Annotated in this window: 52 protein-coding genes and 2 tRNA genes (2 of these 54 running past the window's edge); 24 read left to right on the top strand and 30 right to left on the bottom strand. The window is 35.4% G+C overall.

What is annotated here, in order from left to right:
- The 6 genes from E0W73_RS04105 to E0W73_RS04080 all read left to right on the top strand — a co-directional run.
- Positions 1 to 74, top strand: the 3' end of a protein-coding gene (locus E0W73_RS04105; RefSeq protein ID WP_135220822.1) for a RagB/SusD family nutrient uptake outer membrane protein. It extends 1,525 nt beyond the left edge of the window; 74 of the gene's 1,599 nt are visible here — the last part of the coding sequence; its start codon lies off the left edge, out of view; the stop codon is at positions 72 to 74.
- Positions 75 to 91: 17 nt separating this feature from the next.
- Positions 92 to 1,177, top strand: coding sequence for a hypothetical protein (locus tag E0W73_RS04100; protein WP_135220821.1), 1,086 nt, complete (start codon positions 92 to 94; stop codon positions 1,175 to 1,177).
- A 176-nt stretch (positions 1,178 to 1,353) separates the two neighbouring features.
- On the top strand, positions 1,354 to 2,337 hold the full coding sequence (locus E0W73_RS04095) for a T9SS type A sorting domain-containing protein (RefSeq protein WP_135220820.1): 984 nt from the start codon (positions 1,354 to 1,356) through the stop codon (positions 2,335 to 2,337).
- A gap of 113 nt (positions 2,338 to 2,450) precedes the next feature.
- Positions 2,451 to 3,683, top strand: a complete 1,233-nt coding sequence (locus E0W73_RS04090) for a glycoside hydrolase family 27 protein (protein WP_135220819.1) — start codon at positions 2,451 to 2,453, stop codon at positions 3,681 to 3,683.
- 2 nt (positions 3,684 to 3,685) lie between these two features.
- The gene (locus E0W73_RS04085; RefSeq protein WP_135220818.1) at positions 3,686 to 4,645 is read left to right on the top strand and encodes a glycoside hydrolase family 5 protein; all 960 of its coding nucleotides are present in this window, start codon (positions 3,686 to 3,688) and stop codon (positions 4,643 to 4,645) included.
- A 588-nt stretch (positions 4,646 to 5,233) separates the two neighbouring features.
- Positions 5,234 to 6,304, top strand: a complete 1,071-nt coding sequence (locus tag E0W73_RS04080) for an outer membrane beta-barrel protein (RefSeq protein ID WP_135220817.1) — start codon at positions 5,234 to 5,236, stop codon at positions 6,302 to 6,304.
- A 410-nt stretch (positions 6,305 to 6,714) separates the two neighbouring features.
- Here the strand turns inward: E0W73_RS04080 and E0W73_RS04075 are convergent, their stop codons facing one another.
- From E0W73_RS04075 to E0W73_RS04055, 5 genes are all read right to left on the bottom strand, one after another.
- Complete coding sequence (locus tag E0W73_RS04075; protein ID WP_135220816.1) at positions 6,715 to 7,620, bottom strand: N-acetylmuramoyl-L-alanine amidase; 906 nt, start codon at positions 7,618 to 7,620, stop codon at positions 6,715 to 6,717.
- A gap of 32 nt (positions 7,621 to 7,652) precedes the next feature.
- On the bottom strand, positions 7,653 to 8,195 hold the full coding sequence (locus E0W73_RS04070) for a hypothetical protein (RefSeq protein WP_135220815.1): 543 nt from the start codon (positions 8,193 to 8,195) through the stop codon (positions 7,653 to 7,655).
- A 40-nt stretch (positions 8,196 to 8,235) separates the two neighbouring features.
- Positions 8,236 to 9,549, bottom strand: coding sequence for a 30S ribosomal protein S12 methylthiotransferase RimO (gene rimO / locus E0W73_RS04065; RefSeq protein ID WP_135220814.1), 1,314 nt, complete (start codon positions 9,547 to 9,549; stop codon positions 8,236 to 8,238).
- A 188-nt stretch (positions 9,550 to 9,737) separates the two neighbouring features.
- Complete coding sequence (locus E0W73_RS04060; protein ID WP_135220813.1) at positions 9,738 to 11,255, bottom strand: OmpP1/FadL family transporter; 1,518 nt, start codon at positions 11,253 to 11,255, stop codon at positions 9,738 to 9,740.
- Between the two features lie 42 nt (positions 11,256 to 11,297).
- Entirely contained in the window at positions 11,298 to 12,335 is a 1,038-nt protein-coding gene (locus E0W73_RS04055; RefSeq protein ID WP_135220812.1) for a hypothetical protein, read from the bottom strand.
- A 102-nt stretch (positions 12,336 to 12,437) separates the two neighbouring features.
- Here E0W73_RS04055 and proS point away from each other — a divergent pair, with 102 nt between their 5' ends.
- The 4 genes from proS to rpsT all read left to right on the top strand — a co-directional run bounded on the left by proS (position 12,438) and on the right by rpsT (position 14,592).
- Positions 12,438 to 13,916 carry a proline--tRNA ligase gene (proS, locus tag E0W73_RS04050; protein ID WP_135220811.1) on the top strand — a complete coding sequence of 493 codons (1,479 nt, stop codon included), beginning with the start codon at positions 12,438 to 12,440 and terminating at the stop codon, positions 13,914 to 13,916.
- Between the two features lie 81 nt (positions 13,917 to 13,997).
- A tRNA-Glu gene (locus E0W73_RS04045) sits at positions 13,998 to 14,069 on the top strand.
- Positions 14,070 to 14,114: 45 nt separating this feature from the next.
- A tRNA-Glu gene (locus E0W73_RS04040) sits at positions 14,115 to 14,186 on the top strand.
- A gap of 154 nt (positions 14,187 to 14,340) precedes the next feature.
- Positions 14,341 to 14,592: a 30S ribosomal protein S20 gene (rpsT, locus tag E0W73_RS04035; protein WP_135220810.1), complete on the top strand. Its 252-nt coding sequence runs from the start codon at positions 14,341 to 14,343 to the stop codon at positions 14,590 to 14,592.
- Positions 14,593 to 14,735: 143 nt separating this feature from the next.
- Here rpsT and E0W73_RS04030 read toward each other — a convergent pair whose 3' ends face one another.
- Positions 14,736 to 15,146 carry a response regulator gene (locus E0W73_RS04030; RefSeq protein WP_135220809.1) on the bottom strand — a complete coding sequence of 137 codons (411 nt, stop codon included), beginning with the start codon at positions 15,144 to 15,146 and terminating at the stop codon, positions 14,736 to 14,738.
- A gap of 3 nt (positions 15,147 to 15,149) precedes the next feature.
- Entirely contained in the window at positions 15,150 to 16,859 is a 1,710-nt protein-coding gene (locus tag E0W73_RS04025; protein ID WP_135220808.1) for a PAS domain-containing sensor histidine kinase, read from the bottom strand.
- Between the two features lie 167 nt (positions 16,860 to 17,026).
- Between E0W73_RS04025 and typA the strand changes: the two genes are divergently transcribed.
- Positions 17,027 to 18,823 (top strand): translational GTPase TypA, encoded by a 1,797-nt coding sequence (typA, locus tag E0W73_RS04020; protein WP_135220807.1) that lies wholly within the window; start codon positions 17,027 to 17,029, stop codon positions 18,821 to 18,823.
- Between the two features lie 108 nt (positions 18,824 to 18,931).
- Here typA and E0W73_RS04015 read toward each other — a convergent pair whose 3' ends face one another.
- Genes E0W73_RS04015 through E0W73_RS04005 form a run of 3 tightly spaced genes read right to left on the bottom strand, consistent with a single transcriptional unit; the run spans position 18,932 to position 23,051 of the window.
- On the bottom strand, positions 18,932 to 21,286 hold the full coding sequence (locus E0W73_RS04015; RefSeq protein WP_135220806.1) for a T9SS type B sorting domain-containing protein: 2,355 nt from the start codon (positions 21,284 to 21,286) through the stop codon (positions 18,932 to 18,934).
- A 13-nt stretch (positions 21,287 to 21,299) separates the two neighbouring features.
- Positions 21,300 to 22,136 carry an ABC transporter permease gene (locus tag E0W73_RS04010; RefSeq protein ID WP_135220805.1) on the bottom strand — a complete coding sequence of 279 codons (837 nt, stop codon included), beginning with the start codon at positions 22,134 to 22,136 and terminating at the stop codon, positions 21,300 to 21,302.
- A gap of 3 nt (positions 22,137 to 22,139) precedes the next feature.
- Positions 22,140 to 23,051 (bottom strand): ABC transporter ATP-binding protein, encoded by a 912-nt coding sequence (locus tag E0W73_RS04005; RefSeq protein ID WP_135220804.1) that lies wholly within the window; start codon positions 23,049 to 23,051, stop codon positions 22,140 to 22,142.
- A 107-nt stretch (positions 23,052 to 23,158) separates the two neighbouring features.
- Here E0W73_RS04005 and E0W73_RS04000 point away from each other — a divergent pair, with 107 nt between their 5' ends.
- Positions 23,159 to 24,211 (top strand): hypothetical protein, encoded by a 1,053-nt coding sequence (locus tag E0W73_RS04000; protein ID WP_135220803.1) that lies wholly within the window; start codon positions 23,159 to 23,161, stop codon positions 24,209 to 24,211.
- A 277-nt stretch (positions 24,212 to 24,488) separates the two neighbouring features.
- Complete coding sequence (locus tag E0W73_RS03995) at positions 24,489 to 25,355, top strand: SdiA-regulated/phytase-like domain-containing protein (protein WP_135220802.1); 867 nt, start codon at positions 24,489 to 24,491, stop codon at positions 25,353 to 25,355.
- A gap of 339 nt (positions 25,356 to 25,694) precedes the next feature.
- Here E0W73_RS03995 and E0W73_RS03990 read toward each other — a convergent pair whose 3' ends face one another.
- Positions 25,695 to 29,426 carry a metallophosphoesterase gene (locus E0W73_RS03990; protein ID WP_135220801.1) on the bottom strand — a complete coding sequence of 1,244 codons (3,732 nt, stop codon included), beginning with the start codon at positions 29,424 to 29,426 and terminating at the stop codon, positions 25,695 to 25,697.
- A gap of 26 nt (positions 29,427 to 29,452) precedes the next feature.
- Between E0W73_RS03990 and E0W73_RS03985 the strand changes: the two genes are divergently transcribed.
- On the top strand, positions 29,453 to 30,631 hold the full coding sequence (locus tag E0W73_RS03985; RefSeq protein WP_135220800.1) for a Pycsar system effector family protein: 1,179 nt from the start codon (positions 29,453 to 29,455) through the stop codon (positions 30,629 to 30,631).
- 172 nt (positions 30,632 to 30,803) lie between these two features.
- On the opposite strand, the gene E0W73_RS03980 is transcribed toward E0W73_RS03985, so the two are convergent.
- The 10 genes from E0W73_RS03980 to E0W73_RS03935 all read right to left on the bottom strand — a co-directional run bounded on the left by E0W73_RS03980 (position 30,804) and on the right by E0W73_RS03935 (position 40,002).
- Positions 30,804 to 33,173, bottom strand: a complete 2,370-nt coding sequence (locus tag E0W73_RS03980; RefSeq protein ID WP_135220799.1) for a GAF domain-containing protein — start codon at positions 33,171 to 33,173, stop codon at positions 30,804 to 30,806.
- Between the two features lie 304 nt (positions 33,174 to 33,477).
- Positions 33,478 to 34,536 (bottom strand): nucleoid-associated protein, encoded by a 1,059-nt coding sequence (locus E0W73_RS03975; protein ID WP_125719843.1) that lies wholly within the window; start codon positions 34,534 to 34,536, stop codon positions 33,478 to 33,480.
- Between the two features lie 42 nt (positions 34,537 to 34,578).
- Positions 34,579 to 34,938, bottom strand: a complete 360-nt coding sequence (locus tag E0W73_RS03970; RefSeq protein ID WP_135220798.1) for a four helix bundle protein — start codon at positions 34,936 to 34,938, stop codon at positions 34,579 to 34,581.
- Between the two features lie 100 nt (positions 34,939 to 35,038).
- Positions 35,039 to 35,578, bottom strand: coding sequence for an IS1096 element passenger TnpR family protein (locus E0W73_RS03965; protein ID WP_135220797.1), 540 nt, complete (start codon positions 35,576 to 35,578; stop codon positions 35,039 to 35,041).
- A 210-nt stretch (positions 35,579 to 35,788) separates the two neighbouring features.
- Positions 35,789 to 36,388: an HPP family protein gene (locus tag E0W73_RS03960; RefSeq protein WP_135220796.1), complete on the bottom strand. Its 600-nt coding sequence runs from the start codon at positions 36,386 to 36,388 to the stop codon at positions 35,789 to 35,791.
- A 100-nt stretch (positions 36,389 to 36,488) separates the two neighbouring features.
- Positions 36,489 to 37,790: a chloride channel protein gene (locus E0W73_RS03955; RefSeq protein ID WP_244248432.1), complete on the bottom strand. Its 1,302-nt coding sequence runs from the start codon at positions 37,788 to 37,790 to the stop codon at positions 36,489 to 36,491.
- Positions 37,791 to 38,105: 315 nt separating this feature from the next.
- Positions 38,106 to 38,495 (bottom strand): SMU1112c/YaeR family gloxylase I-like metalloprotein, encoded by a 390-nt coding sequence (gene gloA2, locus E0W73_RS03950; protein ID WP_135220795.1) that lies wholly within the window; start codon positions 38,493 to 38,495, stop codon positions 38,106 to 38,108.
- On the bottom strand, positions 38,495 to 39,070 hold the full coding sequence (locus tag E0W73_RS03945; RefSeq protein WP_135220794.1) for a sugar O-acetyltransferase: 576 nt from the start codon (positions 39,068 to 39,070) through the stop codon (positions 38,495 to 38,497). Before E0W73_RS03945 ends, gloA2 begins: the two co-directional genes overlap by 1 nt.
- Before the next feature lie 158 nt (positions 39,071 to 39,228).
- Positions 39,229 to 39,534, bottom strand: coding sequence for a YciI family protein (locus E0W73_RS03940; RefSeq protein ID WP_244248431.1), 306 nt, complete (start codon positions 39,532 to 39,534; stop codon positions 39,229 to 39,231).
- Between the two features lie 9 nt (positions 39,535 to 39,543).
- On the bottom strand, positions 39,544 to 40,002 hold the full coding sequence (locus E0W73_RS03935) for a DinB family protein (protein WP_135220793.1): 459 nt from the start codon (positions 40,000 to 40,002) through the stop codon (positions 39,544 to 39,546).
- 172 nt (positions 40,003 to 40,174) lie between these two features.
- Between E0W73_RS03935 and E0W73_RS03930 the strand changes: the two genes are divergently transcribed.
- The 9 genes from E0W73_RS03930 (at position 40,175) to E0W73_RS03890 (ending at position 47,599) form a co-directional block, all read left to right on the top strand.
- On the top strand, positions 40,175 to 42,334 hold the full coding sequence (locus tag E0W73_RS03930; protein WP_135220792.1) for a TonB-dependent receptor: 2,160 nt from the start codon (positions 40,175 to 40,177) through the stop codon (positions 42,332 to 42,334).
- 707 nt (positions 42,335 to 43,041) lie between these two features.
- Positions 43,042 to 43,452, top strand: a complete 411-nt coding sequence (locus E0W73_RS03925; RefSeq protein ID WP_135220791.1) for a DUF2141 domain-containing protein — start codon at positions 43,042 to 43,044, stop codon at positions 43,450 to 43,452.
- A gap of 36 nt (positions 43,453 to 43,488) precedes the next feature.
- The gene (locus E0W73_RS03920) at positions 43,489 to 44,109 is read left to right on the top strand and encodes a hypothetical protein (protein ID WP_135220790.1); all 621 of its coding nucleotides are present in this window, start codon (positions 43,489 to 43,491) and stop codon (positions 44,107 to 44,109) included.
- 21 nt (positions 44,110 to 44,130) lie between these two features.
- Entirely contained in the window at positions 44,131 to 45,471 is a 1,341-nt protein-coding gene (locus E0W73_RS03915) for a histidine kinase (RefSeq protein ID WP_135220789.1), read from the top strand.
- Complete coding sequence (locus E0W73_RS03910; protein WP_135220788.1) at positions 45,471 to 45,707, top strand: 2TM domain-containing protein; 237 nt, start codon at positions 45,471 to 45,473, stop codon at positions 45,705 to 45,707. Before E0W73_RS03915 ends, E0W73_RS03910 begins: the two co-directional genes overlap by 1 nt.
- A 71-nt stretch (positions 45,708 to 45,778) precedes the next feature.
- Positions 45,779 to 46,105: a 2TM domain-containing protein gene (locus E0W73_RS03905; protein WP_135220787.1), complete on the top strand. Its 327-nt coding sequence runs from the start codon at positions 45,779 to 45,781 to the stop codon at positions 46,103 to 46,105.
- 2 nt (positions 46,106 to 46,107) lie between these two features.
- A complete protein-coding gene (locus tag E0W73_RS03900) occupies positions 46,108 to 46,413 on the top strand; it encodes a 2TM domain-containing protein (protein ID WP_244248430.1) in 306 nt (101 codons plus the stop codon).
- Between the two features lie 17 nt (positions 46,414 to 46,430).
- On the top strand, positions 46,431 to 46,799 hold the full coding sequence (locus tag E0W73_RS03895; RefSeq protein ID WP_135220785.1) for a 2TM domain-containing protein: 369 nt from the start codon (positions 46,431 to 46,433) through the stop codon (positions 46,797 to 46,799).
- Between the two features lie 32 nt (positions 46,800 to 46,831).
- Entirely contained in the window at positions 46,832 to 47,599 is a 768-nt protein-coding gene (locus E0W73_RS03890; protein WP_135220784.1) for a LytR/AlgR family response regulator transcription factor, read from the top strand.
- Positions 47,600 to 48,457: 858 nt separating this feature from the next.
- Here the strand turns inward: E0W73_RS03890 and E0W73_RS03885 are convergent.
- From E0W73_RS03885 to E0W73_RS03875, 3 genes are read right to left on the bottom strand one after another with little or no spacing between them, the layout of a single operon-like run.
- On the bottom strand, positions 48,458 to 49,483 hold the full coding sequence (locus tag E0W73_RS03885) for a COX15/CtaA family protein (protein WP_135220783.1): 1,026 nt from the start codon (positions 49,481 to 49,483) through the stop codon (positions 48,458 to 48,460).
- Positions 49,480 to 49,854, bottom strand: coding sequence for a hypothetical protein (locus E0W73_RS03880; protein ID WP_135220782.1), 375 nt, complete (start codon positions 49,852 to 49,854; stop codon positions 49,480 to 49,482). Before E0W73_RS03880 ends, E0W73_RS03885 begins: the two co-directional genes overlap by 4 nt.
- Positions 49,854 to 51,341 (bottom strand): CCA tRNA nucleotidyltransferase, encoded by a 1,488-nt coding sequence (locus tag E0W73_RS03875; protein ID WP_244248429.1) that lies wholly within the window; start codon positions 51,339 to 51,341, stop codon positions 49,854 to 49,856. Before E0W73_RS03875 ends, E0W73_RS03880 begins: the two co-directional genes overlap by 1 nt.
- A gap of 275 nt (positions 51,342 to 51,616) precedes the next feature.
- Here E0W73_RS03875 and yaaA point away from each other — a divergent pair, with 275 nt between their 5' ends.
- Positions 51,617 to 52,375, top strand: coding sequence for a peroxide stress protein YaaA (gene yaaA, locus E0W73_RS03870; RefSeq protein ID WP_135220781.1), 759 nt, complete (start codon positions 51,617 to 51,619; stop codon positions 52,373 to 52,375).
- Positions 52,376 to 52,548: 173 nt separating this feature from the next.
- Here the strand turns inward: yaaA and E0W73_RS03865 are convergent, their stop codons facing one another.
- The 6 genes from E0W73_RS03865 to E0W73_RS03840 form a co-directional block, all read right to left on the bottom strand.
- A complete protein-coding gene (locus E0W73_RS03865; protein ID WP_135220780.1) occupies positions 52,549 to 54,138 on the bottom strand; it encodes a DHA2 family efflux MFS transporter permease subunit in 1,590 nt (529 codons plus the stop codon).
- Between the two features lie 6 nt (positions 54,139 to 54,144).
- Positions 54,145 to 55,224, bottom strand: a complete 1,080-nt coding sequence (locus E0W73_RS03860) for an HlyD family secretion protein (RefSeq protein ID WP_135220779.1) — start codon at positions 55,222 to 55,224, stop codon at positions 54,145 to 54,147.
- Positions 55,225 to 55,236: 12 nt separating this feature from the next.
- Complete coding sequence (locus E0W73_RS03855; protein ID WP_135220778.1) at positions 55,237 to 56,565, bottom strand: TolC family protein; 1,329 nt, start codon at positions 56,563 to 56,565, stop codon at positions 55,237 to 55,239.
- Positions 56,555 to 57,184, bottom strand: a complete 630-nt coding sequence (locus E0W73_RS03850) for a TetR/AcrR family transcriptional regulator (RefSeq protein WP_135220777.1) — start codon at positions 57,182 to 57,184, stop codon at positions 56,555 to 56,557. The genes E0W73_RS03855 and E0W73_RS03850 overlap by 11 nt, the downstream gene beginning before the upstream one ends.
- Positions 57,185 to 57,332: 148 nt before the next feature.
- A complete protein-coding gene (locus tag E0W73_RS21720) occupies positions 57,333 to 57,536 on the bottom strand; it encodes a type II toxin-antitoxin system RelE/ParE family toxin (protein WP_394345984.1) in 204 nt (67 codons plus the stop codon).
- 103 nt (positions 57,537 to 57,639) lie between these two features.
- Positions 57,640 to 57,671: the 3' end of a hypothetical protein gene (locus E0W73_RS03840; RefSeq protein WP_135220776.1), read on the bottom strand. Its footprint extends 211 nt past the window's final position; only the last 32 of its 243 coding nucleotides appear in the window; its start codon lies beyond the right edge, outside the window; its stop codon occupies positions 57,640 to 57,642.

The following is a 57,671-nucleotide window of genomic DNA, read 5'->3' as shown; positions in this document are numbered from 1 at the left end:
TGTTGCCTTATCCTGCAGATGATTTAATTAAAAACCCAAAATTGAAAGAAGTAGTACCATATACTTTTAAATAATTTTTAAAGATAATAATATGAAAAAGATAAGAATTGTTTCTTTAGCAGTATGCATAGTGTGGGTATTATCTGTGATACTGATCAGTTCATGTTCGAATGATGATAGTGCCTCATCTAGTGCGAGCGGACCTACGATTGAGTCTGTAAAACCATCTGGCTATGAAACCGACGGAAGTCTTAAGCCGTTTGAGCCGGTGACTGTTGGATATCCTAAAAACTATTATGTTATTCATGGAAAAGGATTATTGACGACAACAAAAGTCTATTTTAATGATTACGAAAGTTATTTTCAGCCATCATTTGTAACCGATACAGATATCGTTATATTGATTGACGAAAATACGCCGTACGCAAATGCTTCTAACAAACTTAAGGTTGTAACTGAAAAAGGTACCGCCGAATTTGATTTTGTTATCGCGCCACCTGTACCTACATTCTCGCAATTTTATCCGGTTAATGCGACTGCGGGTCAGGAGATTACGATTACAGGGAAATATTTCTTAAATCCTGTGGTTACCTTGGCAAAAACTAAAACGTTGCCTGCGGTTCCGGTGACTGTAGTTTCTTCAACTTTAGAAAAGATTGTAATTAAAGTACCTGAAAATGCAGATTTGAGGTCACTTTCGATAGCTAACATATCTGGTGAAACAATTTCTCCATACGCAATCGGAACTGCCATTTTTGACGATATTTCTTATTATGGATTAGATTTTCCTTCTTGGAATAATTTTAGTTACATAACCGATGGAACTGCAGAACAGGGACTTATTCACATTGAAAAGAAAATGGATGCGTGGGGAAGCTTGCAGGGCAACTGGAGCTGGTATGACCAACTTAGCCCTTATTCTGGTTTACGTGTTGCGATTAAAGCTAAAGTACCAGGGAAAGTTAGCTTTGTATTTAACGGTAATTGGGATAATAATCCGCCAGTTTTAGATGTTACTACAGACTGGAAAGTATTTTATCTTCCATGGTCTGTTCTCACAAATACGGATCGCGTTCAAAACATCACTTTCCAAAATAGAACCACCAATGAGAAAGGTGATGGTATAGAAAATACATTTTACATCGACAATATCGGTTTTGTGCTTAAAGCAGAATAATATAGTTTAAGTAGTGATTGAACTCCATTTCGATTTATTCGAAATGGAGTTTTTTATTACGGAAAATTCTTTCTAAATATGAATATATAGTATTGATTTTTAATAAAATAGTATCAAAATGATGAGAAATCGATACTTAAATTTACTGATGCTATTTAACCCTTAAAACTATAATTATGAAGAACAATTACTCTTTGAACCTTAATCATTTTAGAAGAAAATTTTATTCGACTATTGCTTTTTTTTTATTGTTGATTTCAATAGGACATGCGCAATATATTACAGGAAATAATCCTTATTGTATTGCAAACAATCCTACTTACACTATTGTGGACCCGCCTGTAGCAGGCACTTACAATAATATAGTTTGGACTGCATCTCCTAATTCTGGGATAACTTTTGCTGGTAATCCTTCTCCCACAGCATTAAGTAAAGTAGTAATGAAGTCTGGAAATATAATTTCATCTCCTCATTATATTTATGCGAGCTTTTTTTTAGATAATGTTCTGGTTGCCATGACGCCGAATTTCAATTTTCTAACTGTTACACCGCCAGTAACGCCAAGTTATTCGGTTTCAAAAACAGCAGATTATTGTACAACGCAATACCATATCATCAATCTTACCGTGACAACAAATCCTAATCCGAGTCCAAATACCAGTTTCTCGATTTCGCCAACAGTAGCTGATCCGAGCGTGATTGTAACTCCGATTGCCAATAGAGTTTTTGAGTTAAAGCTACCCTTAAACGGACAGAATTATTTTATATACAATATAACGAGCACTACAGGGGCTGCAAGCTGTGCATCTAACTCGGTAACGAATACGTCATATGGAAATGCCGTTTCGTTAAATCTGACGAATTGCGCCAATAAGTCGGTGCCTACAAATTATGATTTTTCAGTTGCGCCCAATCCGTATTCTAATGGATATTTAACTATTGTTGCTCCAGTAATAACCTATTTAGGAAATCCATCTGTATGCCGTATATACAATACAAGCGGTACGTTGAGTACTACATTTCCTCTTTCTACATCGAGCAGCTCTACTTCTTATGCGTTGAGAAGTGCGGTCGGCGCATCTTTAGTGGCGGGTGTTTATATTGTTCAGGTGATGTATGCAGATGGTAATGTTCGTTCTAAAAATCTAATCGTGAATTGATAAACTTTGTAGAGAATTTAAGTTGCATTTATTTTAAAATCCTTATATGCCATAGCAGCATGCATTATAAGTATGCTGCTTATTATTTATAGTATCACAATAAAAAAATAAAAATGAAGAAAATCACTTTGATGTTTGCCGTATGTTTTTCCATTATTTCTTTCGGTCAGGGAAATACACATACGCAACAGGCAGGAAAATTTGAAGGTTTGGCAATGACTCCTCCGATGGGATGGAACTCTTGGAATACCTTTGCGACCAATATTGATGAAAAATTAGTCAAAGAAACCGCTGATATTATGGTTTCGTCTGGTTTGGCATCAGCTGGTTATAATTACATAGTGTTAGACGATGGCTGGATGACGCACGAACGTGATGCAAACGGAGATCTGGTTCCTGATCCTGATAAATTTCCTAATGGAATGAAATCGCTAATCGACTATGTTCATAGTAAGGGCTTGAAGTTCGGTTTGTACAATTGCGCCGGAACGAAAACTTGTGCTGGATATCCGGGAACTCGTGGCTACGAATATCAGGATGCCCGTTTTTATGCGCGCCTCGGAATTGATTTCCTGAAATACGATTGGTGCAATACAGAAGGAATAACAGCAAAGGAAGCCTATACTACAATGAGCAATGCATTAAAAACAGCGGGAAGAACTATTGTTTTCAGTCTCTGCGAATGGGGAGACAATCAGCCTTGGGAATGGGGAAAGAATGTTGGGAATCTCTGGAGGATTTCTGGAGATATTTATCCGTGTTTTGATTGCGAATTCAAACATCCTGAAAACTGGTCGTCTTGGGGATTTATGAAAATAGTAGACATGAGAAAAGATATTCGTAAATATTCTGGTCCTGATCATTGGAATGATTTTGACATGATGGAGGTTGGAAACGAAATGAACGATACTGAAGACAAATCGCATTTTGCGATGTGGTGCATGATGGCTTCTCCGTTGTTTACAGGAAATGATTATCGTAAAATGTCTAAAGAAACTTTAGCAATTCTGACCAATAAAGAAATGCTGGCTGTAAATCAGGATAAACTCGGAATTCAGGGATTTAAGTATACTGTTATAGATGGTGTTGAGGTTTGGGTAAAACCACTTTCAGATGGTGCTTGGGCAGTCTCGTTTTTAAACAGAACCGATAGCCTTAAGAAAATCACTTTTGATTGGAAAAAAAATGTTTTTAAAGATGCTGATTTTGGTTATGAAGCCATTTTCGATACAACAGTCTTCAAGATTAAAGATCTCTGGAAAAACAAAGAGATAGGAAATACCAAAAAAGCTTTTACTGCGGCAATAGCGTCGCATGATGTTGTGACGTTAAAGTTAATTCCGTAATCATGAAGTTTAGTAGCACAATCGTTGTCTTGCTTTTTTTGATGTCCGTTGTTTCAAATGGACAGTTTGTAAAAAAACACGGAAAACTAAGCTTAATGGGAACGCAATTGGTGGATCAAAATAAAAAACCAATCGTTTTACGAGGAATGAGTTTTGGATGGCACAGCATGTGGCCAAGGTTTTATAATGAAAAATCGGTTCGCTGGCTCAAAAAAGACTTTAAGTGTAATATAGTCAGGGCTGCAATGGGAATAGAGTTGGGGCAGTTTTCGTATCTCAAAGAGCCTCAGTTTTCTAAAGAAAAAATTGAAGCAGTGGTAAATGGTGCAATTCAATCTGATATTTACGTTATTATAGATTGGCACAGTCATAATATTAATCTAAAAGAAGCTAAGGAGTTCTTTGCAGAAATTTCAAAGAAATATGCTAAGTACCCCAATATAATATATGAAGTGTTCAATGAGCCTGATTATGAAACATGGCAGGAAGTTAAGAGTTATACCGAAGAGATAATTCGCGTCATCAGACAAAATGATCCTGACAATATAATTTTAGTCGGTTGTCCGCATTGGGATCAGGATATAAATCTTCCGGCCTCAGACCCAATAATAGGATACAATAATATAATGTATACCATGCATTTTTATGCAGCGACACACGGCAAAGAACTAAGAGATCGTACAGATGCCGCGATTAAAAGTGGTATTCCGGTCTTTATTTCTGAATCTGCTGGTATGGAAGCTACTGGCGACGGACCTCTTGATTACCAATCTTGGCAGGATTACATAGACTGGATGGAAAACCGTAAATTAAGCTGGATTACATGGTCGGTCTCAGACAAAGATGAAACCTGTTCGATTTTGAAGAAATCTGCTAAATCTGATGGTAAGTGGAAAGACGAAGATCTAAAAGAATCAGGAATCAAGATTCGAGAGTACTTAAGAAAATATAATAAAGAATAAAAGCGTTTAGTTTTTCTTGTGGAAAGCCTGTTCAATTTTGAGCAGGCTTTGGTTTTTTTATACTTTTTAAAAATTAGATAATAGAGATGTCACAAGTCTATTTTTGATGCTAGTTTTTGTAAGAATTTTATTTTGTGTAATTCTATGTTTTTCTTGGTTGTTTTAGAATGTTTTTTAAATCGTATTTTTTTAATTTTTTGAATGTACCCCTAAAGAAATGGGGTATATTGTTTTTTAATTGATTTTATATGTTTAAAATCGCTGTTTTTTACTACTTATTTTTTATTTGGTGTATAAAAATATGGTATGTTTCTGTTTTTTGTGTTGTTGAATTTTCAAAAATAAATATTTAATAATATCAAATAACGATTATTAAGATGTTAATTTTTGTAATCCATAATTCTTCGTCTAAAACGGTAAAAAAATGCTTTCTGATTATTCTACTGATGTAAAAGTTAATAAATTCGCTAATGAAAATGAAGGAGATAAAGGGGTGACTTTGAGGTTTTAGAATGACTATGCTATTAAATAGAAATATAAAAGATTAACTAACCAGAATCAATTAATAACTAAAAACCAATTTAAACCATGAAAAAAGTATTTCACGTTTTAGCCGCTATGTTAACAAGTTCTTTTGCTTTTGCCCAAGATGAAGAAGCTGCTTCACCACCAGCAACAACTTGGGGAGGGTCTGCGGACATGTACTATAAATATGATTTTTCTAAACAGATGAATGGATTAACGAGCTTTACCAACTCACAAGATTCATTCGAACTAGGAATGGCTTCCATAGAAGCAGGTCATACTTTTGGGAAGGCGTCTGTTTTTGTAGACTTAGGTTTCGGAAAAAGAGCAGGGGAATTTTCATACAATGAAACAACTGATAAAGATATTAACGCAAAATTTTTAATTAAACAATTATATTTTACATACAATTTGACTGATGAGTTTAAAGTAGTAGCAGGTAGTTTCGGTACGCATATCGGATACGAGGTCTTAGATGCCGTAGATAACAAAAACTACAGTATGTCTTATGCCTTTTCTTACGGGCCGTTTTTTAATACTGGGGTAAAAGCGCAGTATACATCAGGAAAATTTACAGCCATGCTAGGAATTACAAATCCAACCGATTTTAAATCAGCTATGGACGCAGGTTCAGTTCAAAAAACATATATCGGACAAGTGGGATATATAGGAGATACCGGAAGCGCTTATTTGAATTTTACATCTGGAAGCAGCAATCCTGCCTCTGACGAAAATAAAACGCAGTTTGATTTGACAGCTTCTAAATCTATCACAGATAGTTTCGGACTAGGGTTAAATGCTACTTATGCTAAAACTAAAAATGATTTTGACAGTACGTTAGACGGAGAATGGTTCTCTGTAGTTGGATATGCTAATTATTCATTCAGCCCATCGTTATTGCTGGCATATAGAATGGAATATTTTGATGCTAAAGATGCTGCACCTAGTTTAGGTACATTAACAGGGTCAAACGTATTTGCTAATACACTTTCTTTAAACTATAAAGTTGGAAAGCTGACAATTATCCCAGAGTTAAGATATGACGCAGCATCTGAAGATATTTTCTTAGATAAAGATGCAGCGCCGACTGGAGGTTCTTTCTTCGCTTTGCTTGCTACAACATACTCTTTCTAGAGATAAAGATTGATATTTTTTTTTTTTTTTGGAGCTGTCAAAACATATTATGTTTTGGCAGCTTTTTTATTTTTAAGAAGTTTTGAGTTTCAAGGTTTCAGGTTTCAGGTTTCAATTTTTTAGTTTGAAGTTTGATCTCATTTCAAGTTGAAAACATTATAGATCGTATAGTTGTTAAAAAAACAGCAGAATCCGTTATTTTATAAACTGTATCATTCCGTAGAAATGTCTGGTCGATAGAAAAATTATAGATGATTGCGATTACACGTTTCGTAGGAATGTTTCATTTAAATTGATTGAAATGCTGTTCCCAAATATAGGTTCGTGTGAGAAAGGTTAATTTGTTTTTTAAGAAACAAAAAAACGCTTCTGTATTCCAAAAGCGCTTTATGATTTTTAAAGGATGAGGTTTATTGAACCTGTTTTTTATAAATAGAATAAATTGTATCTATTGTTTTTCTATCTAAAACAGAGGTTGCATCCGTTTGAATATAGTGCAGTTTGAATGCCTGAATGGCAGCGGTTAGATTTTTTGTGTTATAGCCAATAATTCGTAAAGCTGGTTCGATTTTAAAATCAAAAGGAGCGGGTTCCAGCACTTCATCTGGCCAGATGCCGAAGCCTTTTTCAGCCAAGGTTTTCCAAGGGAATAAGGCGCTTGGGTCTTGTTTTCGTCCAGGCGCAATATCTGCATGTCCTAGAAAATTTTGGGTCGGAATATTATAATCTTTCTTTAGTTTGGTCAATAAAGCCACCAAACTGCTGATTTGCGCTTCTGTAAAAGGCTTAAAGCCATTATTGTCTAATTCGATTCCGATTGAACTCGAGTTTAAATCTGTATTTTTTCCCCAAGTCGAATTTCCAGCATGCCATGCTCGTAGATAATCATTCAGCATCTGAACCACTTTTCCGTTTTCAGAAATTACATAATGAGAACTTACCTGCGTTCTGGTTTTGGTAAAAGTATTGATGGTTTGCTGCAGCGAATCCTGTGCCGTATGATGTATGATTACAAAACTTGGTTTTCTCAAATTGAAATTTACAGTCCCAATCCATTCGGTTGATATTCCGTTTACTAAGGAAGTTGATCCGGTTTTAGACAAGGTGTCTTTTACGATTCCCAATTGAAGCGCATATGAAGTATCAATTACTACTGGAGTTACTGCAGGTATTGCCTGCGCCTCTTTGCTTGTGATTTGATTTTCGAGAGTTTTAAGCTGTTGGTCGTATGCCTTTTCAGTTGACTTATAAGGATTTGTAGAACAGGCGCTTACTATAATCGCCAAAATCAGATAACAAAAGTGTTTCTTTGCCATAATTCGTTATTTAATACTATTTAAAACGGCTATTATTGATCTTTCGTATCTGGATTTTCTTTTACTTCCTTATTTGATTTAGAGTCTTTATCTTTTTTCTTTTTGTTTTTTGTTTTCTTTATTTCTTTAAAATTTTCCATAAAGGCAGTATATTTTGCTACCTGATCCGGATTTAAAAAGGCGTTGATTTTTTTATTAGTGCTTTCTCTCAAGGCTTTAATCTGCTCAATTTTTTCGTCTTGGCTACTGCTTTCATTTTTTAGCAAAACACCTTGCTCTCTCATACTGTCTGCCAAAACATTCTGAATAGCAATTGCTTGAAGCTCGTCAAGATTAACTTCTGGTTTCATTTGCTCTACGATTTGAGCTGCAGTTTCCTCTACTGGCACTTCTTTTGGTTTGCTTGGCGTGCTCTGAGGGCCGGCCATCATGCTTCTGTCCATACCCATTCCGCCGCCTCTACCATAACCTCCGCCATAGCCATTATTGTAGTATCCGTTTCCGTACTGGGCAAAAACAGAATTGAAGCAGAATAAGCTTAAAGCTAATAGAAATAAAGTCTGGATTGGTTTCATAAAAGTAGTTATCAATAGTTAACAATTGTTACGTGTAAATTTAAGCAGGTTCTCCGTATAAATCAAATTCTGTCGCTTCAATTATTTTTATATTAACAAATTCGCCTGTTTTTACATAATGTTTAGTAGCATCGATCAGTACTTCATTGTCAACATCAGGGCTGTCAAATTCGGTTCTGCCTACAAAATGCCCGCCTTCTTTTCTGTCAATAATGCATCTAAAGATTTTGCCCACTTTTTCTTGGTTCAAATCCCATGAAATTTGAGATTGTAATTCCATTATTTCATTTGCTCTTGCTTGCTTTACATCATCTGGAACATTATCTTCTAAAAGATAAGCGTGGGTGTTTTCTTCGTGTGAATAAGCAAAACATCCCATTCTGTCGAATTTCATTTCCTGGACAAAATCTTTCAAAATCTCAAAATCTTCTTGTGTCTCACCAGGATATCCAACGATTAAAGTAGTTCTAATCGCCATACCAGGAACAGCTGCGCGAAAATCTTTTAAAAGTTGTGTAGTTTTAGCTTGAGTTGTTCCACGACGCATTGATTTTAAAATCGAATCAGAAATATGCTGTAATGGAATATCGATATAATTACAGATTTTTGGTTCTCTTTTCATTAATTCCAAAACATCCATCGGGAAACCGGTTGGGTAGGCGTAGTGCAGACGAATCCACTCAATTCCTTCAACCTTTGCCAATTCTTCTAGTAATTCTGCAAGATTTCTTTTTTTATAAAGATCAAGACCGTAATAAGTCAAATCTTGTGCAATCAAAATCAATTCTTTTACTCCGTTTTTTGCCAAACCTTGCGCTTCTTTCACCAGCTTTTCAATGGGCTGCGAAACGTGAGAACCGCGCATTAGCGGAATAGCGCAGAAACTACAAGGACGGTCGCATCCTTCAGCGATTTTCAAATAAGCGTAATTTTTTGGAGTAGTGGTTAAACGTTCTCCTAAAAGCTCATGTTTATAGTCGGCTCCAAGCGCTTTTAGCAACTGAGGTAATTCGGTTGTTCCGAAATATTGGTCAACGTTTGGAATCTCTTTTTCTAAATCCGGACGGTAACGTTCAGACAAACATCCTGTTACAAAAACTTTGTCTACGATTCCTCTTTCTTTTTTGTCTGCATATTCCAAAATCATGTTTACAGATTCTGCTTTAGCATTGTCTATAAAGCCACAGGTATTTATAACGATAATATTTCCTTCTTTCTCTGCAGGAGCTTCGTGTTCAACTTCTTTTCCATTCGCGCGAAGCTGTCCCATAAGCACTTCGCTATCATAAACATTTTTTGAACACCCAAGAGTGATAACATTGATTTTGTTCTTTTTTAAAGACTTGGTTCTCATACTTTTATAAATTGGAGTGCAAAATTACACTTTTTTTATTCAATCACACTAGTTTCGGCTGCTTTTAGATGTTTTTTATGAAGTGGAATTTGTATTAATGTAAACAAAGAATAATTTCTAGTTGCTGCCAAAAAAAATCCGCCAGAATACTATCTGACGGAAATTTTCATTCATCTATTAAATTTTAATTACAATTCAAATAATAAAGTGAGGGTTACATTGTTCATTTTTGATGCAATGTTTGCTGGATCGGTCAAGCCTTTGCTGAAAAATCCTTGGCTAGACTTTCTTTCCATGTAAGAATAAGCTAAATCCAATTTTGTTCCTCCGAAATTATAGCCTAAACCTCCTGAATAACTGTTAAGGTCTCCAATTGTAGATCCATTTTTGTATGGACTTCCTTCAAAGCGGTATCCTCCTCTAAGGCTTAGCTGTTTAATTTTATATTCACCTCCAATTCTCAATTCACCAGCGCTAGTTAAAGTATTGCTTATGCGCGAATTTAAATCTCTAAAATAAGCGTCGTCAGTCGGTTTGTATTTTGTATTACCGTAATCCTTTATGCCGTAATCAATGCTTAGTAATCCTGATTTTCCGAATACATAAGCGGCGCTAAATGTCCATTTTGCAGGTGTCTGTAGTGTATACGATTCGTAGACATTTACCAAATTCGGATTAACATCTGCGTAATTTTCAGGTCCGTTTGCCGCTTGGGTTGTCGTGTAAAGGCTTTGAGAAATCTCATCGTACAATTCGTACCAAGTATTCGACTCGTAGGCCAATCCAAGTCTAAAGTTGTTTGTTACTTTGGCAATCGCTCCTAATTGAAATGAGAATCCGTTTCCATAAGTGTACAATTCATTGTTAAATCTTAGATTAGAGATTGTTTCAGTTGGTTGCAACGGACTATTATTGCTTTCGTAAAAGCTGCTAGATCTTCTATAATCGGTTACATGAACGTTTAAGTTTGCCCCAAAATAAATTCGGTCCATGTAAGATGTTGCGATATTGAAGCTTACTTTGCTGTTGTAGCCTCTTTCGTGAACTTCGTTTTCCTGAAAATTTGGCCCAGCAGGAACATTAGAAGTGTATTGGGTGTTGTTATTATTGTTGGTTACCGGGTTGATAACAAAACCATAATAACCAAAGTAAGCTTGTTGTTCGCTGTAAAATTGATTTTCGTAAGCGATTCCCGTTATGTCTCCCAAAGCAACTGGATTATTTAAAGCATCTCCATTAGCGTAGGCTAAAAAATAATTCGCTACCGAATTTCTTGTATTGGTCCCGGCAGAAAAAATATCATTGTTAAAATTATTAGTGTTTTCGTAAGTAGCACCAATTGAGATCTTTTTCCATTTGCTGTTCGGATTTCTGTCATTAAAAACAAAGATGGCTCCAGCCTGATTCAGGATAAAAGAATTGTCTTTGTCTGAAGTATGCGTATTGAAATACTCTGAATTGTTTTTTGTATTAAGATTGCTGAAACTAATTCCGACCTGATTATTATTGAATATGGCGGATCCCGCAGGGTTCACGCTGATTGACGATAAATCACCTCCAACTGCACCAAAAGCGCCACTCATTGCTCTAAATCGGGCAGTTCCAGTTAAGTTGCCCTGTGAAAAACGCACAGCATCTGAAATTTCCTGTGAATGTGAAACGCTGGCAGTTAGTCCTGCTATTAGTAGGAAAAATATTTTTTTCATTTGGATGAATTTTAAAATAGAATTTAGTTTGGTGAATGGATGTTATCTTCTGCCGCCGCCACCGCCGCCTCTCATTCCTCCACCGCCGCCGCCACCGCCGTTGTAGGATCTTCCGCCACCGCCACCGCTGCTGTTCATAGAACGTGAAGGGCTAGGAGAGTAAGATCTTGATGAACCACTGTTGCTATTGTTGTAGTTTCTTGACGGTGTTGTCGTATTGTTGTTGTATGATCTTCTGTTAGAATAATCATAAGTGCTGTTTTGGCCTTGTGACGAAGCGCCTCTTCGGTTTGTAAACGTTGGGCTAGTGCTGTAGCTTCTATTGTTTACGCCAGAGCTTCTTCTGTAGTCATTAAAGTTAGCCGATCTGTTTGAGTTGTAATTTCTAGTGGTAGTGTAATTTCCTCTTGACGAAAAACTTCCTCTATTGGTTACGTAGTTTCTGTTGGAATAGCTGTTGCCGCGGTTTGAGTTGGTATAATATCGGTTTGAGGCATAATTTCTATTCCCGTAGTAAACAGAAGAACCTCTTCTTCCGTAAGCGTAGTTATAGTTGTATGCGTAACCGCCTCCCCAGTAGCCAGGATATCCCCATCCAGGTCCCCAGTATCCAGGGTATCCCCATCCCCAGTTGTAGTAAGGGTATCCCCATCCTCCGTAAGCTCCCCAGTAACCACCGTAACCCCATCCGTAGTATGGATATCCAAATCCAAAACCGAAAGACCACGCCGGATTAGAGTAAACATTTACAGAAACATCAGAATTGCTGCTTCCCCATGCTGGATAAGCAACAGCTGCGGTTTGGGTGCTGTCTCCCTCCTGATAATTACCATAATTGTCTACATCGGTAAAGATTTCAGTAGGTTGATTGTCGTCTTGTAATGATCTAAAGTAATCTCTGTATTGATTGCTGTTAGAATTATTATTCTGTACATAAGTGTTTGTTGAATTACCATATACACCATCATTGTCATGATAAGATGAATTTTGGTAAGAACCACACGACGCTAACAGAAAACTCAGTAATCCTAATAAGTAAAAATGATTTGAGTTTTGGCGAAGAAAAATAGAAGTTTTCATATCTGTGGTGTTTTTTATTGTTGCACATTACAAAAATAGTTAGTTTTGTCAAACTATTTAGTTAAAAATATTTAAAACAAAATTTGTGCCAAACTATATAATATGAGTAAGAACCTTACTACTAGATCAGAAGATTATTCTAAATGGTATAATGAACTGGTTGTCAAAGCAGATTTAGCTGAAAATTCGGGAGTTAGAGGGTGTATGGTTATCAAGCCTTACGGATATGCGATTTGGGAGAAAATGCAGGCTGAATTGGATAGAATGTTTAAAGAAACAGGGCATCAGAATGCATATTTTCCTTTGTTTGTCCCGAAAAGCATGTTTGAGGCTGAGGAAAAAAATGCTGAGGGATTTGCAAAAGAATGTGCCGTTGTAACACATTATAGATTAAAAAATGATGAAAGCAGACCAGGAAAGCTTATGGTTGATCCAGAAGCTAAGTTGGAAGAGGAGCTTATCGTGCGTCCGACGAGTGAGGCAATTATCTGGTCTACCTATAAAGGCTGGGTGCAGTCGTATCGAGATTTGCCTTTGTTGATAAACCAGTGGGCAAATGTGGTTCGTTGGGAAATGCGTACACGTCTGTTTTTGAGAACTGCTGAGTTTTTATGGCAAGAAGGACACACTGCCCATGCTACTAAAGCAGAAGCTTTGGAAGAGTCTGAGAAAATGATGAACGTTTATGCTGATTTTGCGCAGAATTTTATGGCGATTCCGGTGGTTAGAGGTTTTAAAACAGAATCTGAGCGTTTTGCAGGTGCAGATGAGACGTATTGTATTGAAGCGTTAATGCAAGACGGAAAAGCATTGCAAGCTGGAACGTCTCACTTTTTAGGGCAGAATTTTGCACAGGCATTTGATGTGAAATTTGCAAATGCAGAAGGAAAGCAAGAGCATGTATGGGGAACATCTTGGGGCGTTTCAACTCGATTGATGGGGGCTTTGATTATGACACATTCTGATGATCAAGGACTGGTTTTGCCTCCAAACTTGGCACCGATACAAGTCGTGATTGTTCCGATTTACAAGACAGATGAGCAGTTGGCTGAGATAAGTGAGGCTGTAAGTGCCTTAACTGCGAAATTGAAAAAATTGAGAATTACGGTTAAGTTTGACGATAGAACGACTCAAAAGCCTGGGTTCAAGTTTGCGGAGTGGGAATTGAAAGGGGTTCCTGTGCGAATTGCAGTTGGTCCAAAAGATTTAGAAAACGGAACTTTTGAGGTTGCAAGACGTGATACTTTGTCAAAACAGACAGTTTCGGCAGAAGGAATAGAAAATTATGTAAATGACTTGTTGGAACAGATTCAAAATGATTTGTTCGCTAAAGCATTAAATTATCGCGATACACATATTACCGAAGTGAATAATTTCGAGGAATTTAAGGAAGTTCTGAATGGTAAAGGCGGATTTATTTCTGCTCACTGGGACGGAACTGCAGAAACCGAAGAAAAAATAAAAGACCTAACAAAGGCGACGATTCGTTGTATACCTTTGGATGCTGTAGAAGAGGCGGGAACCTGTGTGTTTACTGGTAATCCGTCGTCAAAAAGGGTGCTGTTTGCTAAGGCATATTAAAAAAAATATATTTTTTTTGCGTTTGCTATTGTACAAATAAAAAATAGATGTATCTTTGCATCCGCATTAGAAAAGCACCATGGTCCGTTCGTCTATCGGTTAGGACGCCAGGTTTTCATCCTGGTAAGGGGGGTTCGATTCCCCCACGGACTACAAGTTATATTACATATTGAAAATTTCCAAACTTAGGAGAATTAAGGTCCGTTCGTCTAGGGGTTAGGACGCCAGGTTTTCATCCTGGTAACAGGGGTTCGATTCCCCTACGGACTACAAAAATTAGTTGTAAATTAGTTTTATAAAACAAAAATTGGTGTCTCGGTTTTTGTTTTATTAGTTAAAACCAAAGTGATTGTTTTGCAATTGTGGGAGGTTTTTCTTTTTTAACTAGTATTTATAATAATTATTACATCTAAAATTAAAAGAAATGGCAAATCATAAGTCAGCATTAAAAAGAATCAGAAGCAACGAAAAGAAAAGAGTTCTTAACAGATATCAGCATAAAACTACTCGTAATGCTATTAAAGCGTTAAGATTAGCTACTGATAAATCTGATGCAACGGCAAAATTATCAACTGTAATTTCTATGATTGATAAATTAGCTAAAAAGAACATCATTCATGATAATAAAGCTTCTAACTTGAAGTCTAAATTAACAAAACATGTTGCTAAATTGTAATTAATACAATTTGTTAGATATAATAAATCCTCTTTTTTAAAGAGGATTTTTTTTGTCTTGAATGCAAAGAAATTTTAAAAAAAAAAAGAAATTACAAATTCCAATATTGTTGGGATTTGGATTTTAAAATTGAAATTTCTGAATTACTGTAACCCAATTTTCTTTTTAAGGTATTCCAGCATTGCTTGTGTAATAGGTTTGGAAAGGAAATCTATAATAATTGGGTATTTTTTTGCTTTGGCTAAATCATCAGGGTCAATTGTGGAAGATAATACAATAACACTTGCTTTATTAAATTCAGAATAAGCCGAGGAGGTGAAATGATCAAGAAATTCCCATCCGCCCATTATCGGCATGTTCAAATCTAAAAAAATGAGTTCAGGTTTAATATTGCTTTTTGTGTTGGAATATTTCAAAGTGTTGAAATAATGTAGTGCTTCTTCACCATTTTGCGCAGTTATTATCTCATTCGAAAATGATGACCTGGCAATAACTTTTTTGCATAACATTAATGTGATCGGATCATCATCAATACATAAAATCTGCTCGAGCATAATTTAGTTTTTAAATGTTATTGTAAATGTAGTTCCTTTATTGACTTCGCTGTCAATTGCTATAGTTCCTCCCATTGTTTCGACCTGCGATTTAACAAGGTATAATCCTAGTCCTTTGCTGTCGGGGTAATTATGGAATCTTTGATAAAGTCCGAAAATCTTATCACGATTTCTTTCTAAATCGATTCCGATTCCGTTGTCTTTAAAACTTAATATTGTTTTATTGTCAATTTGTTCTGCAATGATAGAAATTTTAAGTTTTCTATTTTCAGATTTGTATTTTATAGAATTGGTAAGCAGGTTAAGCAGTATGCTTTCAAGGTATGCTTTATTCGTAATGAGCTTGGGTACTTTGTCAAATTTTAGCTTTATGATTGGTTTATGAAGTTCGATTTGAAATGAAAGCTGACTGAATACATTTTCAAAGACTTCCTGCAAAGAAACCTCTTCTTTCTGCATAGAGGGATTGTCTTTGATGATAATAACTTTTACAAGGTCGTTAATCGTTTCGTTTAATAAATGTGTTGATTTTGTAAAGCCAGCCAATATTTCCTCAAGTTCCTCATTTTCGATTGGAAGATCTTCGATTAGGTTTAAAAGTCCGATCAAATTAGAAAGTGGGGCACGCAGATTGTGCGATGTAATGTAAGAGAACTGCTTTAAGTCCTTGTTGTTCTGAGTTAATTCCCTGATTAGATGTTCTTTTTCTGTTTCTAACTTTTTTTCATCCGTAATGTCTCGTTGGATTGAAATCCAATGGGAAATAACTCCTTCATTGTTAAAAATAGGAATCATCGAAAATCTTACCCAATATTCTTCCTGTGTTTTGGTGTAGGTTATGGTTTCGATTACACATTCTTCTTCGTTTTTAATGGCTCTGAGAAGTTTTTTCAATTCTTCAGAATCAGATTTCGGACCTTTAAATATGTTGGTTGATTTTCCAATTATTTCGTCTGATCTGTATCCGGACATTTGGGAAAAAGCCGGATTGACATAAACAATTTTCGGGATTTTACGATCGACAGAATTGGCTTCTGTGATTAAAATTGAGTCTTTAGATTGTGTAATTACAGTTTCTAAAAGCTTCAAACGCTGTTCTTCTTCTTTTTGTTTGGTTATATCCTGAATAGCCCCAATCATCCTGATAGCTCTTCCGTTCTCATCTTTTAAAAGAAAGCCGCGGTCAAGAACGTATTTGTAGGTCCCGTCGGAACATCTGAAACGGTATTGATCTTGCCATTTTTCTGTTTTCTGTTCAATAAAAGAATATAGTTTTATAGACATTCGGATGCTGTCTTCTGGGTGGATTTTGTCAAACCACCACTTAGAGGTTTTTCCAACATCTTCAGGATTATATCCGAAAACACTTTCAATTCCTTTGTTCCAATTTATGCTGTCTTCCTGAATTTTCCAGTCCCAGATAGTGTCGCTAGTTGCCTTGGCTACAATGTCATATTTTTCATTTGACTCTTTTATTTCCTCGTTGGTTTGGTTTAATTTTTCGAATACGCTGCTATTGCGATTTTTATTTTTGGAAAGAATGTAGCTGAAAACCAGTCCGGTTGCAAGAATAAAAAGTATGTCTTTTACTAAAGAGAGCGAAAGATATTGTGATTCTGAAAAGTACAAAGAAAATAACTTATGGCACAGTACAGCCACGATTATCGAAATGCTGACGTAGATAAGAGTAATTTTGTGAGTTTTACTTTTCATTAATCAAATATAGTTAAATTAACTATAACTAAATAACAACAGAGTTCATTTTAAAGATTGCATTTTTTGGTTTTGTATTAACTAATTGATTGTATATACGCAAACTATAGTCGAAACATTTTTTTTTTGAAAATAAAGTGTACCTTTGCAGCCATTAAAAATCACAGATGGAATCTATTAGAAACATTGCAATTATTGCCCACGTCGATCACGGTAAAACCACTTTGGTTGATAAAATTATGTATCACTGTCAGTTATTTCGTGAAAACGAAAACACAGGTGATTTAATCTTAGATAATAACGATTTAGAGCGTGAGAGAGGTATTACAATTACTTCTAAGAACGTATCGGTTCAATATAAAGGGACAAAAATCAATATTATCGATACTCCAGGCCACGCCGATTTTGGAGGTGAAGTTGAACGTGTATTGAACATGGCCGATGGTGTATGTTTGCTAGTGGATGCTTTTGAAGGACCAATGCCACAAACGCGTTTCGTATTACAAAAAGCGATTGACTTAGGTCTTAAGCCTTGTGTAGTTATCAACAAAGTTGATAAAGAAAACTGTACTCCTGAAGAAGTTCACGAAAAAGTTTTTGACTTAATGTTTGAATTAGGTGCTACTGAAGAGCAATTAGATTTCCCAGCGGTTTATGGTTCTGCAAAAAACAACTGGATGTCTGACGATTGGAAAGTGCAAACGCAAAATATTGAGCCTTTATTAGACATGGTTATTGCTAATGTTCCTGCTCCAAAAGTAACAGAAGGAACTCCGCAAATGTTGATTACTTCTTTAGATTTCTCTTCTTTTACAGGTCGTATCGCTATCGGACGTCTTGAAAGAGGTACTTTGAAAGAAGGAATGCCTATTTCTTTGGTGAAAAGAGATGGAAAAATCATCAAATCTAGAATTAAAGAATTACATACTTTTGAAGGTCTAGGCCGTAGAAAAGTAGAAGAAGTTGTTGCTGGTGATATTTGTGCGGTTGTAGGTATTGAAGGTTTCGAAATTGGTGATACTATCGCTGACTTCGAAAATCCGGAAGCTTTACAAACTATCGCTATCGATGAGCCAACAATGTCTATGTTGTTTACCATTAACGATTCGCCTTTCTTTGGTAAAGAAGGTAAATTTGTTACTTCTCGTCACATCCGTGAAAGATTGACAAAAGAGTTGGAGAAAAACTTGGCGATGAAAGTTGGAGAAACTGATTCTGCTGATAAATTCATGGTTTTTGGTCGTGGTGTATTGCACTTGTCTGTTCTTATTGAAACAATGAGAAGAGAAGGTTATGAGCTTCAAATTGGTCAGCCACAAGTTATCATCAAAGAAGTTGATGGTGTGAAATGTGAGCCAATTGAGGAATTAACGATCGACTTGCCAGAAAACCTTTCAGGTAGAGCGGTTGAGTTCGTTACTATCCGTAAAGGTGAAATGCTTTCTATGGAAGGTAAAGGTGAGCGTATGATTATTAAATTCAACATTCCATCTCGTGGAATTATCGGTTTAAGAAATCAATTGCTTACGGCTACAGCTGGTGAGGCTATTATGGCACACCGTTTCATCGGGTACGAGCCATACAAAGGAGAAATTCCTGGACGTAACAACGGTTCATTAATCTCTATGGAAAACGGAAAAGCAATTCCTTATTCTATCGATAAATTACAAGATCGTGGTAAATTCTTCGTTGATCCAAACGAGGATATCTACGAAGGACAAGTAATTGGAGAAAACACTCGTAGCGACGATATGACCGTTAACGTTACTAAAACGAAAAAACTTTCTAACGTTCGTTCTTCTGGTGCTGATGATAAAGCTAGAATTATTCCAGCTATCAAATTCTCTTTAGAAGAAGCTTTAGAGTACATTCAAAAAGATGAATACGTTGAAGTTACTCCAAAATCTTTGCGTTTAAGAAAAATCTACTTGAACGAAAATGATAGAAAGAGATTTAAAATCTAATCGGGTTTTAAATCTCAATATAAAAAATCCCAAATTCCTTGCTGGAGTTTGGGATTTCTTTTGCGGTTTATTGGAATTTGGAATTTCAAAAATTTGGGATTTAAAGTTTTATCTTTTTAAACTAAAATGCCCTTTAGCAGTTTTTCCGTCCACAAACAATAAAGTAAACCAATAATCATCAGCAGGCATTTGCTGGCCGTTAAAAATGCCGTTCCAACCCGCGCTATTCTGATTCATTTGTTTTATCAATTTTCCGTAGCGATCAAAAATTGAAATAGTGTAATTTGGCATCTGGTCAATGTTTTTTATCGCCCATAAATCATTGTAATTGTCACCATTTGGCGTAAAAAATCTCGGATAATCCAGAACATATATCAAAAAAGAGTTTGACAAGCCACAACCGTTTTTATCTCTTGCAATCGCGCGGTAGACTCCAGGTACGACAGAACTAAAAAGCGGATTATCTTGAAAATCAGAGTTGTTTAGAGAAAATTCATAATTGCCTTCACCTTTATATTCTAATAGTATAGAATTGTCAATTCCGGAGAAATCTTTTACACGAGCACCAGTTATTACTGCTGGTTCTGATGAGATTACTTTGAATTTTTTAGTTTTTTGGCAATCGTCGCCATTGGTAACCGTTACAGAATAATCTCCAGAGGTAGTTACAAGAATTGAGTTTGAAGTATTTCCATTTGACCATAAATAACTTTTAAAACCAGAAGCGACTTCAAGAGTTTCTTGGTCTCCTTTACATAAAAATACAGTTTCATCTCCAAAATTGGCAGGATCGAAGGTGTTTACGATTAATTCTATCGGAACGATATCATAACAGTCTGACCCATTGACGGCTCTCGCATAAATAGTTTGACTGTTCGGAATATTATTTTTGAAGATATTAGGAAGCTGGTTTAAAGTCTGTACAGCATCGGTCGCAGTCGCATAATATTCTATTATCAAACTAGAAGGAAGGCCGTTTGTGATTTGAGGCGTAACCTGTGCATTTAAATCAAATTGATACAAGCCGTCTTGTACGGCATCTTCGTCACAGACAGCAATTGGAGCTTGATTGGGAATTACATAACTTGAAATTTGAAGCGTAATTTGTGCTGTCTTATAACAGTTCATGTTGTTCTCTAATCGAGCGAAAACGACCTGACCAGACATTTTGTTAGTGTAGCGTTGAGGATTTGCAATTGGATTTGTTTTTGATTGAGCATCAGCAAGTGATTCGTAAAATCCTTGCAACGAAATCTGCGAAGCATTATTTTTTACAATATTTGTCGTCTTAGTCAAATCAAAAATGCTGATTCCATCGTTGTCATCGTCACATTGTATCAATGTAGTGTCAGATGAGAGGATTTCTGGCATATATTCAATTGTAATTTCGCCGACATTAATACAGGCTGTGCTGGTTAAATTGGCTTCAACCTTATAAGTTCCTGTATTGGTAACATTGTATGAAGAACCAGAAGCTCCAGAAATCTGAACATAATTATTAGAGCTGTTTTTTCTAAACCATTTAAAAGTATAGAGAGCTGGGTCAAGTTTCGTATCCAGCAAGAAGTTTTCGCCAAAGCAAAGTGCGTTATTGTTGGCTACAGTTCTGTTTTCGCCGAAATTGATACTGCTTACAAAGCTTCCGCCTTCTATAAATACAGCCGAATTGTATTTGCGCGTATCATCATCTGCGATGACCAGTTTCAGATGGTATTTTTTTCCGGGAACTACATCGCTATATGCAGTCATGACAACAGTTTGTCCGGCATAATTAATCGGGCTTGTTTCGCTATTGTATCCATTGAAGTAATTTTCATTACTTGCAGCACAGCCATCTTTTATACCTCCGGTAGCAAGTACAACAGATTCTATTTTTGGATGAACAGTTGTGGCAGAAACTGCAACAGTACTGTTAGGAAGGACCGCTAAATTTTTATAATTTTCTGAACTGCCACTTTCTTTAATCAAAAAAGCGAAACCATCAGAATACAGACAAGGATAATACGATTGGTACTCGTTTGAAGCAAAAATATAATTAAATCTTAACGAGTTGGTCAATGCTGTAAAATCAAATTCTAAAACAGTAGCTTGTGTGCTAGTTGTTGTATTTAGTGCCTTGTTTAGGTCGGCATCTCCGGGCCAGCTTTCGATTTTTACCCCTTCAGAAGTTGCTTTGTTAAAAGGGCCTTCGGCATTTTTGCTTGGTGAAGTGCTTAAAACGACGCCTGTTGCAAACGGAAAACCGCTTCCTGCAGCACTAAATTCGCCATAACTTTGCCCAGTCGCAGTTGGGTTTCCGGTGGCTTTTACAGTTTCTGTATCAATGCAAGAGCTGTTTATCAAAACATTTTGTACCAGTTCGACTGGTGTTTTAGTTGGGTCAACAACAATATTTTGTGCTTTGATTTTAGTACCAAAAAAGCACAAAGTAAAAATTACGGCCCAGACTTTAAAACAGCTCATAGCATCAAATATACTACAAATCTCGATTTTTTAATAATTTGTAAGAAAAATAAATGAATAAAAAAGTCCAGATTACAACGATAAAACAGGCTAGATAATCTACATTATAGACACTGTCACTTTCGATTCCGATCTGCTTGCCGATGTTTTGAACAACCGACAATCTCGGTGCCGGATTAACGATTAAGTTCGACATGGCCTCTAAAGGAAAAAACTGTGCTATATATAAGTCTGTGTCGCTGTTAGGAAAAACTTTAAAAGCCAGAAAGGCTCTCATCATTCCTTCAAAAATGCTCCACGCCAGCAAAAAGCCTAATGCAAAAGCCGATCTTTTTACTAAAATTCCTAAAAATAAACAGAAGGAAAAAAAGCCGACGAGTTTGATGAAAAAAGCAAGCAGATAATCTAAATCCATTACTATGACATCTAGTTCCGTATATGAAGAAAACGTTAATCCGAGAATTAAGCTCATGACGAAAACAAAAACGGTCGAGCAGAGAGCAAACAAAACTACAGTTAAGAATTTAGACAAGATAAATTCTTTCTTGCTTAATCCGTCTATGAGATTTTGTTTTAAGGTTCCGTAACTGTATTCATTGGCCATCATAGATACAATTACGATTGCCAGAAAGAATTTTAGCCATGCAGCGACATAAGTATTGAAATGCCATATAAAAGGAAAATTGAATATTCCCATTTCTGCTAAATGAAATTTAAAAGGACCTATATCAAATTTTATAGCAGCAATCAAGGCTATAAATGAAAGTAAAATGAAATAAATTAGGGTTAGGACTCGGCTGGCTTTATTCATCCAGATTTTTTGTAATTCTATAGAGAGAAGTCTTTTCATGGTTTAGTTTTTTTGAATGGAGGCGTTTTTGGTTAATTCTAAAAATTGTGCTTCTAAGTTGTTTTTGCGTTTTACTAGATGGCTTAAAGCAATGTTTTTAGAAAACAAGTACAAGTTTAATTCAGACGCTGTTAAATCAGATTGCAGGTAAACCAAAATTTTTCCGTCTTCTTCTGCTGTTTTAGCAACGGCTGGATGCTGTTGTATAATAGTTTTTAACGCTTCATTGTCATTTGCCTGAAGTTCAAAAAAGCTTTCATTAGACGACATTCCGTCAACAGAACCGGAATATAATATTTCACCTTTGCGTAAAACAATCACCTGAGAACATACTTTTTCTACCTCGTCTAATAAATGAGAAGCCAGTAAAATAGTCGTTCCTTGTGAGGCTATTTTTTTGATGATATCACGAATCTGATGGATTCCCTGAGGGTCTAATCCGTTTGTGGGTTCATCAAGAATCAAAATTTCCGGATCATTCAAAAGTGCCGACGCAATTGCCAAACGCTGTTTCATTCCCAGCGAAAAAGTACTAAACTTACTCGTCTTTCTTTCAGTCAAACCTACTAATTCCAGTTTTTCATTGACTTTAGAATAATCGATGTTTTTGATTTTGCAAACCAGTTTAAGGTTTTCTTCTGCGGTCATGTAGGGGTAAAAATTGGGTCTTTCGATAATTGCTCCAACTTTTTTTAAGGCGTCGTGCGTTTGCAGTTTTCCATCAAACCAGCTATAATCTCCGGAAGATTTATTTACAACATTCAAAACAATTCCTAAAGTAGTCGATTTTCCGCTGCCGTTTGGTCCAAGAATACCGTAGACATGGCCTTTTTGTACTGTAAAGGATACATTTTTTAGCGCCTGAATACGGCCGTATCTTTTACTTAAATTTTCAATGGTTAAAATGGTTTCCAAATTTTTTCTGGTTTTAGTTTTTAATAGGACGAGCCAATTTGATTTTTGTTACTTTAAATTCTAACATTCAATCGTATTGATGTAAATTTGTATTAAAGATATTCAAAATGAGCGAACCCTTAATGGTTTTAAAAAAACCTTCTTATCCTTTGACACAACCACTTTTGAGTTATTTGGAACGTTATGAACGTATTTCAAAGGTTTCTGTGTTTTATGATGACCTGCTGCGTTTTTCGGGTTCGATAAATGTTTATGATAAACATGATCATGATACCCTCTGGATCCGGGTTTATTATAGCGAATACGAAAGAAATGAAATCGATTTAAACCTTAAAAGAATTTATTCGCTTCTTCATTCTGATGGTAACAGCGAAATTATTCAGTTTCTTAATATCGATGCAATAGATTATTGTACTTTCGGGAATTCGAAACCTTTTAGAATCAAAGTCCGAAATATTCTAAACGATAACTATGTCCATTTTTATATCAAGAAAGCAGATGCTTCACGAATTTACGGTCTAGAATTAGAAGATATTCTTTCCCCAGATAAAATCAATTTTCTGGTTTACAAAGACACTTTGATAGAGGAGCATATTATCGGAATTCCGGGTGATGTCTTTATGGATACGCTTCTGGATTCTTGCACAGAAATGGAAAAAGCTCAAATAGCAAAAGAATTTGTCAAGTTTAACGAACGTTGTATGATTCGGCTTTTGGGCGATATGCGCGCTTACAATTACGTGATTGTTCCGATTCACGATTTTGATCAGGTGGTGTATAAAATTCGGCCAATTGATTTTGACCAGCAGTGTTATGAAGGAAATTTCAAAGTTTATCGTCCACAGTTTTTTAAGGAAAACTTTCCGATGATTCAATTGATAAAAGAAAAACTCGAAGAGCGTTCTATTATTCAATATAAGGATGAAGAAAGGGCGATTCTTGCCAAACGTATTCATTCGGCAGAAAATAGAATCAAAAAACTGCTCAATATTATGTGCCATGATACGATTTCAACAGAAGAGCATTTGTTGCAGCTAAAAATGGAATTGTATCGGTATACAAATGATATGAAATTCAAAAACGCAAAATCTATGGGACATATCATGCATGCGGCGTTTGAGTTTATTACCCGCAATTTTAAAAACACTAATTTGGTTTAAAAATTTACCATATAAGTGATATAAGTTCAAAAAGTCAAATCATATAACCCATCGGATTTAATTAAAACAATATAAATTTTGACGCAGATTAGACAGATTCGTTGTTATGAAAATGGAGACAAAAACGAGTTTCTATAAAGAAAAATGCGTTTTGGTCCGCGTTTTTACGAAGTAAATCCGTTTTATCTGCGTGCTATTTTATTCAAAGTTGTATTTTTAAATATAATTATGCCCAACGGATTAACTTATATCATTTATGGTTGCAAAAAATAAATTTATGAAAAAGTCTTTTATAGTTATCTCTTCTATTTTTCTATTAGCTTGTCAGAAACAATCTGATTCTGATTTGAGAGCGCTTTATTCGCTTCCGAAAAAATTAAAAGAAGTTTCTGGAATTACTTATTTTCCTGAAACCAATATGATTTATACGCTAGAAGATAGTGGTAATAAAAATGCTATTTACGCAATTGATTCGAAGGGAAAAATAGCGAAAGCAATCACAATTTCGAACGCGACAAATGTTGACTGGGAAGATATTACCAAAGACAAAGCTGGAAATATTTACATTGGAGATTTTGGAAATAACGACAACGAACGCAGAGATTTGTGCATTTATAAAGTGAATAAAAACCAGTTAGATAAAAATCAAGCTTCTGCCGAGTATAAAATCTCATTTTCGTATCCGGAACAAACTGAATTTCCTCCAAAGAAAAAAGAGCTTTTTTATGATGTCGAAGGGTTCTTTGAATACCAGAATTACTTTTATCTTTTTACCAAAAACCGCAGCAAAGGTTTTGACGGAACTGCGTTTATCTACAAAATCAAAAATGCTCCAGGAAAGCAAAATGCAGTTAGGATAGGAGAATTTAAAACTTGCAATAATTACAATCATTGCGTCTTAACAAGTGCTACAATTAGTCCTGATGGTAAAAAAGTGGCTTTGCTAAGTCATGATAAAGTACTTTTGTTCAAAGGTTTTAAAGGAGATGTATTCCACAAAGGAACTCAAACTCAAATAGAATTAAACCATTTTTCTCAAAAAGAAGCTATCGTTTTTAAAGACAATAATACGCTACTAATTGCCGATGAAAAAACAAACAAAACGGGAGGTAATGTGTATGAGTTTAAACTTGTGAAGCACTGAGTAATGAGGTGCTAAGCTTCTAAGGTGCTAAGTTATTTTTGCCACGAATTGCACCAATTTCACTAATTTTTATTTTAATATAACCCATTGGGTGCAATAAAATAAAATAGCTTCATTCAAAAATAAAATCTAATTTGATCTGCTAAAATCTGCGTGAAATCCTTTTGATTATAAATTTTTCACGCAGATTCAAAAAGATTAAAGCAGATTTAGACAGATTTATATCTAAGCTGATTTATTAGAATTGAAAAAAAATAATTCACCAACTGGTCAATATAATTAGTGAAATTAGTGCAATTCGTGGCAAAAAAAAACTTAGCATATTACGAACTTAGCACCTTAAAAACTGTACGCCGCTCCAAAAATAACCCTTCCCACTTCGTCAGGTGATTTGAAGTATGAAATCCTTGCTGTAATTATATTGATTGCATTCAGCCATAAACCGCCTCCGTAATCGTGATGCCATTTTCTTGAATTTTCGCCATCAAGCCAAATTCGGCCGTAGTCAAAGCCTCCTAGAATTCCGTAGGTGAGGGGCGCAATTGTTTTCTGGATTTTTCCCAGACTCAAACGCAAATCAGAACTCTGAGAGAAATATGAATTTCCTAGAAAACGTTCGTTTCTGTAACCTCTCAAATCGGTATCGCCTCCTAAAGCAGCACCTTGATAAAATTCGTAATTATTATTTAAAATTGCTTTTCCTTTTAAATAAGTCGCCAAAACAAGTTTTCCGTTATGATCAAGTTTATGCGTAAAGCCTAAGATACTTTCGAGAGTCGGAAAATTTTTCTTGGTGTTTTCAAGATTTGCAGTCCAAGTTCCAGAAATCATAAAGTACATGCCTAGCGTTGGTTTTGCTGCAAAATCAGAATTTTTGAACTGGTATTTAACTTTTAAGCTTCCAAAATTCTGACTTTCAAAAACATCCGGATTTACGACACTCGTAAGATCAATATATCTATTTTCAGTTCTTTCTACCGTCATTCTCTGGAAAATAGGTTGGATAGTAAATTCACTTCCATATCTTCCGACATGTCTGATGGCTCCAGAAGCATTAAATTTTCTGATACGGACACGGTTGTAATCCAGGCTTAGATTGTTTTCATATGGTGTTTCGTTTCCGTAGCCAAAATAATTCATCGCAAAATTCGGCGTTGTATATAGCGATTCCACGTCAATAACCCATTTGCCTAATAATCCTGGAAAATGTGCTGCATAATTAAATTCTAGACCACCTGTTGCAAAATAATAAAAGGCATTAAAAACATGTCTTTGCGTATAAGGATTCTGTTTGAAATTGTTAACGGTATAATTAAGATTAATACCCACTTTTACGCCATCGTCAGGATTAAAACCGATGTTAGGAAGTCCTGAGATTACATTGTATTTTGGTTTTTCGTAATTGTAAAGGTTCACGTCATAATCATCTGTGAGCTGTGTTTGAGTTTTTGAATCAAGATTATAAGTGTTTTCTTTTGATTTGAAATCATACACAATAACCTTTCTTCCATTCTCAATATTGTACGTATCGTTGTTCTGCCCGCCGATTAAACGTATTTTAATCTTCGATTTTTCTTTTCCTTTTACTTCAAAAATATCATTATCATCCAAACCGTAAATCCAAAGATTTTTAGTTTTCGAATCGTTGACGTTTTTGGTGTACACCAATTCATCTCCTTCTTTTTTTACTCGGTAAACCTGAATTTCAATATTTTTTCGTGAATTATGATTCAAAACAAACTTATCTTTTTTATCCGTTCCCGCAATCATAACAGTTTTGCTCAAAATATCAGAATACTCTTTGGCATATTTCAGCAAATCTTTTTTTCTGTTTTTAAGTTTTCGCTTAATCTCGTCAACGGTTTGGTCCTGTACTTCTTTCGGCATATTTTTAAAAGCCATATCAATATCCTCATCTTTCAGGTTTTCTTGGATGTATTGAGCTTGTTCTAACCAGTCTTTCTCTTCTGCCGTTTTTAAAAAGGCAAGATCCATCGGGTACGGTTCTCGGCTTAGCCATTTCACGTTTCCGATTTTATCCTTAAAAGTACGCATATGGCGTAAAGCAGGAATATTCATTAAAATAGACAATAAAGCACCATCATATTTTACAAATGCCTGATCACGGTCGCGCGGAATCGGTCGGTAAATTACCTTTCCGTCTTTTTTAAATTCGGCCCAACGCCATTGATCGCTGTGTCTGTCCCAGTCTCCAATCAGTATATCAAACAAACGCGCTTTTATATATTCTTTTTCATCGACAACATATTTTTCGTCTTTATGTAGGTTTGCCATCATGTCATCGGTACCAATTATATTGGACGGATTTCCAAAGTTTTTTCCGTCAAGATGATTGTCCGCAGGTCTTTCTTCAATCATGTACAACTGATTTCCGAAACCAGCATTAAATTCACCCAAACCTTTTTGTTTCGGAATATAATATAAAATCGGGTTGGTATGCGCCAAACCAATCTTGTCAGACATGCTTCCCGTTACAAAAGGCGCATACGGATGCGAGGTGGTATAAAAATCGTATAAGAAATCTTCGGTATAGGTTTTCTCAAAATCATTTACGACATATTGATCTTTAAAAGCAACCGACTGTAAAAAGACAGAAGCGCTCTTTTTCATGCCACGCATTACAAACTCTCGTCCTTTTGGATCAGACATTCTCAAAGACACAGATTGATGCCCGCCGCCTTCGCGAATAGGTTTTAGGCCTCCTTTTAAAGTGTCAACAGTAGCTGTCTTTACCTCAATCGGCGTGCTGTAGTATTTTCTGTAGTGTTGCCCGAATAAAAATTGGTGAAACCAGCTTTTATCGGTCATTTTCGTAGAATAGATTGAAGTTGTGGTTTTGGATGGAAAATTATCTGAAGCCGAAGTTGCCCAGTTAATTTCTTTCGCTTTGATGATTTCGCGTTCAAAAAGCATTTTTTCCTTGTTTGCTACATTTCCATAGAAATTTACTTTGGCATCACCGCTTTTATACAAAGTTAAAGTCGCATAACCATTGCCACCATACGAAAAATCAAACGGGTTAATAGCTCTCGCTGCTTCCGATTTCGATCCTGCACCACTAATGACCTGCTGAATGTTTTCTTTGCTGATGTATTGTAAGTTGTGGTCATGACCCGAAACGACAATTACGTTTTTTTGCTTCTGCAAAAGCGTTTTTATTCGCTTAGCATAAATCGTATATTGCTTGTTCTGAATGTCCTGCGGACTTACACCAGATGTTTTTCGAACCAGGTTGATGAAAGATCCAATAACAGGAAGCGGAATTTTCTTTTCAAGTGGGAACAATTGTTTTTCTAATGAAAATTGTCCGCCATGAGTCCCGTTGCTCAATAACGGATGATGAATGGCAAGAACAACTGTTTTTTCTTGGTTTTTGTTTAATAGACTTTCTAATTCCTCAAAAAACTGCTCTCTGGTTTTGATCTCACAATTGTCATTCATCGTCGGATGATCATCCCAGTCTTCTAGAAACCATTCGCTATCAACGGCTATTAACGCTGTAGTGCTATCAATTTTTACATCTTCAATCGGGCAGGATTTTCGCGGCAGAAAAGCCTTTTTATCATTTAGGTACTTGGCGACAAAGTCAGCTTGATTTTCCAAGCCTTTAATGCCACTGTACCAATCGTGATTGCCCGGAATCACGATTGTCTTTCCTTTAAAACCTTCTGTAAGTTTTAATTGATTCGTTAGTTTTGTTTCGGCTACAGTCCTGTCTGCATGTTTTTTTTCCGCAGGAAAGCCTTTAGGGTAAATGTTGTCGCCCAAAAACAAAAGTGTCGATTTTTTGCTTGCTTTTTGCAACCTTCGATGCAAAAGTTCTAGTGTTTTTTGCGCCTGCTCTTCGTCGGCATTTCCGGCATCTCCGATAAGATAAAAAGTATGCGCAATTTTTAAGCTGTCGGTTGCGTTTTCATTTTCGTTGGCACTTACATTTTTCCCGTATTGAGGTTTATTTGTAGCACATGAAAAAACAATAAAAAGTATGATGACAGCGATGGCGCCGGTTTTAATTTTCGCAATAAAATGATTATCCAAAAACAATTTCATAATTTAGTGGTATAAAAATATTCTTTATGAATCTAATAGAACAATCCGAGGATTTCGTCAGTAATTTACTCAAAGATAAACTTTCTAATTTATATTCTTATCATAATTTTAACCATACTTTAACTGTAGTTACAGCGGTAAAAGAGCTGTGCAAAAAAGAGGATGTTGAGGGTGATGAGAAAGAGGCACTTTTGGTAGCGGCCTGGTTTCATGATACTGGTTATATCGAGGGCTACGAGCGTCACGAGGAAGAAAGTGTAAAGATCGCCACTAAATTTTTGAGAGAAAAAGGAAAATCTCAAGAATTTATTTCGCTTGTCTCTAGTTTGATTCTGGCTACAGCCAAAGAATACCAGCCAAAAACGCATCTCGAAAAAATTATTAAAGATGCAGATTATGCCCATTTGATGGGGACAGAATATGTAACAACTTGCGAACTGCTTCGTTTAGAACTAAAAAATACAGGTCTTGCAAGTTTTACAAATGCAGAATGGACAAAAGAAAATCTGAATTTTTTACTCAATAAGCATCGTTTTTATACCGATTATGCATTGAGAAAATGGCAACCGCTGAAAGAGAAAAACTTGCTTTTGATTCAGAAAAAAATTAATAAGCAACAGTTAAAAGCCGCAACGGCAATTGAAGAAGAAAACAGCAAAAAAGATAAAAACGACAAAACAGAGCGTGGCGTTGATACTTTATTTCGCGTTACTCTTGGAAATCATACTCGTTTAAGCGGAATTGCAGACAGCAAAGCCAATATTTTGCTTTCGGTAAATGCGATTATCATCTCAATTGCATTATCATCTATTATTCCAAAACTAGACAGTCCAAAAAATGCACATTTGGTGTTGCCGACTTTTATCATGCTGATGTCGAGTGTGATTACGATTATTTTTGCCATTCTTTCGACAAGACCAAAAGTGACTTCTGGTTTTTTTACAAGAGGAGATGTAGAAGCTAAAAAAGTCAATCTTATGTTTTTTGGAAATTTCTATAAAATGCCTCTGGAAGATTACGATTGGGCGATGAATGAAATGATGAAGGATCGGGATTATCTGTACTCCACAATGATAAAAGATTTGTATTATCTCGGATTGGTTTTGCAGCGAAAATACAATCTGCTCCGAATTGCCTATAACTTTTTTATGGTCGGAATTATTATAACTGTGATAGCTTTCGTGATTGCTTTTAAATCGATTTAATTTTTAGACTCTGATTTTACTGATTCGCTATCGCGAAGACGCGGATAAAAACGGATTTTTTTTCTCAATAAATCAAAATAAAACCTGCGTTAATCCGCGTCTTCGCAATAGCGAATGCGTTTTCATCCGTGTTCAATTTAATCGGTTTGAAAAGTAAAAAAAAAGCCCAACTTTAGTTGAGCTCATCTAATAAATCTTGATAGGTTATTTTTTTAGCTGCTGAGTTTGAAGTATTGTTAATCACTTTTACACGAATCGCTCTCAAACCAGAAACTCCCTGAAGATCTTCTACTTCAAATTGTTCTATTGCAGGCTCGAGAATTTTTTTGTGTTGCAGGTATTTAATGTATTTCAAATATTCAGCTTCTTCGCTGTTTTGCGAATATACAATCGTAATTTTTTCTTTCTCGGTAATGCGTTCACTACTTCCTTTAATGTGCGCTTTGTCGATACGTTTTTTAACTACCTCATATCTTGCATTATAAGTTCCGTCGACATCAAAACGTTTTTCGTCCATTCTAAAACGAATGGATAGAGCAGAGCTGAATACCAAAATAAGTGAAGTGACATCTAATTCGTATGGAAGCGATTCCTTAAGCTGATGATGCTCGAGTTCCATTTCGCATAAAGTCTGCAGCTGCCATAAACGCAGATTGTGCAGATACATAATGTCAAAAGGCTTGGTTGGTGCAATAGAAGCTCCAATGTAAAGGTTATGTTCTACGCCATCGGTTTTAAAGCGCTCATAATAATGCGGATAAATCTGCTGGGCTTCTAGTTGCTTTTTATCCAAAACAGAAGCTAGTTTCTTGTTGATGATTGACATTGCATTATCAAATTTCTTTCTTTCCTGATAAAACATGCCAGTCTTTTCGTCTAGACTTTCAAAATATTCTTCTTCCAGTTTCTGGTTGGTAGACGTATCCTTCGTATTCTTTAAAATGGGATGAATTTCATCTTCGATATAACGTTGAATATGTTGTTCGGTATCTGCTTTTAAAGGCTGGTCAAGCTCGTCTCGAAGCGATTCTAGTTCAAATTTTCTTTGTTCCAAAAGCATGAGACTGCTGTTTGGCTTCTGATTTTCAAAAATATTAAGTATGGTCGTGAGTTGATTTTTTAAATCTTTTCGGACGGTTTCGTTTCTGTGTTCAGAAGAACCTTTAATGTCAATCTGGCCATAAAGCGGGAAAACATTTTTAAATACAATTTCTTTAAAAATATAATCTTTTGACGGATCATTATTTTGGAAATAATTTTGAGATTCTTTCTTAAATTTCCAATACACGCTTGGATGAATAGTGGTGTATTCGCGCTGAATGATTGCTTCAACCTGATGTTGCATATCGGTATTGTAACGATCGATCGTATCGGTCAGATAAGGAAGAACTAAATCTAGTTTTGTAGCGTTCACAGTATTTAAATCTCTAGGATTTTCAGAAACCAATTCAATCACGCCTAATAATTGCCCGTCTTTAGTAACGGGAGCAAAAACACAGCTTTGAATTCCTTGTCTCAATAAATGCTCACCTAGATTTTTATTCGGTGATTCTTCAATGAATTTTTTGACATTCGAAATAACAAATGGTTCTTTTTTGTCTAAAAGATTTTCAAAAGAGCAACCAAAAAAGGCATTTTTGCAATCGACTTCTTGCGTACTATGAAGTAAAAAACTAGCTATTTGTTCGTCAAATTTTATTGGACGAATAAACTTTTCTTCTTCGGGATTGTAAATAATAAATCCAACTTTTAAATTTGGCAGATTAAAAATAGATTTAAAAATGTTTACAAGTATATCATTTGAATCTAATTTTGAAGAACTTGGTTTTAAGAGATTGCTTTTCAAGGTAGAAATAGCGCTTTCTGTTGTTGCGTCAAATAAAGAAACGATTCCGAAACCTCTTAAAATCCAGCTTCCTTTCGGAAATTTAGATTTCCATAAATCAATATCATTGTAGTTGTCAAGTAATTGATCAATATCTTCTTGAGTAAGGGAAACTGCATTTTCTGTTGGAATAATTTCCATGAAATCTGCGTTGTATAAAATACGATAATGTTTTTCGACCCCGTTTTCATCTGGAATATCGTAGAAAAAAGGCTGATTAAAATCGACATGCTGCTTGTAATAATAACTTAAAATCAAGCAACAGTTATTGATATAGAATTGATGGTCGCTAAAATCACGAATTTCCATATAAAATTCGTCTCCTGCGTTTCTTAAGATTTTTTTGAAACGCTCGGTATAATTGAATGAAATATTTTGAAACGGAATAGTGATCGCTTTTATTTCGTTATGCGTAAGCGCCGTGGGAAACAAATCGGCTACAATGTTTTTGATTAATGCTTCGTTTTCTTTAATAACCGAATAATCGTAAATTCCGGTCCTCAATTCTGGAATTAGATCGATTTGGTTTAAAATCGCTTTGGCATAATTGGATCGGTAATCAATATCCGACAAGGCAATTTCCTCAAAAGATTCGATTAGTTTATGGAATGAGATTATCGTGGTAAAAGGACTTTCTTTAAAAAACTGAATATCCATCTTAGTTTATTTTTAATGCAAAATTAATGATTAATTAATCATCTTTCACATTTTGCTATCTCTTTCGTTTATAATCTGATAGTAGAAAATAGATATGGCAAAATAATCTTTGACGTATGTTATCCTACTGGGGCAATTTGATTGGGGAATGGTGTTGCTAAATAATTGATGGTTAAAATTAATGGAGCGACTATATGAAAAACGAAATGTTTGCTACACATCTCATAATATAAAAAAACGGCAGTTACCTAATGTAAATGCCGTTTTCTTTTTGAGTAAGTAAGTAATGGAAAATGAATGACTCTTAGCTTTTTTCTTCTTTATTGAAATACACTAAGTAGTAATACATTTGTTTTTCTTCATCCCAGCCTTTTTCAACAAATTTTTCTGCGCTTTCAGGATTAATGAAATCCATTTTAATCTGAATATGAGTATCCAGATTGATGACGTTTTTAATCGATTTTCTGGCGTCAGAAACTGCTGCGTTGGCAATAGGGAATGAGGTCACATCTTCGATGCTGTATTTTTCTCCTTTATCAACTTTATAATTTTTAAATTCAGGAATCAAATCAGGATTGTCTAATACTTCATTCAAGAAATTCTGCTCTTCAAACTGATCATTTTTAGCGAAATAATTCACAGATCGGTTCATAAACATTACTTCCTCTTTCTTGTCTTCTGCTGGCAAAACAACGTCTTTTGCAAAGTTCTGGCAGAATTTTAAATATTTTTTAGTGATGAAATTTTCGTCTTCAAAAGCATCAACAGACAAGAAGTGCTCTAGCCAGTAGCGAGCGTCATAACGGTTGCTGTCTACCGTCAGGATTTTATATCCTTCTTCTTTTTTGTAGTTAAAAATCAGACAGCCTTTGTCTAATTTACTCAAGTTGATCCCTTGCTGCAGAATCATTTCAAGATTGCTTCCGTTTTCTTCAAACTGCAGAAAGTCGGCTTGCAATTCGCTTTTAAAAATTCCGATAGCATCAACGACATTGTTATCGATACTTAGATTTGTCAGATAGGTTACATAAACCTCTCCGTTTTTAATGTGCGGGTGATTTGACTGCTCGTATAAATGTTTTGTAATCTTTTTAGAAACCTCATGAACATTGGCTGGATTGGCAAAAATCTCAGTGGCATACTTAAACATGTCATTGTAGTCTAAATCTACTTCATGCGCAAACTGGTAATAGTTTTCTTCTTTTTCTCTAAAAGGCTTAAAAAAGAATTCTTTTATCAAAGGAACGATTTCATCATTTAGATTAAATGGCTGCTCTGATAAAAAAATAGCCTCATTACGGCTTTTATTTCCTACGCGGTGTATTGCCAGCGTGTCGATGTGAGTGTTGAATAGGTTTATCATTTTTAAGGTGCTGAGGTTCTAAGTTGCTAAGTTGCTAAGGCTTTAGGTTCTGTCTTTTATTTTTTTTATTAACGAAACCAACATTCTTTCTACTTCACGACTATCCTCATATAAATTGTTAAAATCTTCTTCTTTTAAATAAGATATATTTTTTGCGATTTCTAATTGCGTTTGCATTTCAAACAAAGAGCCAAGTGAAATACTTAAAAAGCGTAAGAGATCTTTATCACTTTCTCTGCCGTACCCTTCGGCAATATTGCTGGGAATAGAAATCGAACTGCGTCTAATTTGCGAAGTTAATCCGAAGATTTCTTCTTTTGGGAATTTGTTTGTTAAGGAATAAATTTTGGTTGTCAAGGTCATTGATTTCTGCCAAACTAATAAGTTTCTAAAATTGCTCATTTTTTATGTTTTTTAATTTTTAGTAAAATTAAAAAATAAGAAAAAACTCTCAAAATAAAAATCTTAGAAGCTTAGCAGCTCAGAAGCTAAGCACCTTAATCTAATTCCAATTCTCCTCAAATCCGTAATCTTCGAAGCTGTCGTCGCCTTCAAACATATCAAGGTCATCTTCGTCTAAATCGTCTTCAAATTCTCCGTAGATATCGTCGTGCATGTCTGCTTCGAAACTTTTTTCGGTAGCTTCGTCTGGCATTTCTCCGTGCGAAAACAATGTTTCAGGATAGGTTGCGCCAACGGTTTCTTCTTCGATAGCTGCCAATTCGACTAAAAAAGTCCACATGCTGATGAAATCGTAGACATAAATAATTTTAGTGTTTTCTTTATCCAGAATGCTCGACAAAGGGTAATCGTTCATGGTTCTTTGCTCGCCTGGAACATCGCCGGTATCAAAAAGCGGAATTTCATCTTCCTGATTCCACGTATCATCACAAGTATAAAATGACGCTACTTCAGATCCGTCAAAACCAAAAGCGTTGAATATAGCATTGTGTAGGTCTTCAAGCGTATCATCTTCAAGAATCGCAATGTCTCTGAAAATATCTTCTTCGGCGTCTAGAATTACTCTAAATTTATAAACCATAATCTTTGTTTTTATTGAGAGGTCAAAGGTAAAATATAAAAAACGAAATACGAATTGTGAATTACGATTTGTTGAAAAGATTTTAATCTTCTGATTTACTGTAGTTTTCGGTTGACGCTTCTGCAAGGTTTTCAAAACCTTGTAGGTATAACTTTAAGTAGAATTACAAACCTACAAGGTTTCGAAAACCTTGCAGGAATTAGGAACCTTTTACTTTCCAGTCAATCTTTTTCTAATTTTATGATAATGTTTGTGATAAGTACTATGACTAGGATAACTTCTGCTCGATGTCATGTTATTAAAAATCAAAGCAGTCAAAAGCAGAATCAAAACCCCCGTCAATACTGGCGAAAGCACATACATATAGCCTAAAGCTTTTACTTTTTCGGTTCCAATAACAGCAATCAAAGCTGTTGCGCCTCCAGGCGGATGAAGCGTTTTAGTGATCTGCATTAGAATGATAGCAATAGAAACAGCCAATGGCGCCGCAATGTACATAATATCTGGAACCAGTTTATGAACTGTTACGCCTACAATAGCCGAAATAACATGTCCACCAACCAAATTTCTAGGCTGCGAAAACGGACTCTGAATAATTCCGTAAACCAAAACGCTCGAAGCTCCAAAAGAACCAATTAAGTAAACAGCATCACTTCCTGAAAACTGCAGAGATTGGATGTAAGCTAAAACCCCAATCCCGACAAAAGACCCTACAAACGACCAAAAATGTTCTTTATAATCAATTAAAGTTTCCTTGTATAGAATGTAACGGGTTTTGCGGTAGCTTCTTTTTAATTTTTGAGTGGGCATAAATTTAATATTCGTTGTAGCATTTTATTTTAGCCACAGATTAAAAGATTAACACATATTTTAATTCCTTCTAATCCTATTCATCTGTGGCTAAAAAATATTATTTAGTCAAGCTTGGAGCGTAACTGTACACTGTATAAGGATAAATGGTCTTTGCGGTATATTTTGAAATTAGACAGACTGCAAGAATGGGCAAAAACAAAGTGTAGTCGTTTGTTAAACCACAGACCAAAAATATTGCGGTAAAAGGAGCGTGGATGCTGGCGCTTAAAACAGCAGCCATTCCGATAATCATAAAGTTAATCGGAATTACATTTACATGAAAAAAGCTGTTCAAGATTGTAGCCAAAAGTAATCCTAAAAAAGCACCGATAAAAAGACTCGGAGCAAAAACACCGCCGTCACCTCCTGAAGCCAGCGTTATCGAAGTCACAATTGGTTTTAGAATCAGAATTCCTATAAATGTCAAAGCCAAAGTCATCGTCATGATTTGGTTAGGCGCTATAAAACTTGTTTTAATGGCATGATATCCTTCTCCGTAAAGTTGTGGAAAAAGGAAAAGCGAAACGCTTAAAACTGCAGAACCAATAATAATTTTATAATAATGGGTATTGATTTTTCCGAATTGTGATTTAAAAAACAAAACGCAGCGTGTAAGGTAAACAGAATTCATTCCCGCCAAAATTCCTAAAAGAATAAAATACGGAATTGCTTTTAGATGCCAGGTTGTAATAGATACGGCAAATAATGGTTGTTCTTTTAAAATGGTCAATAAGCCAAAAGCAATTGCCACGGCAATCAAGTTTGAAATGACAAATGCACGGGTTACTTTTCTGGAAATCACTTCAAAAGCAAATAAAATTCCCGCAATCGGACTGCTGAAGAGCGCTGTAACTCCAGCCGCAACTCCTGCACAAATTAACTCGGTTTTGTATTGTCGAAATACGTTTTCTTTTTCGTGAGCCACAGAACCTATGGTAGCGGTTGCGACTACAGTCGAAACTTCGATTCCGGTTGAACCGCCAAAAATCACTGTAATCAAGCCGTTTATAAAGTGCGACGGAATTTTATAAGAAGGAAGATTTTTAGATTTTGAAGCGGTACTTTCAAAAACTTCTTTAATTCCCTTGTTCTCTTTTTTCTTAAATAAATATTGTCTGAGAAAATAAATTACGGATAATCCAAAAACCGGAAAAACAATATAGAATATCGGATGAACCGTAACTTCGTGAAAGAAAATTTCTTCGTAATATTCTGTGATTTTTTTGAGTGAAATTCCGAGAAAGGCTGAAAGAAAGCCGATTAAGATAGAAACAATAACTAATTTTCGGAATTTGATAAATTGATGATTTTTTTTGATTTGCGCCGTTTTGTTCATCATTATAAGTTTGAAAATTCGCATTTATTTTATGCGGGTTGCAAAATTAAGGATGAATTTCGGTTTTTAATAGTAAATCTTGATTTTAATGTGTTAAAATGCATAAAAACAGGAAAAATCTTTCGTTTTGGGTTTTGCCGCAAAGACGCTAAGGCGCAAGGATATTTCGTATTTTTTGTCATTTCGACGAAGGAGAAATCTCCGCGAGAAGCTCTACAAAGATTGGCGATTTTGATTGCGGAGTTACTAGTGAAGATTTCTCCTTCGTCGAAATGACAAACTACCGGTTTAGTCGTTGCCTTAAATAAAAAACCTTAGTGTCTTCGCGGCAAAAAAAGCCTAACGCTCATAAAACTCTATCGGCAACAAATCAGGATCTGCAATAAAAGTGAAACGCTTTTCGGTCGTTTCATCAATTCTAATTGGTTCTGATTCGATATTTTTGGAAGTTAAAAAGGCAATAGTTTCTTCGAGATTGATAACTTCAAAAGCCAGATGACGCAAACCGACAGCTTCTGGTCTCGAAGGTCTTTTTGGCGGATTAGGAAATGAAAATAATTCGACAACATAAGCACCATTTAATGCCAGATCTAACTTATAAGATTGACGTTCTTCACGGTAAATTTCGCGAATAATCGTCAGGCCTAAAATCTGAGTGTAGAAATGTTTCGATTTTTCGTAATCAGAGCATAAAATAGCGATGTGATGAATTTTGTTTAGCGTAAGCATTATTTTTGAGTTTCAGGTTCCTGATTTAATTTTCGAATGACTTTCGCCGGATTTCCAACTGCCAAAGAGTTGTCAGGGATATCTTTTGTAACGACAGAACCTGCACCAATAACGCAACCTTTTCCGATGGTAACCCCTGGGCAGATAACAGAATTGCCACCAATCCAGCAATCGTCTCCTATTGTAACAGGATAAGCATTTTCCAATGTTTTTCTTAACTCAGCGTCAAGCGGATGCGAAGCGGTATAAATCTGTACGTTTGGCGCAATAAAAACATTGGATCCGATAGTTACAGGAGCGCAGTCGAGCACCACACAATTTACATTGAAATAAACATTTTCTCCAGCAAAAATATTGTAACCATAATCACAATGAAACGGTGGCTCGATATAAAATCCTGCTCCCGCATTCGGAATAAGTTCTTTTACAATTTCTTTGGCTTTTTTGGTAACTCTGTACTCTTTTACATTTAAGGAATGAAGGAGATTTTTGGCAGCTCTTCGACCTTTTACCAATTCAGGGTCAAAGGCGTTGTAATATTCGCCAGAAATCATTTTTTCTTTTTCTGTTTTCATTATTTTACATTTTCGTCTTGGCAATTTTATCGTGTATTTTTGGAATTTCCGGCAATGCTGCGGTACAGTACCAAGGCGTTAATTCGGCTTCGAGTAATTTTGCTTGTATGGCTGGATCCGTCGCAACGAGCGCCTCGGCTTCGGCTATGGTTTCTACATTAAAAAATATAAATACCGCGATAATTTCGGTCGTTTTTCATAAAAGGTCCAGCAACTACCAGTTTTCCTTCTTTTGCTAGTTTATTGATATTTGCCATATGACCTTCAAACAATTTCTTGCTTTCTTCTTTAGAAACGGTAGTATTGCTTCCTGATTTCAAAAGACAGAAAACGTATTTCTTCATTCCGAACTCATCGGCATGAAGCGATTTTGCTAAGCTTTCGTCGTATTTTGCTTCAGTTGCCTGAGAAAATCCGACTGCATTTAGCATAAAAAAGGCGAAAATTAAAAACGGCTTTTTCATAATGATTTTTTAAAGCATTTTCTTCAAAATTACAATCTGTCCCAAATGATAAACGTCGTGCTGAATAATTCCATGAATATGTTCGTAAAAGGTATGGCCGTTATTTACGTATATTTTAGCTAAATCTTCATCATTAAAATCCTCAAAAAAAGTATTCCAAGCTTCTTGCGATTTTGCCAGTGTCTGCAAAGACTGCTCCCAAGCCGCTTCAGACGGATCTAGAACTGGTACAAAATAATTATGATCTGGAGTTATAATGGTTTCACCCTGCATGCGTTGCAAAATGTTTCTTCTCCATTGGATCAGATGATTGACAATTTCCCAAATGGTATTTAGATTCGGATTTATTTTTCTGTAGGCTTGTTCGGCTGTTACATTGTTTAATGTGCCTGCCAGAGTAACCTCTAGCCAAGGATTTCCATTATAAATGGACTGGTATAAATTTGAGATTCTTTTGTTTTCTGACATAATAATTCTGTTTTTTGAATTCCTAGCTAAGATACAAATTAGAAATTTACAACTCATCCTCGAAATTCTACAATTGAGTTATTATATATTTTTTAACAAGTAATGTTGAGATACATTTGCTTCATCAAAAACAAAATAATACAAGACCCAATAACAAATAAAATCAACAGGTATGAAAACCAGAATTACGTTTATTTTCTTATTAATGAGTGTGTTTACTTTCGCTCAAAACATCATTTCAGGAAAAGTTCTTGACCAGAAAGGAAAACCAGTAGCAGGAGCAAACATTTATCTGGACGGAACTTACGATGGTGCTTCAAGTTCTGAAACGGGAGATTTTTCTTTTGAGACTACAACTGCAGGAAACCAGACAATAGTAATTAGTTTTTTATTGTTTGAAACTTTTACCAAAGAAATAGATGTAACCAATTTTAAAGATCAGACGATAAAACTGAAAGAAAATGTAAATGCTCTGGATGCTGTTGTAATTACTGCCGGAACCATGGAATCTGGTGAAAAGGCTAGGGTTTCGGTTTTAAAACCGCTCGATATTGTAACTACTGCGGGTTCTGCCGGAAATATTATTGCCGCACTGCAAACCTTGCCAGGAACACAATCTGTAGGCGAAGACGGTCGTTTGTTTGTACGTGGAGGTGAAGCCAGCGAAACCCAGACTTTTGTTGACGGAATTCGTGTAGCGCAACCCTATGGCGCGACTACGAACAATTTGCCAACAAGAAGCCGTTTTTCTCCTTTTTTATTCAGCGGAATTGCGTTTTCAACTGGAGGATATTCAGCTGAATACGGAGAAGCATTGTCGAGTGTCTTGCTTCTGAATACTCAGGACGAACCTGATCACAACAAAACAGATATTGGTTTAATGACTGTTGGCCTAAGCTTAGGAAATACTCAAAAATGGAAAAAAAGTTCGTTGAGCGTAAATATGGCTTATATTAATCTGGCTCCTTATCAGGCGGTGATTCCTCAAAATGTCGATTGGAACAGTCCTTATCAGTCGCTTGGCGGAGAGTTGGTTTACCGCTACAATTTCACAAACGGAATTTTTAAAATGTATGCCGCTTTTGATTCAGAAAGATTCGATTTGAACCAAAAAAACATCAATTTTGAGAATCCAGTTAGAACAGATTTGAATAATAACAATTTTTATCTGAATTCTTCTTATAAAGGTAATTTTGGAGACGGCTGGCAATTGACAACTGGTCTAAGCTACGGATACAGCAAAAACAAAGTAAAATACGACATCAACAATCTTGATAATAATGAAAATGCTGCGCAGCTTAAACTTAAATTAAGAAAAAGCTTTTCTAATCGTTTCAAATTATCTTTTGGTACCGATTATTTCATCACTAAATTCAATGAAAATTTTGATGATAATATTTCCATTCAGGCTTCAAACGGTTACAATTCCAATATTGCGGCTTTCTACACCGAAGGAGATATTCAGTTTTCTAAAAAGTTGGCGGCAAAAGTAGGTTTCAGATTGTCTTACAACAGTCTTTTAGATGAAACTGCAATTGCGCCGAGAGCTTCACTAGCATACAAAGTTTCTAAGAGCAGCCAGTTTTCATTTGCTTACGGAGACTTTACGCAAGCTCCTGTAGTAGATTACATTAAATATTCAAAATACCATCAGTTTGAAAGCGAAAAAGCTAGACATTATATATTAAATTATCAGTTTACCCAACCGGGACAAACTTTCAGGGCAGAGGCATATTACAAGGATTACAGCAATTTGGTTCAGTACGATACAAGAGATATTCAGTACAATTCGGTTTTCAATAATAACGGTTCGGGTTATGCAAAAGGATTGGATTTGTTTTGGAGAGACAGCAATTTGTATAAAAACCTCGAATATTGGGTTTCGTATTCTTACATAGATTCTGAAAGACAATACAAAAACTTTCCAACTATGGCAACACCAAGTTTTGTAGCCAATCATAACTTATCGGTTGTAACCAAATATTTCATTACAGACTGGAAATCTCAGATTGGTTTTACAAACAGTTTCAGTACAGGTCGTCCGTACAACGATCCAAATCAGACACAATTTATGAACGGCAAAACAAAGGCATACAACAGTTTAAGTTTTAACTGGGCGTACTTGCTGACAACACAAAAGATTATTTATTTTTCTGTATCGAATATTTTAGGAACTCAGAACATTTTCGGATACGATTATGCTAAAACACCAGACGCAGCCGGAGTCTACAACAGACAAGCCATTGTGCCAACTGCAGACCGTTTTTTCTTTGTAGGTTTCTTCTGGACTATAAGCCAGAATAAAAATGAGAATCAGTTGAGAAATCTTTAGAAAGAGGTTCTAAGGTGCTTATGTTCTAAGCTACTAAGCTTTCCTGAATCTTTAAAAAGAGGTTCTAAACTGCTTAGGTTCTAAGCTACTAAGTTTTACTGAATCTTTAAGAAGAGGTTCTAAGCTGCTAAGCTTTCTTGAATCTTTAATAAGAGCTTCTAAGGTGCTTAGGTTCTAAGCTGCTAAGCTTTCTTGAATCTTTAATAAGAGTTTCTAAGGTGCTTAGGTTCTAAGCTACTAAGCTTTCCTGAATCTTTTAAAAGAGGTTCTAAGGTGCTAAGGTTCTAAGCTTCTAAGCTTTCCTGAATCTTTAAGAAGAGCTTCTAAGGTTCTAAGCTGCTAAGCTTTCCTGAATCTTTAAGAAGAGGTTCTAAGGTGCTTAGGTTCTAAGCTTCTAAGCTTTCCTGAATCTTTAAAAAACTTAGAAACTTAGCCACTTAGAACCTTAGCACCTTAAAAAAACAATTCATCATCAAAAATCGACAACTCGGTAGTATTTAATTTTAAAAGAGTAAAAACCAGCATACTTTTGAAGTATAAATTAAAAGAAACAGAGTGACAAAGTAACAAAGTGACAAAGTATCCGAGTTGGAATTAACAGTTTGAAAATAAAACCTTTGCCACTTTGCCACTCTGAACCTTTAAACCTAAAAAACCTTAGAACCTCAGACCCTTAGTAACTTAGAACCTTTAAAAAAAAAGAAATCATGAGCAAAATTATTACACTTACCATGTTATTCATCTGCAGCTTAATGTCTGCTCAAAATGCTAATCTTACCGTTTCTATTTCGGGATTGAAAAACAGTAACGGAATTGTAAAAGTTGGTTTATACAATTCGGAAGGAACTTTTCTTAAAACAACTTTCAAAAGCCAGACTTCAGAAATTAAAAATAATGAAGCGACGGTAACTTTTGTGGGGATTCCTGCTGGAGAATATGCAATTTCAACTTTTCACGATGAAAACAACAACGGAATCTTAGACAAAAACATGATGGGAATTCCGTCTGAGGATTATGCCGCTTCAAACAATGCGAAAGGATTTATGGGGCCGCCTTCTTATAAAGATGCTAAATTTTCCGTCAACGGTAATTCGAAAATTACAATTACTTTTAAATAAAAATACAATCAATTAACAACCATAAAAAATAAGAAAATGAGAAATTTTATTACCGCAATCGCTTTATTTATTGTAGCAGTAAGTACTGCACAGACAAAATTTGAACAAGGAATGGGGAAAGCTTTTGCTCTTTGGAAAGAAGGAAAAAACACAGAAGCTTCGCAATTATTCGAAAGAATTGCTTCTGCTGAAAAATCGAGCTGGCTGCCAAATTACTATGTGGCTTTGGTAAACACGACCGCATCTTTTGCAGAAAAAGACAAAACAAAAGTAAATCTGATGCTTACCAAAGCGCAAGAAGCACTTGATGTCGAAATGATTAAAGATCAATCAAATTCAGAACTTTACGTATTGCAGGCTTTGATTTATACAGCTTATGTCGTTGCAGATCCAATGACAAACGGAATGAAATATTCTGCTAAAGTGATGGAAGCTTATGCTAAAGCAAAAGCCCTTGATCCAAAAAATCCGAGAGCAGTTTTTGGCGAAGCAGAATACCAATTAGGAGGAGCAAAATGGACAGGAGTAGACACAAAACCATTGTGTGTAGAGGTGAATAAAGCTATCGAACTTTTTGCTACTTTTAAACCAGAAACCGAATTTTCGCCAAAATGGGGATTAGAAAGAGCCTTGGAAGTGCAGAAAACATGCAAATAATCTAAAATTTAAATCACAGTAATGACACTAAAACCAAATTTGTTTAAAGCATTTATAGTAGGAGGAATTGTTTTTCTTTTTACATTCCTGATTCGCTTTGCGACTTACGGTTTCGAAGTTTTTCAGAAGAATCTCTTCATCTACTTTTTTTACTGTATGCTTTACAGTGTGGTTTTATATATTGTCAATGCTGCATTGTTTGAATTGCTAGATCGGGTTTTTAAAGAAGACCGTTTTTCGCCAAGACGCATCAGCGTTGGTTTTGTAAGTTCATTTTTTATTTCGCTTTTCGTTATTTTCATCCTTCGCATGTTTACGCAGGTTGTAATCGAACAGAAAACCATAATCAGTTTTCTGGCCAACGAAAGCGCAGCCGACTATGTATCATCATCTGTACTTACTTTTATTGTGTTGCTGGTTTTCCATTCGCTTCATTTTTACAAACTGTATCAGGAAAATAAGGTAACACAACAAAAAATCATTGCCGGAACAGCCAACGCAAAATTCGAAAGCTTAAAAAACCAGATTGATCCGCATTTTTTATTCAACAGCCTGAATGTTTTAAGTTCTTTAATTGAAGAAAATCCGGATAATGCACAACGATTCACCACTTCTTTATCAAAAATTTACCGCTATGTTCTGGAACAGCGTGATAAAGAATTGGTCTCTGTAGAAGATGAGCTTTCTTTTGCAAAAACTTATATGAACCTGCTGAAGATGCGTTTTGAAAACAGTTTGTTTTACGAAATTCCAACCGCAGGAATAAATCCAGATGCAAAGGTAGTACCGCTTTCCCTGCAGCTGCTGCTTGAAAATACAGTAAAACACAATGTAGTAAGCGAACAGAAACCGTTGCATATCAGAATTTTTATTGAAAAGGATTATCTGGTTATTCAGAACGATTTTCAAAAAAAAGAAGTGCTTCGGGACAGAAAAGGAGTTGGATTACAAAATATCGTTGACCGATACGGAATTGTAACCAAACGAAGAGTAATTGTTGAACAAGATGAGAAAAATTTCACCGTTAAAATTCCGATTTTAACCAAACAAATTACAGTTATGGAAACGAGTTTAGATTATAATAATGCCGAAAATAGAGCTTATTTCAGAGCTAAAAAAAGAGTCGAAGAATTAAAAGGTTTTTATGGAAATATTATTTCATACTGCTGTGTAATTCCGTTTTTAATTTTTATAAATTTGACCTATTCTCCTAAATTTCAGTGGTTTTGGTTTTCTGCAATAGGCTGGGGATTTGGAGTCGTAATGCACGCTTTTAAGGTTTTTGGCTACAGTTCGAATTGGGAAGAACGAAAAATCAGGGAGATTCTGGAAAAAGAGAACAACCAAAAAAACTGGAAATAATGAAAACTGATTTTACAGATGCAGAACGTTATTACAGGGCCCAAAAAAAAGTAAAAGAGATTAGAGGTTTTTACGAACACTTAACATTGTATCTCATTTCTAATCCGATTGTAATAGTGGTAAATCTTACAACGTCTCCAGGTTATTTTTGGTTTCTATGGTGTCTTATGGGCTGGGGACTGGCAATTGTAATACATGGTTTAAAGGTTTTCAATCTGCCTCCGTTTTTTGATTAAAAATGGGAGGAAAGAAAAATCGGTGAGATTATGGAGAAAGAGAAAAATAACACACAAAATTGGGAATAGAAATGGAAACAAATTACAACGGAAGTTACGAGTCTGAACTTCAAAAGATAGCAGCCAAAAAAGTAGCCAAACTTAAATCGTTCTATTCGCATGCACTTATTTACGCCGCAGGATTAATTCTTTATGTTTTAAACGTTTATTTTGAAGTGAAATTTAATTTCTTCCCTATTAAATATATAAACGGATTTGTAATGTGTATTTGGACAACAGCATTTTTAATTCAGGCCGTTGAGCAATTTGCCTCCTGCACGTTTTTTGGCGAGGAATGGGAACAGCGAAAAGTGAAAAGTATTTTAGAAAAAGAAAGAAAAAATCAAAAATGGGAGTAATTATGGAAAGAGATTATGTAGAAGAAGACAAATATCTTCAAGCAAAAAAGAAAGTTGAAAACATTAAAGGGTTTTATGGAAACCTGACAGCTTATATATTAGTAAATATAGTGCTGGTTTTCATTAATTTGTACACTTCTCCACAGCACTTATGGTTTTACTGGCCTTTATTATGGTGGGGAATAGGAGTAGTGATTCACGGAATGAAAGTTTTTAGTATCCTGCCTGGTTTTGGAAAAGAGTGGGAGGAAAGAAAAATCAGGGAACTGATGGAAAAAGAAAGAGATAATAAAGAAAAATGGCAATAATCTAAATTTATAAAGAAATGGGACAGTTTAGAAATCGTATGTATCAGAATTATAGAGAAGAATTTGGTTCTGATGAAAAATTTGATATCGCATACAGAAAGGTAAAGAAGCTTAAAGGTTTTTATTCGCATTTACGAATTTATATCATTATTAATTTTATTATTATTGTAGCAAGTATTAATTCGGACTTCTTTACCAGAAATATCTATGAAACAGGATTGTTTGACTGGAGAACTTATTCGACAGCATTTTATTGGGGAATCGGTTTGCTGTTTCATGCTTTTTCTGTTTTCGGTAGAGATTGGTTCTTCACCCAGGATTGGGAGCAGAAGAAAATTCAAGAATACATGAGTAAAGAACAAGCTAAAGCTGATAAATGGGAATAACTTTAAAATAATTAACCTTTTTGTATTAATACATGACAACCTTAATCATAGAAGACGAAAAACCAGCTGCGAGATTGTTGCAGCGAAAACTCGAAAAACTAGATATAAACGTACAAACTATGCTGCATTCTGTAGAAGAATCGGTAGAATGGTTTGAGAACAACAGTCATCCTGATTTGATATTTTTGGATATCCAGCTTTCAGATGGTTTGTCTTTTGAGATTTTTGAAAAAATTGATATTCAAAGCGCCATTATTTTTACAACAGCTTATGACGAATATGCGTTAAAAGCTTTTAAACTCAACAGCATCGATTACCTGCTAAAACCAATCGATGAAGATGATCTGGAAACGGCAGTCAATAAATTTAAAAGCCGTATCCCAAAAGCAGAAGCCGAAACTCAAAACTTAAAAATGGATTTTGAACAAATCCGACAAATGCTTTCCAATCCGTTTGAGAAAAGCTATAAAAAAAGATTTACCGTAAAAATCGGTCAGCATCTCAAAGTAATAAACACAGAAGAAATTGAGTGTTTTTTTAGCGAAAACAAAGGAACTTACATTCATACCTTCGAAAACCGTGATTATTTAATTGATTCGACTTTAGAAATTCTAGAACAAGAGCTCGATAAAAAGGATTTCTTTCGTGTAAGCAGAAAATTTATTGTTCCCTTAAAAGCAATCAAAGAAATTCAGGTGTACACCAATTCACGTTTAAAAGTGATTTTACCGAGTTACAAAGACGATGAGGTAGTTGTAAGCCGTGAAAAGGTACAGGATTTTAAAGCTTGGCTGGGATAGTTTTTAAAGAATGCAAAATTTTATGATGTATATATAAAATGTTCCGTTACTACGGAACTTTGTGTAGGACGGATTTACTATTCCAACGGATTAAAATCCGTTGCTACAATATATTTTTCATTCCTACGGGATTTTTTATTTTTCTCAATTACATTTTCGTTTTAAGAAGAGCCATCGGCTCGACACATTTTGTAGGGCCGGATTTTAATCCGGTTACAAAGGATGCAATGTAAACGTCATGGCGCAATACCCAAGGCACGCTATACAACAAAGAATGCAAAAAATTATGATGTATATGAAAATGTTCCGTTCCTACGGAACTTTATCTAGGACGGATTTATTATTCCAACGGATTAAAATCCGTTGCTACAATATATTTTTCATTCCTACGGAATTTTTTGTTTTTCTCAATTACATTTTCGTTTTTTAAGAAGAGCCATCGGCTCGATACATTTTGTAGGGCCGGATTTTAATCCGGTTACAAAGGATGCAATGTAAACGTCATGGCGCAATACCCAAGGCACGCTATACAACAAAGAATGCAAAAAATTATGATGTATATGAAAATGTTCCGTTCCTACGGAACTTTATCTAGGACGGATTTATTATTCCAACGGATTAAAATCCGTTGCTACAATATATTTTTCATTCCTACGGAATTTTTTGTTTTTCTCAATTACATTTTCGTTTTTTAAGAAGAGCCATCGGCTCGATACATTTTGTAGGGCCGGATTTTAATCCGGTCACAAATAGACGTCCCGAATTTAGAGAGCCATAGGCTCGGCGGATATTTTCAAGAAAATATTACCTAAAAAAAAGAGCTGAAATTTTTCAGCCCTTTTTTATGATTTAGAAATGTTATTTGCTCAAACGATGCAATGTAAATGTCATCGCGCTCAAAAGGAAAAACGCCATAATCTGGTGAATTAATCCCAATGCCAAAGGCACGCTATACAGCAAAGTAAAAACGCCAAGAAGGAATTGAATAAAAACAAAAACAACTAAAATATTGATTCCGTTAGCCTGCGTTGTCGTGAGCGAATATTTTTTGCTTTTGAAGAAAAGGAAAAGAATAACGGCAACAACCGCATAAGCAAACGTTCTGTGTACAAACTGAACTCCGCTTTTTCCTTCTATTAAATTTTTAATCAAAGAAGATTGTTCAATAAAAACCGATTCGTGAATAAACTCACCATCGCTCATTAAAGGCCAATGATTGTGAATTAATCCTGCGTTTAATCCTGCTACAAATCCACCATAAATAATTTGGATTAATAAAGCAACTAAAGCATAACGCGCAATATTTCTAAGTGGCAAAATCTTGTTGATGTTTCTTTCAGGATAAATCAAATCTAGTGCAACCCAAAGCGTATAGGCAAAAGTGATAAAAGCAAAAGTTAAGTGTAATGAAAGTCTAAAGTGACTCACATCTGGGTTATCGATTAAACCGCTGCGGACCATAAACCATCCCAAAAATCCTTGGAAACCTCCCATTGCCAAAAGCACGATGCATTTTTTGATTGTTGGAGTATCTAATCTCTTTTTGGCTAAGAAGTAAACAAAAGGAACAAAGAAAACCAAACCAATAATACGCCCGATGAAACGGTGAAACCATTCCCAGAAATAAATAAATTTGTAATCTGCTAATTGAAAATCGTTGTGAATATTGATCTTTTGATATTCAGGAAACTTTTTATATTCATCAAAAGCGGCCTGCCATTTGGCTTCTGTCATTGGCGGAAATGTGTCGGTTACCAAATGCCAGTCGGTCATCGATAAACCTGAATTGGTTAGACGTGTGATACCGCCCACAACAACCATTAAAAATAATAAAACACAACCCGATAGTAACCAAATGATTACTGATTTATTCTCTTTTTTCATTCTTTTCCGATTAATTCTATTTCTTTTGTTTTTATGTTTTTTTCTTTTAAATAAATCTTTTTTAAATAAAATTTTAGTATTAAAAAGTTTCCTATAATATTTAAAATGCCAATCGATGAAACTGCAGTAAATCTGGCTTCATAGGTGCTGTCAATCATTTGTATTTTTAGTAAGCCAGATAAAATATATTTATTAAATAAATAATAAATAAGAACAGTTGTGAAGAAAGAAACCAAACACATTATGAAAAATATTAATTTATATTTGAAGTATGTAATTTCGTTTTTCTTTAAACTTTTTATAAAAAGAATATTTGATACTGTAAAAATCAATGCAAAAAGTAATAAGAAAAAAGCTCCTACAATGTCCATTATTTTTTAAGCGTTAGATTCAATTTCTCAGCTCTTTTAATCACAAAATCATAAGCGGCCTGATATTCATTTGGAATAACACCTTCTAAAATGGCTTCTTTAACCGCTTCTTTCAAAACCCCAATTTCTCGTGAAGGTTTCAAATCAAACATTTCCATAATTTCTTCACCAGTAATTGGCGGCTGGAAATTACGGACATGATCGCGTTCTTCTACTTCTACAATTTTCTTACGGACAACTTCAAAATTCTTATGATATTTCTTGAATTTTGACGGGTTTTTGGTTGTGATATCCGCTTCGCACAAAGTCATCAAGTTTTCTACATCTTCGCCAGCATCAAAAACCAAACGGCGAACTGCGCTGTCGGTTACAATATCCTGCGCCAAAACAATCGGACGCGAACTCATGATGACCATTTTCTGAACGAATTTCATTTTATGATTCAACGGCATATGCAGACGCTCGAAGATTTTCTTTGTCATTTTTCCGCCCAAAAATTCATGCCCGTGAAAAGTCCATCCTTGTTTTTTATTGAAACGTTTGGTTGGGGCTTTCCCGATATCGTGCAATAATGCAGACCAACGAAGCCAGACATCGTCTGTATTCGGGCAGATGTTGTCGACAACTTCTAGTGTATGATAAAAGTTGTTTTTATGCGTATGTCCTTCAATTTCTTCTACTTGATTCAGAGCTGTTAACTCAGGTAAAATAATGTCAAGAAGTCCGGTTTTGTATAAAAGTAAAAATCCTGTCGAAGGCTTATCCGTCAGAAGAATTTTATTCAGTTCATCAACGATTCTTTCACCAGAAATAATCTTTATACGTTCTGCGTTTTTTGTGATGGCATTTAATGAATTTTCTTCAATTTCGAAATGCAGCTGTGTAGCAAAACGAATCGCACGTAACATCCGCAAAGGATCATCAGAATAGGTAATATCCGGATCCAATGGCGTTTTGATTGTTTTATTTTCTAAATCGGTTAATCCGTCAAAAGGATCTAAAAGATTTCCGAAATTAGTTGAGTTTAATGATAAAGCTAATGCATTGATTGTAAAATCACGACGATTCTGATCATCCTGAAGGGTTCCGTTTTCAACTATCGGATTTCGGCTGTCACGGTTATAAGATTCTTTTCGAGCACCAACAAATTCGATGTCTGTATCTTCAAAACGCAACATTGCAGTTCCGTAAGTTTTAAAAACCTGAACCTTTGGTTTATTAGGAAGCAGATCTGAAACTTTAAGAGCCAACTCGATGCCGCTCCCGACGGCCACTACATCAATGTCTTTTTTAGAACCTCGGTTTAGAAGCAAATCACGAACAAATCCGCCTATGACATAGGAATCAACTTTTAATTCTTGAGAAGCTTTCGAGATAATATCGAAGATTTTGTTTTGTAAAGCAGTTTTATAGTTTGTTTGTATCGCCACGAATTCACTAATTTTTGAGTAAAATGCATTTAAGATTTTAGTAGAAATTAAATGCATGCAAATTTACAACATAGAAAATGCCTATTATAATCTAGAGCTCACTTTTTTGAACAATTTCACATTTTGTCGTGTAGAATTTTATCAAAATGGGAATGGTTGCCACGAATTGCACGAAGTTCCACGAATTTATTTTTTCTAGCCACAAATGACAGGATTAAAAAAAATTAGTGTAATTCGTGGCAAAAAAACAATACCACAATAAAACAAATCAATAACGATAATCAATTTTTAGAAATGCAATTTGTATTTTTGAAACATAGAAAAAAGCACACATGAAAATTGTTATATCTCCTGCGAAATCACTGAATTTCGAAAAAGAATTACCAACATCTCAATATACCGAACCATCGTTCTTAAAAGAAGCCAGAGTGGTTCATAAAGTAGTCAAAACAAAAAAGCCAGCCGAATTATCAGAGCTAATGTCAATTTCAGACAAGCTAGCCGATTTAAACTGGAAACGCAATCAGGAATGGAAAACACCATTTACCCCAGAAAATGCGCGTCCGGCTGTCTATACTTTTGATGGAGATGTTTATACAGGTTTGGATGCTTATACAATTCCGTTAGAAAAATTGGATGTTCTTCAGGATAAGTTAAGAATTTTATCTGGACTTTACGGACTTCTGAAACCGCTTGATTTAATGCAGGCCTATCGTTTGGAAATGGGAACAAAAATGCCTGTAGGTGAATCTAAAAACCTTCACGAATTCTGGAAACCTGTTGTGACTAAAGCTTTAAATAAAGAATTAAAAAAAGATGAATTATTCGTGAATTTAGCTAGTAATGAATATTTTTCGGCTGTCGATGTAAAAGCTTTGAAAGTGCCTGTAATTACTCCCGATTTTAAAGATTATAAAGACGGAAAGCTAAAGATGATCAGTTTCTTTGCCAAAAAGGCGAGAGGAATGATGGTGCGTTATATTATCGACACCAATGCAGAAACCATTGATGATTTGAAAGGATTTAATTATGAAGGGTATCAGTTTGATGCAAATCTTTCAAAAGGAAATAATTTGGTTTTTACGAGATAGTTTTTTTGAGTTTCTAAGGTGCTGAGCTACTAAGGTTCTAAGGTTTTTAACTTGAAACCTGAAACTTGAAACCTGAAACTTGAAACTTGAAACCTGAAACTTGAAACAAAAAATAAAAACGCCGAGTTCAGGAATAACTCGGCGTTTTTCGTATTATAAATAATTATTAAATATTAATGCATCGCATCTGCGGGATTAACCTTATTCTTTCCTTTTTTGATGAAAAGGATGATTGGAATACAGCATAAAAACATAATTCCTAAATACATGAAAATATCCATGTAAGAGAGAACGGTACTCTGTTTTAAAATTGAATAATCTATTGCTTGATGCGCTTTTTTAAGCGCTACGTCTGCACTGAATCCTTTTGCCATGAAGGCTTGCTGCATGCCAGCAATTTTTTGTTGCACTTCAAATTTTGCAGGATCTAAATATCGTAACAAATTAACTCTATGCTCTTGGCTTAATCTTGTGATATAAGTGGTAATGATTGCGATACCGAATGAACCTCCTAATTGACGCATCATTCCTGTAAAAGCAGCTCCTTCACCAATTTGTTTTCCTTTTAATGTGGAAAGAGAAAGAGTGGTAATCGGAACGAAAAGCAATCCTAAACCAATTCCTCTCAAAATCAACGGCCAGAATAAATGTTCTGCACCTGTATCAGGAGTCATCCTGTTGTGCATGAGCAAGGTGAAGAAAAAGAATATCAAAAATCCCACTCCGACCATATAGCCCTGCGGTACCCCTTTCTGAATCATGCTTCCTACAAACGGCATCATTATGGCAGTGGTAATAGATCCCGGAATTAGCAATAAACCTGCATCCATGGCGGTCCATCCTAAAATGGATTGCGTGTAAATCGGAATGATCAATGTTGATCCGTAGAGGCCAAAACCAAGAATAAAACACATTACCGTTCCGATTCTTAAGTTTCCGTCTTTTAAAACACTTAAATTTACAATCGGATATTTGTAAGTTAGTTCTCGCCAGATAAACAATAATAATCCAAGAACTGAAACAACGCTTAAAACGATGATAGTCGAATCATTAAACCAATCATCCTGCTGTCCGTGTTCTAAAACGAATTGAAGCGATCCAATAAACGCCATCAGTAGAATAATTCCCCACCAGTCTACTTGATTTGCTTTTAGTTTTTCTCCGTATTTCGGACTTCTCACAAAGCTTATTGCCAGAATTGTAGCAATAATACCCAGCGGAATATTAATGTAAAATATATAAGGCCAAGAGTAAGTATCTACTAGATATCCTCCCAAAGGCGGTCCTAAAGTTGGTCCCACGATTACACCCATTCCGTAAATAGCTTGCGCCATACCACGTTTGGCTACAGGATAACTTTCTGTAATAATCGTCTGTGCAGTTACTAAGAGAGCACCGCCGCCCATTCCTTGAACAAACCTAAAAGCTACGAGTTCCCATATATTTGTGGCATTACCGCATAAAAAAGAACAGACCGTAAAAATTATAATAGAAGCTACAAAGTAATTACGTCGTCCAAATTGCTGCGAGAGCCAGCTCGTCATTGGGATTACGATAACATTCGCGATTGCGTATGCCGTAATTACCCACGCCACATCGGTAAGGGTAGCACCAAGGCTCCCTCGCATATGTGTCAGCGCTACGTTTACAATCGTGGTATCTACAATTTCAAGCAGTGCACAAAGCACTGCTGTGATTGTAATGACAACACGTCTGAAGCCGTATTCTACTAAATCATCTTCTGATTGTACTGCTGTTGCCATTTAATCTTATTTCAAGTGTACGTCTACATCAACATTCATCCCTGGTCTTAAAAGTTTTACTTTTTCAGGATCGTTTGTTTCATCTAGACTGATTTTTACTGGTAATCTTTGAATTGTTTTTACGAAGTTTCCTGTTGCATTGTCAGGAGGCAATAAAGAAAAACGTGATCCGGTTGCAGGCGAAAAAGAAGTCAGCGTTCCTTTAAATTCGTAGTTTGGATACGCATCTACCTTTAAGCTCACTTTTTGGCCGATTACCATTTTGTTTAATTGTGTTTCTTTAAAGTTGGCCACAACCCAAGCTTCATTATTGTTGATGATATAAAACAAAGACTGTCCTGGCTGTACCAATTGTCCTGGCTGTATATCAACTTTAGAGACCTGACCATCAATTGCGGCAGTTACAACTGTATACGAAAGATTTAATTTGGCAACATCAAGCATTGTTTGTGCTTTTTTGATGTTTGCAGCAGCCACTTCTGTCTGTTTGTCAGATACTTTTGATTTTGACTGAATAACCGATTTTTGGTAAGAACTTGCTCTTTGCTGTTGTTCTAATACACGAACTTGGTTTTCGGCTTCGTCTTTTGCAGCTTGAGCCTGCTCAAATTGCTGTTTGGTAATAGTATGCGTTTTATATAAGTTATTGTAACGGTTGAAATCGTTGGTAAGCTGTCTCAATCTAATTTTTGCGCTTTCGATAGAACCTGTAGCAGATCTCATTTGAGCGTCTGAAACCGAAATACTTGCGTTCGCACTTCCAATGTCTGCTTTTGCAGCTTCATATTGTCCTTCAGCTCCCAAAAGTGCGGCATTTGCCTCATCAATCTTCAACTGATAATCTCTTTTATCAATTGTAAAGAGTGTATCACCTTTCTTTACATAATCATTATCTTTCACATAAACTTTGCTGATGTATCCTGAAACTCTTGGTATAATCGGATTCATTTTTTTCTCAATCTGCGCGTCATCTGTTTCTTCATGAGCCAATGAGTGCATGTATTTTGAGATTCCGTAAGTTCCGCCCACTAAAACCATAACGGTTAGTATGATAATGAATTTTTTATTTGTTTTTTTCTTTTCCATGAGAGCTATAGATTATATTTTTGAAAGATTGAATGATTGTGATAATTGTCCTGATACTGAAAGTAATTCGTAATATTTTTGAATGATGGTTGCTTTTGATAATGCCGTGTTGATTTTTGCACTCAAATGCTCAACATCTGCTTCAACCAAATCATTGGTGTCAGATAAACCGTTGTCGAATTTGTCTTTTACCAATCTGTAATTTTCTGCTGCCTGCTGAAGTGCTTCATCGTAAACGACACTTTGATTGATTGCTAAGTCATAGTCTTCGATAGATTTTTGAACTTCAACTTTAATACGGTCTGTCAAAATAGCTTCTGAATTTTTTACTTCAAGAGCTTTGCTTTCAGCTTCTTTTACATGTGCATTGTTTTTTAAGATTCCAGATAAATCATAAGATAAACCAACTCCAAAATTCATTGCATATTTAACTGTAATAAAATCTTTCAAATCCAAAGCGGTGTAGCCTCCCAATAAAGCAAGCGACGGATAATATCCTGCTCTCGCAATTTTGATATTTGCTTCGCTGGCTTTTGACTGAAAACGAAGCGCTTCTAAATCTTTTCTGTTTTCAAGTGCCAAAGCATCAGATGTAGGGGCATTGCTTGTTTTCAAATTAAAGAAATCTGCTTCATTAACTTCTAGTTTAACAGACGGCTCTAATTTAAGCAATGTTGTCAGATAAAAATTGATGTTATTGATATTATTATTAGCTTCATCGATAGATAATTGCGTTTTCGAAACCAGTAACTGTGCTTTCAATAAATCATTTCTCGGAATAATTCCGTTTTTCTCTAATTCCGTAAAATCGGTAACACGTTGTTTAGCTTGCTTCTGGTTTTCGTTTAAAAGATCTAATGTCTTTTGAGCCTTGTACAATGCAGTATAATACGTGATTACTCTAAGAGCAACATCTTCTTTTGTTTTGGCTGCATTTGCCGTTTCTGCTTCGTACAAATTATCATAGGCATTGATGCTGTTTTGGATTTTAAATCCGGAGAAGATTGGCAGACTAAGATTTGCCATTCCCAGCATCGCTTGATCCGGAGAAGGCATCGGTTCGGAAGAACTCGCCTGATCTCCGTTGTGCAGGTCAATAGAAGCTTTTGTTAATCGCTGGTATTGGCCCGAAATTTTTAAATCAGGATATTGGTTATTTTTAACCGACTGCAGTTCGTATTTTTTTGAGTTTACCTTAGTATTGGCAAGCGCAACTTCATTGCTCTTTTCCCAAGCCATTTTTACGGCTTCATCTAAAGTTAAACTTGTTTTCTCTTGTGCTTCTATTGAAGATATTCCGATAAAGAAAACTCCAAAGAGCATTAATTGACTAATTTTCATAAACAAGTAGCGCTTTTATAGTTTGTTGAATGTGCTTTGTGAGACTGGTTTTGATGTAATTGTTGTACAGTTCTTCTGTATGTAAATTCAGTAATTCGACAAAGAAAGATTTATTCATATGGAAATGAAAAAACGTTCCGATGATAGTGGGAGTAATGAGCGGAATAATGACATCTTTTCTGAAAACGCCTTTAGACTGTCCTTGTGCAATGATGCTTTCTACAGATTTTAAGTTTCCTTTTTTAAGTTCTGTAAAAGCGGCCATGCTTTTCTCTTTCTTTTTGGAGTTGATTTCAAAATGCAAAACCCTGAAAATCCCTTTGTTGCAGCTGATTCTGTTGATGTAGATTTCAATCAGTTTGTTGACTTTTTCAATCGGTTCCAAATCTTCCTGAAGCAGATTTTCAAGTTTTAATCTTAAATCAGAAGTTTTGTAGATGATTAAAGATTCGAGTAGATTATCTTTCGAACCAAAATAATACGAAACCATCGCAATATTTATTTTGGCCTCTTTGGAGATGTCCCGTATAGAAGTTCCCTCAAATCCTTTTTCAGAAAACAGCCGTTCTGCAACTGTAAGAATCTGAATTTTTTTGTCGTTTAATTCGATGTTTGACATGATAGTGTTTCTAATCGAATGCAAAATTAAACACTTGTTTAATTTAAACGCTTGTTTAATTTTGTTTTAACATAATATTAACATAAAACGCTGTAGTTGAAATATGCTAACTTGATATAGAATTTAAGGAAGTGAAATTGAGCTAGATTTATTTCCCAAGCCTAAGTTTTGCAGGGTTTTGTCTGGTATCGAAAATGTTGGCAATAAAGACAATACGCCTGTCTTCATCTATCCAATAGATAATTTTGTAATTTTTAAAAACTAAATATCTAAAATCTTCTTCCCTATTAGATAAAAGATTTTCTTTTTGCCCAGCATAGGTATTAGTTTCTAGAGAAAGGGAAGTATCAATTATTCCATTGACTAATTTTTGAGCAATTCCGATTCCAGCTTAAATTTGTAATATTTAAATATGTCATCGAGTTTATCTTGTGCTAACTGTGTCCAATATACAGTTAATCCCATTTTTGAATTTTTGATTTGAGAT

Origin of the sequence: Flavobacterium foetidum, from assembly GCF_004634245.1 — a bacterium.
Taxonomy (GTDB): Bacteria; Bacteroidota; Bacteroidia; order Flavobacteriales; family Flavobacteriaceae; genus Flavobacterium; species Flavobacterium foetidum.
The sequence above is the reverse complement of the archived record's forward strand: the minus strand, read 5'-3'. Positions and strand labels throughout refer to the sequence as shown.

What these genes read in the sequence shown, in the direction of transcription:
- E0W73_RS03990 (WP_135220801.1), bottom strand. Translation starts at nt 29,426, where the DNA reads ATGAAATTGTTTTTGGATAATCATTTTATTGCGAAAATTAAAACCGGC.
- E0W73_RS03915 (WP_135220789.1), top strand. Translation starts at nt 44,131, where the DNA reads ATGACACTAAAACCAAATTTGTTTAAAGCATTTATAGTAGGAGGAATT.
- E0W73_RS04060 (WP_135220813.1), bottom strand. Translation starts at nt 11,255, where the DNA reads ATGAAAAAAATATTTTTCCTACTAATAGCAGGACTAACTGCCAGCGTT.
- E0W73_RS03885 (WP_135220783.1), bottom strand. Translation starts at nt 49,483, where the DNA reads ATGAAAAAAGAGAATAAATCAGTAATCATTTGGTTACTATCGGGTTGT.
- E0W73_RS03985 (WP_135220800.1), top strand. Translation starts at nt 29,453, where the DNA reads ATGAATCTAATAGAACAATCCGAGGATTTCGTCAGTAATTTACTCAAA.
- E0W73_RS03930 (WP_135220792.1), top strand. Translation starts at nt 40,175, where the DNA reads ATGAAAACCAGAATTACGTTTATTTTCTTATTAATGAGTGTGTTTACT.
- E0W73_RS03920 (WP_135220790.1), top strand. Translation starts at nt 43,489, where the DNA reads ATGAGAAATTTTATTACCGCAATCGCTTTATTTATTGTAGCAGTAAGT.
- E0W73_RS03905 (WP_135220787.1), top strand. Translation starts at nt 45,779, where the DNA reads ATGGAAACAAATTACAACGGAAGTTACGAGTCTGAACTTCAAAAGATA.
- E0W73_RS04055 (WP_135220812.1), bottom strand. Translation starts at nt 12,335, where the DNA reads ATGAAAACTTCTATTTTTCTTCGCCAAAACTCAAATCATTTTTACTTA.
- E0W73_RS03965 (WP_135220797.1), bottom strand. Translation starts at nt 35,578, where the DNA reads ATGGTTTATAAATTTAGAGTAATTCTAGACGCCGAAGAAGATATTTTC.
- E0W73_RS03895 (WP_135220785.1), top strand. Translation starts at nt 46,431, where the DNA reads ATGGGACAGTTTAGAAATCGTATGTATCAGAATTATAGAGAAGAATTT.
- E0W73_RS04025 (WP_135220808.1), bottom strand. Translation starts at nt 16,859, where the DNA reads ATGAAAAGTAAAACTCACAAAATTACTCTTATCTACGTCAGCATTTCG.
- proS (WP_135220811.1), top strand. Translation starts at nt 12,438, where the DNA reads ATGAGTAAGAACCTTACTACTAGATCAGAAGATTATTCTAAATGGTAT.
- E0W73_RS03865 (WP_135220780.1), bottom strand. Translation starts at nt 54,138, where the DNA reads ATGGCAACAGCAGTACAATCAGAAGATGATTTAGTAGAATACGGCTTC.
- E0W73_RS04075 (WP_135220816.1), bottom strand. Translation starts at nt 7,620, where the DNA reads ATGGCAAAGAAACACTTTTGTTATCTGATTTTGGCGATTATAGTAAGC.
- typA (WP_135220807.1), top strand. Translation starts at nt 17,027, where the DNA reads ATGGAATCTATTAGAAACATTGCAATTATTGCCCACGTCGATCACGGT.
- E0W73_RS03880 (WP_135220782.1), bottom strand. Translation starts at nt 49,854, where the DNA reads ATGGACATTGTAGGAGCTTTTTTCTTATTACTTTTTGCATTGATTTTT.
- E0W73_RS03875 (WP_244248429.1), bottom strand. Translation starts at nt 51,341, where the DNA reads ATGCATTTAATTTCTACTAAAATCTTAAATGCATTTTACTCAAAAATT.
- E0W73_RS04000 (WP_135220803.1), top strand. Translation starts at nt 23,159, where the DNA reads ATGAGCGAACCCTTAATGGTTTTAAAAAAACCTTCTTATCCTTTGACA.
- E0W73_RS04080 (WP_135220817.1), top strand. Translation starts at nt 5,234, where the DNA reads ATGAAAAAAGTATTTCACGTTTTAGCCGCTATGTTAACAAGTTCTTTT.
- E0W73_RS03970 (WP_135220798.1), bottom strand. Translation starts at nt 34,938, where the DNA reads ATGAGCAATTTTAGAAACTTATTAGTTTGGCAGAAATCAATGACCTTG.
- E0W73_RS04015 (WP_135220806.1), bottom strand. Translation starts at nt 21,286, where the DNA reads ATGAGCTGTTTTAAAGTCTGGGCCGTAATTTTTACTTTGTGCTTTTTT.
- E0W73_RS03855 (WP_135220778.1), bottom strand. Translation starts at nt 56,565, where the DNA reads ATGAAAATTAGTCAATTAATGCTCTTTGGAGTTTTCTTTATCGGAATA.
- E0W73_RS04095 (WP_135220820.1), top strand. Translation starts at nt 1,354, where the DNA reads ATGAAGAACAATTACTCTTTGAACCTTAATCATTTTAGAAGAAAATTT.
- E0W73_RS04010 (WP_135220805.1), bottom strand. Translation starts at nt 22,136, where the DNA reads ATGAAAAGACTTCTCTCTATAGAATTACAAAAAATCTGGATGAATAAA.
- E0W73_RS04085 (WP_135220818.1), top strand. Translation starts at nt 3,686, where the DNA reads ATGAAGTTTAGTAGCACAATCGTTGTCTTGCTTTTTTTGATGTCCGTT.
- E0W73_RS03975 (WP_125719843.1), bottom strand. Translation starts at nt 34,536, where the DNA reads ATGATAAACCTATTCAACACTCACATCGACACGCTGGCAATACACCGC.
- rimO (WP_135220814.1), bottom strand. Translation starts at nt 9,549, where the DNA reads ATGAGAACCAAGTCTTTAAAAAAGAACAAAATCAATGTTATCACTCTT.
- E0W73_RS03940 (WP_244248431.1), bottom strand. Translation starts at nt 39,534, where the DNA reads ATGAAAAAGCCGTTTTTAATTTTCGCCTTTTTTATGCTAAATGCAGTC.
- E0W73_RS03955 (WP_244248432.1), bottom strand. Translation starts at nt 37,790, where the DNA reads ATGCGAATTTTCAAACTTATAATGATGAACAAAACGGCGCAAATCAAA.
- rpsT (WP_135220810.1), top strand. Translation starts at nt 14,341, where the DNA reads ATGGCAAATCATAAGTCAGCATTAAAAAGAATCAGAAGCAACGAAAAG.
- E0W73_RS03850 (WP_135220777.1), bottom strand. Translation starts at nt 57,184, where the DNA reads ATGTCAAACATCGAATTAAACGACAAAAAAATTCAGATTCTTACAGTT.
- E0W73_RS03960 (WP_135220796.1), bottom strand. Translation starts at nt 36,388, where the DNA reads ATGCCCACTCAAAAATTAAAAAGAAGCTACCGCAAAACCCGTTACATT.
- E0W73_RS03890 (WP_135220784.1), top strand. Translation starts at nt 46,832, where the DNA reads ATGACAACCTTAATCATAGAAGACGAAAAACCAGCTGCGAGATTGTTG.
- E0W73_RS04030 (WP_135220809.1), bottom strand. Translation starts at nt 15,146, where the DNA reads ATGCTCGAGCAGATTTTATGTATTGATGATGATCCGATCACATTAATG.
- E0W73_RS03945 (WP_135220794.1), bottom strand. Translation starts at nt 39,070, where the DNA reads ATGAAAACAGAAAAAGAAAAAATGATTTCTGGCGAATATTACAACGCC.
- E0W73_RS04070 (WP_135220815.1), bottom strand. Translation starts at nt 8,195, where the DNA reads ATGAAACCAATCCAGACTTTATTTCTATTAGCTTTAAGCTTATTCTGC.
- E0W73_RS04100 (WP_135220821.1), top strand. Translation starts at nt 92, where the DNA reads ATGAAAAAGATAAGAATTGTTTCTTTAGCAGTATGCATAGTGTGGGTA.
- E0W73_RS03900 (WP_244248430.1), top strand. Translation starts at nt 46,108, where the DNA reads ATGGAAAGAGATTATGTAGAAGAAGACAAATATCTTCAAGCAAAAAAG.
- gloA2 (WP_135220795.1), bottom strand. Translation starts at nt 38,495, where the DNA reads ATGCTTACGCTAAACAAAATTCATCACATCGCTATTTTATGCTCTGAT.
- E0W73_RS03980 (WP_135220799.1), bottom strand. Translation starts at nt 33,173, where the DNA reads ATGGATATTCAGTTTTTTAAAGAAAGTCCTTTTACCACGATAATCTCA.
- E0W73_RS04090 (WP_135220819.1), top strand. Translation starts at nt 2,451, where the DNA reads ATGAAGAAAATCACTTTGATGTTTGCCGTATGTTTTTCCATTATTTCT.
- E0W73_RS03935 (WP_135220793.1), bottom strand. Translation starts at nt 40,002, where the DNA reads ATGTCAGAAAACAAAAGAATCTCAAATTTATACCAGTCCATTTATAAT.
- E0W73_RS03910 (WP_135220788.1), top strand. Translation starts at nt 45,471, where the DNA reads ATGAAAACTGATTTTACAGATGCAGAACGTTATTACAGGGCCCAAAAA.
- E0W73_RS03995 (WP_135220802.1), top strand. Translation starts at nt 24,489, where the DNA reads ATGAAAAAGTCTTTTATAGTTATCTCTTCTATTTTTCTATTAGCTTGT.
- E0W73_RS03925 (WP_135220791.1), top strand. Translation starts at nt 43,042, where the DNA reads ATGAGCAAAATTATTACACTTACCATGTTATTCATCTGCAGCTTAATG.
- E0W73_RS03860 (WP_135220779.1), bottom strand. Translation starts at nt 55,224, where the DNA reads ATGGAAAAGAAAAAAACAAATAAAAAATTCATTATCATACTAACCGTT.
- yaaA (WP_135220781.1), top strand. Translation starts at nt 51,617, where the DNA reads ATGAAAATTGTTATATCTCCTGCGAAATCACTGAATTTCGAAAAAGAA.